This window comes from Puniceibacterium confluentis (assembly GCF_007923445.1).
Classification (GTDB): domain Bacteria; phylum Pseudomonadota; class Alphaproteobacteria; order Rhodobacterales; family Rhodobacteraceae; genus Puniceibacterium; species Puniceibacterium confluentis.
Genome location: NZ_VOJI01000005.1, coordinates 55,756 through 112,030, shown reverse-complemented (window position 1 = coordinate 112,030; position 56,275 = coordinate 55,756). Strand labels below are relative to the sequence as shown.

Genomic DNA, 56,275 nt, shown 5'->3' with positions numbered 1-56,275 from the left:
GCACTCAAAACAGGTTATTGCAACAGGTTGGTGACAGGATTGCGTACCTTGTGAGGTGGGCGCAAGTCCCGGCAAGTGCGGTTCCCGGATTGTGCGGAAAACAGCCTGTGGGGTCAACGCAGAAAGATCGCTGCCAGTTCCCGGAAATTTCAGAAAATTTTCAGAAGATCGAAAACGGCTGGCGCTGAACCGCGACGCCCGCGCGTTGCAGCGCGGTTTCCAGGTCCCGGTGAGGCGGCGTCGCATCCGGCGGCACGAGGTGCGTCTGCCCGTCCCTGCCGACCAGCCGAACCCGCACGCTGCCGTCCCAATGGCGATCGAGACGCACATGTGCCAGATCGTCCAGCGCGACTGTCTGAGCGTGCCGCCCGCTTGTCCAGTGGATCTCGGTCGCGGTCAGGGTAAGCGCGGACCGCCGTCCGGCAAGGATGTCCCAGAGGGCGGGGAGGGTGAAAGCGCCCAGACCGGCGACAATCCAGCCCTCGGCGTCCAGCCAGACATATCCCGCCGCCAGAATCGCCCAGACAGCGGCCACCGCGCAGACTGGCCGCCACGCGCGGCCAGAACCGTGATGCTCCAGCAGGGCCATCGTTATTGCCCGCCCGCCAGGTCGCGAATGGCGCGAATGGTGAACCTGGCCGCGCCGGTCCCGAAACCGGCGCTGCTGCCGGTGCGCGGAAGGGGCTTCATCCCAGCATCCGGCTGACCATCTCGGTTGTGTCGCGGGACAGGTCCGGCTGGGCCGCGATCCGTTCGAGCGCGGCTTTCATTTTCGCCTGTCTGTCGGCGTCGTACCGCTTCCAGGTCTGGAAGGCCGAGCACATGCGCGCGGTGGTCTGCGGGTTCATCGCGTCCAGCCGGATCAGCCAGTCGGCCAGCAGATCGTAACCGGCGCCGTCCCTGCGGTGAAAGCCTGCGTGATTCATCGCCAGCGCACCAAAGACCGCGCGGAACCGGTTGGGGTTCTTCATGTCAAAGGCCGGATGGCTGCTCAGCGCCGCGGCGCGATCGACCGCCACCTCGGGATGCGCCGCGCCAACCTGCAAGCCGAACCACTTGTCCATGACCAGGCGGTCGTTGTGCCACTGATCGTAAAAGGCCTGAACCGCCCCGGTGTCCTTGCCGACCTGGATGAGCTGGCCCAGGGCGGACAGCTGCAATGTCATGTTGTCGGCCTTGTCGAACTGTTTCTGCGCCGCTGCACCGGCGTCCAGCCGGGTCTGCAGCGCCAGCGTCGCCGCACCCAGCGCCCGCATGCCCGACTGTTCGGCATCGGGTGCATAGGGTTCGGTGACCTTGCCTTCATAGGCCAGCTTGGGCAGCAGGTCGCGGAAGGACTGCGCCATGGTGTCGGCCATGGTCTCTTTGGCCTGCCAGATGGCATCCGGATCAGGGGTCGCGCCCGCCTCGTGCAGTGCCTGCGCCAGTTCCGCCTGTGACGGGCCGGACAACATCAGCGCGCGAAAGGCCGGGTCAAGTTCGTCGTCGCGCAGCAACGCGGCCAGACCGTCGAGATAGGCCTGATCGGGCGCCGCCCCGTCACGCACCATCGCGATCAGGCTGTTGCGCGCCAGAGTGCGCCCGGATTCCCAGCGGTTGAAGGCGTCGGTGTCATGGGCCAGCAGGAACACCTGTTCTTCCTTGCTGGCCACGCGGTCCAGCACCACCGGCGCGGAAAAGCCGCGCAGCAGCGACGGGATGGGTCTGGACGCCAGCCCGGTGAATTCAAAGCTTTGCTCGGCCTGCGTCATTTCCAGCAGCGTGGTCTTTACCACCTCGTCGCCATTGGCGTTCAGCAGCCCGACCGCGATGGGCAGCACCTGCGGCAGTTTTTCGTCCTGCCCCGGCGTCGGTGGCGTGTGCTGGGCGAAGGTCAGCGTATAGGTGCCGTCGGCGTAGTCCTCGGTGACCGACAGGCGCGGGGTGCCCGATTGCGAATACCAGCGTTTGAACTGGGTCAGATCGCGGCCGGTCACATCCTCGAACACCTTCAGCCAGTCCTCGATCGTGCAGGCCTCGCCGTCGTGGCGGGCAAAGTACAGCTCGAGCGCTTCGGCATAGCCTTCATCACCGACAAGGCGCTTGAGCATACCGATCACCTCGGCGCCCTTCTCGTAAACGGTGGCGGTGTAGAAGTTGTTGATTTCCTGAAATGATTCCGGGCGTACCGGATGCGACAGCGGCCCCTGGTCCTCGGGGAACTGGCGGGCGCGCAGGTCGATCACATCCGAGATCCGCTTGACCGGGGCCGAGCGGATGTCCGAGGTGAACTGGCTGTCGCGGAACACGGTAAGTCCCTCTTTCAGACAGAGCTGGAACCAGTCGCGGCAGGTGATGCGGTTGCCGGTCCAGTTGTGGAAATACTCATGGGCGATGATCGCCTCGATCCGTTCGAAATTGGCGTCCGTGCTGGTTTCGGGTGAAGCGAGCACCGCCGAGGAGTTGAACACGTTCAACCCCTTGTTCTCCATCGCGCCCATGTTGAAATCGTCCACCGCGACGATGTTGAAGATGTCGAGATCGTATTCCCGGCCATAGACCTCTTCGTCCCAGCGCATCGACTTTTTCAGGGCTTCCATGCCAAAGGCACATTTGCCTTCGTTCCCGGGACGCACCCAGATGTTGAGCGCGACCTCGGTGCCGGAGCAGGTGGTGAATGTGTCGGAGTGGTTGACCAGATCGCCCGCGACCAGCGCAAACAGATAGGACGGTTTGGGCCAGGGGTCGCGCCATTCCGCCCAGCCGTCACCGCTGTCTCTGGGGTTGCCGTTGGACAGCAGCACCGGGTGGGGGCCTTCGATGCGGACAGTGAACACCGACATCACGTCGGGGCGATCGGGATAGTAGGTGATCTTGCGGAAGCCTTCGGCCTCGCACTGGGTACAATACATGCCGTTCGACATGTACAGCCCTTCCAGAGCGGTGTTGGTTTCCGGGCTGATCTCGACTTCGGCCTCCCAGACAAAGGGCTTTTCCGGCACCGGGCAGCTGAGCCCGACCGAGGTCACGACCGGCTCGACCGGCTTGCCGTCGATCATGGCCGAAATCAGGTTCAGCTCTTCGCCATGCAGGAAAAACACCTTGTCCGTGGCATCGGGATTGGGGGCAAACCTGATCCGGCTCAGGACCCGGGTGCTGGTGGGGGCCAGCTGGAATGTCAGGTGCACATCCTCGACCACATAGCCAAAGGGTGTGTAGTCGCTCAGGTACACGGTCTGGGGGGCGGCGTCTTTCATGACGGATATCTCCTCTTCATGTCGCAGATGCGGAATATCAGGCGCCGCGTCTTTGCCCAGAGTGTTAGGCCCGGGAAACCGGCGCTGCAACAGGGTTCGCGGTGATTTCCGGTCGGCTTACCCTTCGTCGGCATCCGCCACGAAGGCGGCGCCCGAGAAAAATCCCCGCAATGCCGACGCAGCCGGTGTTTGAAATGCTCGCGATATCGGTGGGGTGACGGCGGGCCGGACAGGGGGCGGGGGCCGCCGTTACGTGCAGCGGGGAAATGCCCGGGATGGGCATGGCGCGGCCCGTGTCTGGTCAGGAATCAAGCATCGCGCCGCGCCAATCGCGGCCCTGACCGGATTGCAGTCGCCAAGTGGTCTGGACGGCGACAGACTGGCAATTGGCAACGCCACCGATGAAACCGACAGCCGCCAGGCGATTTCTTTCTGGCGGCGGCTGTTGCCTATCGGAAACTCTTTTTCTAATGATGCACACAATTGCATACCGCGCCAGCCTTGGGGGAAGCCGCCATGACCACCCGTATCACCCGCTGTGATCTGCAGATCGACGAGATCCTGTGTTCCTTTATTGAAGAAGAGGCATTGCCCGGCACCGGAGTGTCTGCTGATGCCTTCTGGCAGGGACTGGCGGATCTGATCCACGACTACGGCCCCAGGAACCGTGCGCTGCTGGAGCGGCGGGCCGAGTTGCAGACCCAGATCGACGAGTGGCACATCAAGCGGCGCAACCAGCCGCATGATCACGAAGCTTACAAGACATTCCTGACCGAGATCGGCTATCTGCTGCCCGAGGGCGAGGACTTTGAAATCGACACCTCGAATGTGGACCCCGAGATTGCCACGGTGCCGGGCCCGCAGCTGGTGGTGCCGATCACCAACGCCCGCTACGTGCTGAATGCCGCAAATGCCCGCTGGGGCAGTCTGTACGATGGCTTTTACGGCACCGATGCGATGGGCACGCCCGCCCCCAGGGGCGGTTACGACAAGGGGCGCGGCGCACGGGTTGTGGCGCGGGCGCGGGTGTTTCTCGACGAGGCGTTTCCGATTGACGGCGGCAGCCATGCGGATGCGCGGCGTTACCACATTCACAACGGTGCGCTGCTGGTGGACGACATGCCGCTGGCAGATCCGTCAAAGTTCGTCGGTTTCAGGGGTGACCCCCGCGCGCCGCAGGCGATCGTGCTGCGCAACAATGCGCTGCACGTCGAACTGGTATTTGACCGCACCCACCGCATCGGCAGCCGCGATCAGTGTGGTCTGGCGGATGTGCAGATGGAAAGCGCGATTTCCGCGATCATGGACTGCGAGGATTCCGTCGCCTGTGTCGATGGCGAGGACAAGACGCAGGCCTATTCCAACTGGCTGGGTCTGATGAAGGGCAATCTGGAAGAGACCTTCCAGAAGGGGAGCGAGACGCTCACCCGTTCGCTGAATCCGGACCGCGTCTATACCGCGCCGGACGGGGGCGAGGTGGTTCTCAAGGGGCGTGCCCTGATGCTGGTGCGCAATGTCGGCCATCTGATGACCAATCCGGCGATCCTCGACCGCGACGGCAACGAGGCCTTCGAGGGTCTGATGGACGCGATGGTGACGACCCTGATCGCAAAACACGATCTGGCGCGCGACGGCGGAAATTCGGTCAAGGGCTCGGTCTATGTGGTCAAGCCCAAGATGCACGGACCCGACGAGGTGGCCTTTGCCGACGCGACATTCAGTTTCGTTGAAAAGGCGCTGGGCCTGCCGCAGAACACGGTGAAGCTGGGCATCATGGACGAAGAGCGGCGGACGTCGGTCAACCTGAAACAGTGTATTCGGGCGGCGAAAAGTCGGGTGGCCTTCATCAACACGGGCTTCCTCGACCGGACCGGCGACGAGATCCACACCTCGATGGAGGCCGGGCCGTTCAGCCGCAAGGATTTCATCAAGCGCAAGGCCTGGATCGGCGGGTACGAAAACCGCAACGTCGACATCGGTCTCGAATGCGGGCTGTCCGGCCGTGCTCAGATCGGCAAGGGCATGTGGGCGATGCCCGACATGATGGCGGCAATGCTGGAACAGAAGATCGAGCATCCAAAGGCCGGGGCCAACTGCGCCTGGGTGCCGTCGCCAACCGCGGCCACACTGCATGCGCTGCACTATCACAAGGTTGATGTGTTTGCCGTACAGGCCCGGCTGCGCAAGGGCGGGCGGCGCGCGCATGTCGACACGATCCTCGATATCCCGCTGGCGGCATTCCGGAAATGGTCCGAAGACCAGGTGCTGCGGGAGGTCGAAAACAACGCTCAGGGCATTCTGGGTTATGTGGTGCGCTGGATCGACCAGGGTGTCGGATGCTCCAAGGTGCCGGATGTCAATGACGTCGGGCTGATGGAAGACCGCGCGACCTGCCGGATTTCGGCGCAGCACATCGCCAACTGGCTGCACCATGACGTGGTGAGCGAGGCCACGGTTCTGGAAGTGATGCGGCGCATGGCGGTGGTTGTGGACGGCCAGAACGCCGGAGATCCACAGTACCGCCCGATGGCTCCGGATTTTGGCGGAATTGCGTTTCAGGCCGCCTGTGATCTGGTGTTCAAGGGGCGCGTGCAGCCGTCGGGCTATACCGAGCCGGTGTTGCATGCCCGCAGGTTGCAGCTGAAGTCCGCCTGACAGCGGGCCGGTTTGTCAGAGGGATGAGGGGGCTGTCCGCCCCCTCACACTCCCCCGAGGATTTTTGAACACAGAGAAGCTGGAAAGAGAGAGAGCAGAGATGGCAGCGATTTCACTGAGACGGGCGCGGACGATCATTCGCAAGGCGCTGGATCACGGCAAGGCGGAAGGGATGAACCCGCTGTCGGTGGTGGTGCTGGACGCTGGCGGGCACCTGATTGCCTTTGAACGCGAGGACGGGGCGAGCCCGGGGCGGTTCCTGATTGCGCAGGGCAAGGCCTATGGGTCGGTCATGCTGGGCATGGCAGGCACCGCGCAGATGAAGCGTGCCGAAGCACAGGCCTATTTCATCGCAGCGGCCGGAGCCGCCTTTGGGGGACAGATGATCCCGGTCCCCGGCGGGGTGCTGGTGCGCGACGCCAAGGGCGCCGTGCTGGGGGCCGTGGGAGTGACCGGCGATTCGTCTGATAACGATGCATCTGCCGCCAAAACGGGCATCGAAGCGGCGGGGCTGAGCGCGGAAATCTGAGCCGGGCTTTTCCAATCCTTCAGGGTCGCTTATGTAGTGTGCAGAGGACTTTCCTGAAGAGGGCATCATGAGCCGTCCGATCGTTGGAATCATTGGCAATCAGCATCTGCTGAACGACCAGTACCCGGCGCATGCCGGCGGGTCGATGAATTCGGAGGCGGTGGCATGCGTTGCGGATTGCGTGCCGCTGCTGATTCCGGCCGATCCGCGGTTCATGTCGGTCGCGGAGTTGCTGGAGGCCTGCGACGGCTTTGTGCTGACCGGCGGGCGGCCGAATGTGCACCCCGAGGAATACGGCGAAGAGGTGACCGAAGCACATGGCGCCTTTGATCGCGCCCGCGATGCCATCGTGCTGCCGCTGGTACGGGCCTGCGTCGAGCGCGGCCAGCCGTTCCTGGGCATTTGCCGGGGCTTTCAGGAGGTCAATGTGGCGATGGGCGGGTCACTCTACCCCGAGATACGGGAACTTCCGGGTCGGCTCAATCACCGGATGCCACCGGATGGGACGCTGGAGGAGAAGTTTGCGTTGCGCCATGTGGTGACGTTTTCGGAAGGCGGCCCCTTTGCACGGCTTCTGGGCGCCCGCGAGGTGATGACCAACACCCTGCACGGGCAGGGCATCAAGCGTCCCGGGGCACGGATCGTGGTCGACGGACATGCGCCGGACGGTACCCCGGAAGCGACCTATATCGACGGCGCGCCCGGCTTTACATTGTCGGTACAGTGGCATCCCGAATGGGATGCCGCCAACGATCCGGTCTCGCGGCCGCTTTTCACCGCCTTTGGCGACGCGGTGCGCGGTTGGGCGGCGTCACAGACCATCCCGGGCCGCAGGTCGGCCTGAGAAACGGATCATGCGGCCAGATGCGGTGCCAGGGCGGTCATCAGCGACACCGTTTCGTGCTGCTTGAGACAGCGGCGCGCGGTGGCGCCGTAGCTTTCAGGATGCGCCCGCAGATCGGGCAGTGACCGGAACAGATCTTCGCGTGCCGCCGCGCTGAGGCTTGCAAGCCCGGTGGGTCCGGGGTGAAAGCTTTCGGTCGCGGCCCCGTTGGCATAGATCACCTGATGGCGGTCCATCAGCAGGTGGATATAGGTGACCTCGCCGCCGGGCACCTGAACGACATCGGTGCCGTTGAGCAGGTGACGGGCGGACACCAGCACCTCGTTCGCTCCGAACATCAGCTCCGCGCGATAGCCCTGGTACAGCAGCCGGTGCTGGGGGGAAACCAGCAGCGGCCGTGTGCAGCCCGGCAGCACACCGGGGGCGATGCGCACCGGGGCAACCTGGCCAAAGGCGGCGATCCGGCGGGCGCCGATCCAGCGCAAAGGTTGCAGGCCGTCATCACGTGTGACCAGCAGATCACCGCGACGCAGGTCCTGCACCGGCCGGGGGCCGGTGTCGGTGAGGATCTCTGTGCCCGGCGTGAAGCAGATGACGGAGTCGATGTTGGAGAAGGTTACCAGCGTCCCGTCCAGCATCTGGATCGTGCCGCTGAACTCGCCTCCGCCCTGATCGACCATTGTCAGGGTGGTGCGGTCTGCCAGCCCATTGAGGTTGAGCACGTCACCCAGGGTCTGCGTCGCGGTGCCGCCGTCGATCTTGATGCCGGTGGTGCCGAACTCGGAAAGGTCGACCAGGGTAAAGACATCGTCGCCGTCACCGCCAGCGGCGGAATCGCCCTGGCCGACGTAGAGCGTGTCGTTGCCCGCGCCGCCCAGCATCTCGTCCGCACCCGTGCCGCCGTAGATCACGTCGTCGCCGATGCCGCCGTAGAGGAAATCGTCGCCGCCGCCGCCGTCGATCGTATCGTTGCCCGCGCCGCCATATATGACGTTGGTCAAGCCGGGCACCAGACCGTCGTCCCCGGTCAGACTGTCATCAAACGCCGAGCCGATGATCCCTTCGACACCGCCGCCGTGCACATCGCCCGCCGCGTCACCGCCGGAAAAGCTGTTCGTCGCAAGGTTTACCGAAACACCGGCGCCCGAAGCGGAGTAGTCGGCAAAGTCCATGCCGGTGCCGCCGGTCAGAGTGTCGGCCCCGGCACCGCCGGCCAGCGTGTCGTTGCCCGCGCCGCCGTCAAGGCTGTCGTTGCCGGGGCCGCCATTCAGGCTGTCATTGCCTGCGCCGCCTTCCAGCGTGTCGTTGCCCGCCTCGCCGAACAACGTGTCGTTGCCGTCACCGCCGCGCAGCAGATCATTGCCTTCGGCGACCGGAACAGCATCGTAATACAGATCGGTGACCCAGATTGCCTGAGTCCCGCCCTGACCGTTGACATAGTTGATGGTGATCGAAGAGACCGGTCCGGCAATTTCGATCAGGGCCGAACCGCCCGCCTGCGCCGCGGTTTCGGCGGTTGTCCCGGCCGTGATGGTGTTGCCGGAATAGGTGTCCCCGGCGCCCGGCGTGATGGTGACGGTGACCGGATTGCCGTCGGCGTCAAAGGCGTTGACAGTGACGATATCGGTATGGTTCCCCGAACCCCAGTCGATGTCGTTGATGCGGAAGCGGACGTTTTCCACCGCGCCGGAAACCGAGGCTCCGGCGCTGGGCGCAAAGCCGATGGTGGTGATCGAGGTGGCGCCGTCGCCATTGCCAAAGAGGTACAGCGAAGAGTTTGTGGCATAGGGTTCGCCGGGGGCGACATATTGCGGATCGTCTGTGTCGACCCGAAAGATCGGGTTGTTGTTGCCGGTGTTGGCAAACGACACGCTGACGTCGATGGTACCGGTGTCCTGGGTGAAGCCGGCCGCAAGGTTGGTGCCGTTGGCGCCCTGCAGGTTCCAGTTCAGGGATTCCTCGATCGGGGGCGGCGTGTAGCTGCCATAGTCGCCGTAAAGCAGATCGTCGCCGGTGCCGCCATCCAGGGTGTCATTGCCGACGCCGCCGATGGCCGTGTCGTTGCCCGCGCCCGCCGCGATGCTGTCGTTCGGGGCGGCGGGGTTATCGTCGACGAATTCGTTCTGCGCGTCATAGTAATTCGGGTCGATCGAATCATTGCCGGCCGTGCCGTCGACGACATTATTGGCGACCACATAGTCGGTCTGGCTGAAGGCGATATCGCCGCGGGTGACATCGGCGTTGGTGTTGTAGGCGTTGACGGTATAGCTGCGCCCGGAAATCAGCGGCACTTCGGACAGGGTGTACAGCCCCGCAGCCGCCCCGTTCTCGACGTCGAACTGGATCACTTCGAAGGTGCGGCCGGTGACATCGTCGGTGACGGTCCAGACAATTTCAGCATCCACATCGCTGAGCGCAGAGGACGCGCCCGGGATCGAGACGCTCGCGGTTGCGGATTCGCGGCCGCGGCTGTCGTCATCCAGAGTCGTGCCCTGAATGCCCGGTTCGTTGTCCGTGATCACGGCTGTGCCCGCTGCGGTGCCAGGTCCGGTCCAGGTAAACTGACTGCCTATTGCGGTCGAGAAAATGGAGGCCGGATTGGCGAGGTAGAAACTGACAGAATAGATGGGCATTGCTCGGACCGCTCTTTTTTATGGCAATGCGTGCTTGTGCCCGGCAAAAGTTGACGTGGGCCAGCCGCATCGTTTCCGGAAACGGTACAGTAATCTGATGGCTTTGGTTCGCGGAAAGTGCGGAAAATTTGCGGCGAATACCTGAAGTGTTGCTGTAAAACCCTTGGTTTCGCTCTGTTTTCGCTCCGGATTGGCCGCGGCGTCGCCTCCGATGCCGTTCAGACATGCTTTATGGCACGCCGAGCACGCCTGGCTGACAAGCCCGCCTGATCATCAATTCGCCGCCGTCAGGTCACCGCCTTGCGTTCAAGAAACTCGGGACGGTCCCACAGGGCGCCGCGCAAGATGCGGGTCAGGATGCCGATGGCTTCGTCCACGTCGCGTTCGTTGACGTAGAGCGGCGCAAAGCCGAACCGCATCACGTCCGGTGCGCGAAAATCGCCAATCACCCCGTCGGCGATCAGTGCCTGCATCACCGCATAGCCGTGCTCGAAACGGAACGACACCTGCGAGCCGCGCAGGTCAGGGTCGCGCGGCGAATGCAGGCTCAGCTGCGGACAGTTCTGCTCGACTCCGGCGATAAAGCGTTCACAGAGTTCGACCGAACGGGCGCGGACGTCGGCCATCTCGACCCGGTCCCAGACATCCAGCGCCACGTCGAGCGCGGTCATGGCCAGCACCGGCGGCGTCCCGACGCGCATCCGCTGGATCCCGTTCCCGGCGTCATAGCCCTGTTCGAACGCAAAGGGGCGGGCATGCCCCATCCAGCCCGCGAGGGCGGGTTGCGCCGCATCTGCATGGCGCGGGGCGACATAGATGAAGGCCGGCGCGCCGGGGCCGCCATTGAGGTACTTGTAGGTGCAGCCAACGGCAAAATCCGCCCCCGCACGCATCAGGTCCACCGGAATGGCGCCGGCCGAATGCGCCAGATCCCAGACCGTGATCACCCCGTTGTCATGCGCTTTCGCTGTCAGCCCTGCCATGTCGTGTCGGCGACCGGTGGTGTAGCCGACTTCGGTGAGCAGGGTCACCGCGATCTCCGGGGTGATCGCCGCCTCGACCTCTTCGGGAGCGACGACACGCAGTTCAAAACCGTCTCCAAGCAGCTGTATGAGGCCTTCGGCCATGTAGAGATCCGAGGGAAAGTTGGAACTGTCCGACAGGATCACCCGGCGGTCCGGATTGAGGGCAAGGGCGGCGGCGAGGGCCTGGAACACCTTGATCGACAGGGTGTCGCCCATCACCACATGGCCCTGCTCTGCGCCGATCAGCCGGGCGATGCGGTCGCCGACGCGGGTGGGCTGCGCCATCCAGCCGCTGGCATTCCAGCCGGTGATCAGCTGTTCACCCCATTCCTGTTCCATCATCTGCATCATCCGGGCCGGGGCCATCTTTGGCAGCGGTCCGAGCGAATTGCCGTCAAGGTAAATGAGCCCCTGGGGGATGTGAAACTGATCGCGGGTCCAGTCGAAGTCGGTCACATCTCACCCCCTGCGATCTGGATGGCCTGGCCGTTGATGCTGCCGGAATGCGCGCCGCAGAGCCAAAGGGCGGCTTCAGCCACCTCCTGCGGGGCGATGAGGCGTCCATGCGGGTTGGCGCCGTCCATCACCGCATGGGCCTCGTCTTCGGACATGCCGGTACGCTGCATGATCCGCGCGATGTTCTGCGGCACGATGTCGGTATCGACATAGGCGGGGCAGAGCGCGTTGAAGGTGTAGGGCTTGCCAAGATAGTCAGCAGCGAGACCCTTGATCAGGCCGATCAGCCCGTGTTTCGAAGCCGAGTAACACGGCGCGCCGCGCAGTCCCTTGACCCCGGCAATCGAGGAAATGGCAATGACCCGCCCCCAGTCCGTTTCCCGCATCGAGGTCAGGGATTCGCGGATCGTCAGGAAGGCGCCGTCCAGATTGGTCGCCATCATCGTGCGCCAGAAATCCATGTCGGTCTTGTGCAGCGGGCGGCCTTCGGCGATTCCGGCATTGGGCACGCAGATCTGCACCGGACCGCGCGCCGCAACGGCCGAGGCAATCCCGTCCACGACAGACCTTTCGTCCATGACGTCAATGACCTGCCCAAAGAGACCCTCTGTCTGTGCGGCCTCGTCAAGTTTTGACTGGCGGCGACCGGTGACCGTCACCAATGCGCCTTCGGCGGCCAGTGCGCGGGCGATGGCAAGGCCGATTCCGGTGCCGCCTCCGGTCACAAGCGCATGTTTCCCCGCAATATTCATCCGAACTCTCCCCGATTTTTGGACAGGTTAGCCCAGTCTGCTGCGGTGGCAAGGTGGGCTCGGCACCGACTGCTGGCGGGTGAGGGTGCACCGCATCTGATTCCCCTGCGCCGACGTTCCGGTGTGTTGCCGCAGGTCCGGAACCGAGTCGGCGACGTTGCGCCTTTGGCCTGATGCGGCAAATTGGCGCGAAGGGATCCGGACCACCGGGCAAGGCAGCAAATTGTAACGTTTCCTTTCGGAAATCCGGAAGAGGGTGGGGTAAGTAAATTGCGGCGGGCGACCCGCACGCGCAACATATGTCTATGTGGCTTTAAGTTTGTTGCCGTCTATGGTCTACAACCGCAAGCAAGCTTGTCTGAGCTAGGTCAGCACGGTAGACCCATCATGGATTGGGCTGCCGCGACGTAATTGGGCACTGTCTGACGTAAGAGGGGACGAAGACGTGAAAATTGGAACGCCAAAGGAAGTGTTCGAGGGCGAGGCACGGGTTGCCATGACGCCGGACTCGGCACGCATGCTTCAGAAACTGGGGTATGATTGTGCCATCGAGACCGGGGCCGGGGCGGCTGCGGGCTTTACCGACGAGGCATATGCCGAAGCCGGCGTAGAGGTCATCAAGACCGCCGCCGCGCTGTGGAAAGAAGCGGATATCATTGCCAAGGTGCGCCCGCCGTCGGACACCGAAGTCAAGCGCCTCACCGCAGGCAAGCTTCTGATCAGCTTCTTCTGGCCGGCCCAGAACGGCGAGCTGATGCAGGCAGCGGCCGACAAGGGCGCCAGCGTCATCGCCATGGACATGGTGCCGCGCATCAGCCGGGCGCAGAAGATGGATGCGCTGAGCTCGATGGCCAATATCGCGGGTTACCGCGCGGTGATCGAGGCAGGCAACAACTTTGGCCGCTTCTTCACCGGTCAGATCACGGCGGCGGGCAAGGTGCCCCCGGCCAAGGTTCTGGTTGTCGGCGCCGGGGTTGCCGGACTGGCGGCGATCGGTACCGCGACCTCGCTGGGCGCGATCACCTATGCCTTTGACGTGCGTCCCGAAGTGGCCGAACAGGTTGAATCGATGGGCGCGGAATTCGTCTTTCTCGACTTTGAGGAAGAGGCCAAGGATGGTGCGGAATCAGGCGGTTACGCCTCGGTCTCCAGCCCGGAATTTGCCGCGGCCCAGCTCAAGAAGTTCCGCGAAATTGCCCCCGATATCGACATCGTCATCACCACGGCGCTGATCCCCAACCGCGAAGCCCCCGAGCTTTGGACCAAGGATATGGTCGACTCGATGAAGCCCGGTTCGGTGATCATCGACCTGGCGGCGGAAAAGGGCGGCAACTGCAAGCTGACGGTGATGGATCAGAAGATCGTCACCGACAACGGCGTGACCATCATCGGCTATACCGACTTCCCCAGCCGGATGGCGACGCAGGCCTCGACGCTGTATGCGACCAACATCCGCCACATGATGACCGACCTCACCCCCGGCAAGGACGGTGTGGTCAACCACAACATGGACGATGACGTCATTCGTGGCGCCACCATCGCCCATGCCAAGGAGGTGACGTTCCCGCCGCCCCCGCCCAAGGTCAAGGCGATCGCGGCGCAGAAGCCGAAGGAAAAGGTCAAGGAACTGACCGCCGAGCAAAAGCGCGACAACGAAGTGGCGGCCTTCAAGGCACAGACCAAATCGCAGGTCACGCTGCTGGCTGTCGGCGGCGGTCTGGTGCTGTTCGCGGGCCTGTTCGCCCCGGCCAGCTTCATGCAGCACTTCATCGTCTTCGTGCTGGCGGTCTTTGTCGGCTTCCAGGTGATCTGGGGTGTGGCGCACAGCCTGCACACGCCGCTGATGGCGGTGACCAACGCGATCTCGTCGATCATCATTCTGGGCGCGCTGATGCAGATCGGCTCGGGGTCCTGGTTGGTGATCCTGCTGGCGGCGCTGTCGGTCTTCATGGCGGGCATCAACATATTCGGCGGTTTCCTCGTGACACGGCGCATGCTCGCCATGTTCCAGAAGTCGTAAGGGGGCAAGGCACATGGAATTCGGATTTACAACGGCGGCCTATGTGGTCGCGGCGGTGCTCTTTATTCTCTCGCTTGGGGGATTGTCGGGGCAGGAAAGCGCCAAGCGGGCGGTATGGTACGGCATCACCGGCATGGCACTGGCGGTGGTCGCCACGCTGATCGGGCCAGGGTCCGGGCTGTGGCTGGCGTCGCTGGTGCTGGTCGCGCTGGGCGGTGCAATCGGCTATCAGCTGGCAACCAAGGTGCAGATGACGCAGATGCCGGAACTGGTGGCGGCAATGCACTCGCTGGTGGGTCTGGCAGCGGTCTTCGTGGGCTACGTTGCTCATATCGAACTGGGCCGGGTGCTGGCGATGTCACACGAACAGCGCGAAGCGCTGGAGGGTTTCGCCGCCCTGCTGGCGCACAAGCAGCCGGTCGAGGTGAACATCCTGCGGGTCGAACTGTTCCTCGGGGTCTTCATCGGTGCGGTGACCTTCACCGGGTCGGTGATCGCTTATGGTAAACTGGCCGGCAAGGTGTCCTCGGCGGCGACCAAGCTGCCGGGCGGCCACATGCTCAACATCGGTGCGGCAGCGCTCTCGGTCGTTACCCTGATCTGGTATTGCAGTACCGGCGGCCTGTTCCCGCTGGTCATCATGACGCTCTGTGCCCTGTTCATCGGCTACCACCTGATCATGGGCATCGGCGGCGCCGACATGCCGGTGGTTGTCTCGATGCTCAACAGCTATTCCGGCTGGGCAGCCGCGGCGATCGGCTTCTCGCTTGGCAACGATCTGCTGATCGTGGTCGGTGCGCTGGTCGGCTCTTCGGGTGCGATCCTGAGCTACATCATGTGCAAGGCGATGAACCGGTCGTTCGTGTCGGTCATCCTGGGCGGCTTTGGCGGCCCGGCGGGCGAGCAGATGGCGGTTGAGGGCGAGCAGATCGCCATCGACGCCGAAGGTGTGGCAAGCGCGCTGGACGAGGCGGATTCGGTCATCATCATCCCGGGCTACGGCATGGCGGTGGCGCAGGCTCAGCAGAACGTCGCTGAACTGACCAAACGCCTGCGCGCCAAGGGCAAGACCGTGCGCTTTGCCATCCACCCGGTGGCGGGCCGTTTGCCGGGGCACATGAACGTGCTGCTGGCCGAGGCCAAGGTGCCCTATGACATCGTTCTGGAAATGGACGAGATCAACGAGGACTTCCCGGACACGGACGTGGCCATTGTCATCGGCTCCAACGACATCGTGAACCCGGCGGCGCAGGACGATCCGAACTCGCCCATCGCGGGTATGCCGGTTCTGGAATGCTGGAAGGCCAAGCAGGTGTTCGTGTCCAAGCGCGGGCAGGGCACCGGCTATTCCGGCATCGAGAACCCGCTGTTCTTCAAGGACAACACGCGGATGTTCTATGGTGACGCCAAGAAGTCGCTGGACGAGTTGCTGACCAAGATCACGTAACGCCGCAGCCGTCAGGCACGACTTGTGGAGAGCCCCGCCTTGAACGGCGGGGCTTTTTTGTTTCCCGGATCGGACGGCAGCCAGGGGGACCGGTGTTTTGTCCGGCGGACGGGACAATTCCCGGAAACCCGCGATTTTCCGGGTTCAGCCTGTGGTCCGCAACGAGGCGTCTCTGGACCGATCGCAGCGGTCTGATGCTGCCCTGAGGTTCGACGCTCTGCTTGGTGAAAGCGCGGGACGAGAGTAAAGTCGGGGTATCAGGCGGGGAGACAGGTGGAGGTGCGTCATGCAGAAAGTTACGGGAATTGGCGGCGTGTTCTTTCGCGCCCGCGACCCGGTGGCGCTGTCGCAGTGGTATGCACAGCACCTGGGCGTTGATCCGGTCACCGACGTGCCCTGGCAGCAGCAGGCAGGCGCGACAGTTTTTGCGCCTTTTCCGGAAGATACCGATTACTTCAGCCATTCCGACCAGCGCTTCATGCTGAATTTCCGGGTGTCCGATTTGCCGGCGATGATTGCCCAACTGGAACGCGCCGGGATTTCGGTCGAAACCCGGGCGGAGTGGAACAGTCCGGCCGTGGGTCGCTTTGCCCGCATCCACGACCCCGAGGGCAATCCGGTCGAACTTTGGCAGCCAGCCGGGTAGGGGGCGCGACCCATCGCGGGTGTATGCGATTGCGTACTGGCAAGTACATGACATTGAAAGGATTTTTCTTTACAGACCGGGTGCGCGTGATTAGCTAGGTACAACATTCAAGGGACCGAGCCATGCCCCCGATCCAGGATCATCCGCTGCGCTACAAGCTTGCCAACGAGCTGCATGCCCGGCCATTTCCATCCCTCAAGGCGCCTTGCCGGGCCGTGTTTCTGGCAATCAAGAAATCGCACCAGGCGGCATCGCGCGACAAGGCGCTGGATCTCAAGCATCTGACGGATCTTCTGGACCGCTACGGCACGGCCCATCCGCAGCCCGGGGCCACGCATTTCTCGGACCGGATTGGCCAGCACGTGCTGAAGTGGGAACAGCACACGGAATTCGTGACCTACACGGTGTTTCTGAACGGCCTCACACCCCGGGTGTTCGACCCGGCGGATTTCGAGGTATTCCCCGACCAATGGCTGCGCGATTCGCCGGGTGTGCGGATCACGTCGGCGCTGATCCGGGTCAGCGCACGCGACAATGACGACGAGATCAGCAGTCTGATCGAAGACTGGTTTGTGCCCGAAAGCCTGGCGGTCAGCTCGGTCATCGACGACGAGGCTGTGATGGCAGGAGATTTCCGCATCGATCCCTCGGGGCATCAGCGGTTTGCGGTTTTCCCGCGCCCGCATGTGGGCGAGCGCCGGATCGGCCGTATCGTGCAGCGGCTGTGCGAGATCGAGACCTACAAGACCATGTCGATGCTGGGGTTTTCCCGGGTGCGCGAACTGGCCCCCCGCATGTCCGAGATCGACAGCGAACTGTCCAAACTGATGGTCGCCATGACCGAAGGCACCGGCCCGGCCGAGGATACGCTGAAATCGCTGCTCTCTGTATCGGCCGAGCTCGAGTCACTGTCGGCGCAGGCGTCGTTCCGGCTGGGGGCTACCGGAGCCTATGAGGCCATCGTCGGCCAACGCATTCAGGTGCTGCGCGAGCAGCGGTGGCGCGGGCGGCAGTCCTTTGCGGAGTTCATGATGCGGCGCTACGATCCGGCCATGCGTACGGTGAAATCCAGCGAGCGGCGTCTGGAAAGCATGGCCAACCGGGCGATGCGGGCCGGCGATCTTCTGCGCACCCGGGTCGAGGTCGAACGCTCGGCACAGAACCAGCAGTTGCTCGAGGGGATGAACCAGCGCGCCGAAACGCAGTTGCGATTGCAGCGCACGGTCGAAGGGTTGTCGGTTGTGGCCATCAGCTACTATGCGGTGTCGCTGGCGTCCTACCTTTTGTACCCGCTGGCCGGGGCGCTGAACCTGTCCAAGGGAATGCTCACGGCGCTTGTGACGGTTCCGGTCGTGCTGACCGTCTGGCTCATGATCCGCCGAATTCATCACCGGATGGAAAAGAAGGCGCCTGATCACTGACACGCGCTGTGGTCTAACCGCTGTGGTCTAACCGCTGGGGCCGGGGCGCCGGGGGCGGTGCGGCCCGCGACAGTGCCACGGGCCGTCGGTGGCGTTGCACGTCACCTGTCATCTGATGCCCCGGTAAGCCGACGTTTGCGGGCAGGGCGGGGCGCCAGTGCCGAAAGCTATTCGGCTGCGTGGGCGTAATGTGTCGCTTTTGCCGGCGCCATCGCCAACATTGCGTGCATGACGACGGCGCCGAGGGCGATCGCGGCCAGCGCCAGAACTGCCGCGATTGACAGCGTCGGCACACCGGAGAGGCCCGCTCCCACGGTGCAGCCACCGGCAAGCACCCCCCCGACACCCATCAACATGGCCCCTGCCGCGTAGCGACCGGTCTCACGTGGTGTCGAGAACGCCTGCCAGCGGAAGCTTCCAAAGATCAGTGATGCCGCAAGTGCCCCGGCAAAGGTTCCGCCGATCAGGCCGACGCCAAAGCCTGCCGGGATTGATGTCGCGGCCACGGTCCAGAACAGGGTTTCGGCGTAGGGTGATGTAAACGACAGGCTTTCCATCGCAATGGGATCAAAGTCATCGTACAGAACGTAGCCTGTCCCGACCCAGGCCAGCGGAACCAGCGTGCCCAGCAATGCCGCAAGCAGCAGGGTCCCGGGCCGGTTTTGCGAGGTCAGGCCCACGGACAGTGCCGCCAGGCTCAGAAGTCCGGCCCAGACCATCCCGCCACCGGGCAAGGCGCTCAGCGACACGGCGTCACCCAGCGAAACGGTGGCCGCGCCCAGTGTCGTCCGCAGCGGGGCAAGGATGCCTTTCAGGGTGGCATGGGCTGTGATGGCAAAGATCACCAGCACGAACAGCCCGCGCAGATTGCCACCGGCGGTCAGCACGGTCAGCCGCGAGACACAGCCGCGAGTCAGCACCATTCCCGCCCCGAACAACAAGCCGCCGACAGCGATGGCGAGGAGGGGCAACTCCGAGGCCATGAACCGGTGATCGTCAAAACTGATCCAGCCCCGAAATGTGGCAAGCTGGGTTCCAAACACCGCCACTGCAAGGGCGGTCATCCAGACGCCCATCGCCTGCCGCCGGTCGTCGCCGACAAGGCCACGCCGGAAACAGAACTTGGTCCGTTCGGCCAGAAGCCCGAAGGCGGCACCCAGGATCAGGGCAAAGAGCACGGCCACTTGCGGTGCGGTGAGGGTTTCGAACCCGAGGTCTTCGAACATGGCGGATCTCCGCAGCATTGCGTTTCGCCCCTGATGTAGAGAGCCGCGCCGCGATGCAAGACTTTATCGGGGCGCAGAGGCGGGTGCAGGCGGAACGCTGTCCCGGAATCCGGGAACATCAGGGACAGATGTCCGTGGGTTCCGCAGGACGGAAACCGATCTGGTTTCAAAGGTTTCGGCGCGGGCAGGCCAGAACGTCTTATTTTTCGCACCAGGCTGTGGATGGCGGAAACCCTGTCGGCGCAGTGGCTCTGCGCCGATGGGTGCCTGCCCTAGCGGCCCCGGATTCGCGGATCCAGCGCGTCGCGCAGCCCGTCGCCAAGGTAGTTCACCCCCAGCACCGTCAGCGAGATCATGATGCCCGGCAGCAGCACGCGTTCCGGAAAGTCGTTCATCCGCGGCACGGCATCGGCCAGCATCTTGCCCCAGGTCGGAAAGTCCGAGGGAAAGCCGACACCGAGAAAGGACAATGCGCTTTCGGTGATGATGGCCGTTGCCAGCCCCAGCGTCGCCGAGACCATGATCGGCGACAGCACGTTGGGCAGCAGGTGGCGCTGGATGATCTTGAACGGTGTGGTGCCGATGGAGCGGGCCGCCAGAATGAATTCGCGTTCCTTGAGGGCGAGAACGTCCCCCCGCACGATCCGCGCCGTCGGCATCCACGAGGTTACGCCGATCACCGTGACGATCAGGATGAACATGCCGCCTTCGGGACCGAAATTGGCGCGCAGCGGCTGGCGGAACAGGGTGACCGCGACCAGCAGCAACGGCAGGATCGGCAGGCTGAGGAACAGGTCGGTCAGACGCATCAGTGGGCCGTCGATCTTTTTGAAGTATCCCGAGATGACGCCGACGGCGGTGCCGATGAACAGCGACAACAGCATCGCGGCCCAGCCCACTGCCATGGATGCGCGTCCGCCGGCGATCAGGTTCGCAAGCCCGTCGCGGCCCAGGTTGTCGGTGCCCAGCGGATGGCCGATGGCGACCTTGGCGCCGCTGTCCCAGAGCGCGGTGTAGATCGGACGCAGATCCTTGTTCCGGATGTCGAGCTTTTGCGGATCCAGCGTCCAGACATAGGGCCCAAGAAGCACGGCGAGGGTGATGAAGATCAGAAAGCCCGCACCGAGCAGCGCGCCCTTGTGTTTGGAAAACTGGCTCCAGACATCGCGCCATTGCGAGCGCGGCTCGCGCGGCGGCTCTTTGTCGGTCAGGGCGACGATCGGGGCGGGGGCGGGATTAGTCATAGCGAATCCTTGGGTCGAGGACGCCGTAGAGGATGTCGGCAATGAGGTTGAAGAGCACGATGAGGAAGGCAAAGATGAAGGTCAGGGTCATCACCATCGGCAGGTCGTTGGCGAAAAGCGCGGTGATCAGAAGCTGGCCGATGCCGTTCACCTTGAAAACGTTTTCCGTGATGATGGCACCACCGAAGATGGCCGGAACGCCCAGAGCGATCACCGTGACCACCGGGATCATCGAGTTGCGCAGCACGTGGACCATCACCACCACCGCCTCGGACAAGCCCTTGGCGCGGGCGGTGCGCACATAGTCCTGGTTGAGGTTGTCGAGCATGGACGCGCGCATGTAACGGCTGAGCTGGGCGGTGGTTTGCAGCGCCAGCACCATCACCGGCATGATCATCTGTTGCAGCTGGACCTTGAAGGCGGCCCAGCTGTCGACCACCAGCGTCGTGTCGTAGATCGACGGGAACCAGCCCAGTTGTACCGAAAAGATCACGATCAGAAGCGGTCCGGTGAAAAACGGCGGGATCGAAAAGCCGATCATCGTGATGAAGGTGCCGGACTGGTCGAACAGGGAATACTGCCGGTAGGCCGAATAGATGCCGATGGGAAGGGCGATCAGCACACCGACGATGTAGGACAGGCCCACGACCCAGAGGGTTTGCGGAATCCGCTGGATCACGATGTCCATCACCGGGCTGCGTGTCTGCCAGGAAATCACCCGCAACTTGCCTTCGGAAAACGAGGTGCCGAACCAGTTGTCCCACAGCACCTGCGGTTCGATCCAGAACATCTGAACCAGCCATTTCCAGTACTGGACCAATGGCGCTTCGCCCAGTCCCAGAGCCTGGCGCATCTTTTCCTTGACCTCGGGCGGAACGGTCAGCGGCACCTGCGCCATCGGATCGCCGGGGGCGAGTTGCAGCAACATGAAGATCGCGAAACTGATGAACAGAAGCGTCGGAACTGAGAGGACCAGTCGTCGGATGGCGTAGGTCAGCATGTGGCGCCTCGGGTCATGAGTTTCAGTATCAGGGGCATCGGATCCGGCGCACAGAGGGCAAAACACAGCGGTGCAGGGACTGGAGGGCGGTGCTGCGGGTACGCCATCCTAGCCAGAGTTCGGATCGGGGGAAAGCACAGACGCGGCGGGAGAGATCCCGCCGCGCGAAACGTGCCGGTTGTTTAGTCGATGCGGTGCCAGTCGGCAATGTTCCAGAGCTCGGAATCCCAGGTGTTGAGCGCGACACCGCCCAGCGAGTTGGAATGTGCCGAAACCCGGCCGCGGTCTACCAGCGGAACGATGGTCATCGTGTCCTTGGTGATGATGTCGTTCAGCTTTTTCGCAATTTCGCCACGCTTGTCGAGCTCGCCGGTCATGGCCAGTTCATCCAGCAGGGCGTCATATTCTTCATTGCAGAAGCGGTTGATGTTCTCACCCTGCCACTGCGACGACGGCTTGGGTTCGTTGCCGCAGCGATACATCGAAAGATAGGACTGCGGGTCGGTGCCGTCGAAGTTGTTGGCGTACATTTCGACATCCGCATAGAACTTCTGGAAGGTATCGGGCGACCCCGCATCACCACCGAAGAACACCGATGCATCGACATTGCGCAATTCGGTTTCAACACCGATCTGGCTCCACCAATCCTTGATCAGTGCCTGGAAGTCCTGACGGACCGCGTTGGTCGAAGTCTGGTAGAGCAGAGACAGTTTGACGCCGTCCTTGTCGCGGATGCCGTCACCATCGCTGTCGGTCCAGCCGGATTCCTCCAGCAGAGCCTTGGCGCCTTCGATGTCCTGAACCAGGCAGTCTGTGTTGGTTTCGCTGGCGTAGAGTTCGGGCGCAGGCACCAGGTTGCAGGTAGCGCGGCCGGCCTGACCATAACCGACCTCGACCAGCAACTCGCGGTCGATCGCCATGGACAGCGCCTTGCGGACGTTGAAGTCGGACAGGAACGGGTGCGGGTGCGCCACGGTGGCCCGCTCGCCTTCGGGCAGGTCCGGGGAGGGATCGGTCATGTTCATCTCGATCCGCTCGACCAGGGTGCCGAATGCCGCGACCGGAACGCCTTTTCCACCTTCGGACATCTGGGCCAGTACGTCGGGGGCCAGCTGCAGGTTCCAGGCATAATCGTATTCGCCGGTTTCCAGCACGGCGCGCCCGGCCGCATTGGCATCGCCGCCGCCCTTGAAGTTGACCGTGGCAAAGGCGGGCTTGGCCGGGTCGCGGTAGTGCGGGTTGGCCTCAAGCGAGATCACGTCGTTGGGACGGAAATCGGTGACAACAAAGGGGCCGGTGCCGATGGGGGCAAAGTTCTGGTCGGTGCAGGACGAGGCGGCGGCACCGGTGCAGTTTTCAAACTGCGCCTTTTGCAGGATCGGTGACTGGCCACCCATGAACGGGCCATAGGGGTTGGGCGTCGGCGCCCCGAAAGTCACCTTGACGGTCAGCGGGTCGATCACGTCGATCGACTGAACTCCGGTGAACTTGGCCAACTGGGCGCAGCCGCCTTCCGGGTTCATGCAATAATCGCCGGTGAACTTAACATCCTCGGCCGTAAAGTCGGTGCCGTCGGACCATTTGAGACCTTCCTTGATCTTCCAGGTGATCGTGGTCAGATCTTCGGACACGCCGCCGTTTTCGACCGTCGGAATCTCGGCGGCAAGGAACGGCACCAGAGCGCCGGTCGGGTCGTAGCGGCCCAGCGGCTCGATCACGAGGCTGGCCGCCTCGATGTCCTTGGTGCCGCCGGACAGGAACGGGTTCATGATCGAGGGCGCCTGCCAGTAGATGATGTTGACGTTGCCGTCCGAGCCACGCTCGGCCATCGCGGCCGGTGCCAGCGCAAAGGATGCAGCAGCCCCCAGCAATAGGGTTTTCATCTTCATTTTCATTCTCCCAGTTGTACGCCCGCTTTGTCCGGGGCGGTTGTTCTGCAGGGGGGCAGCGCGGTTCCGGGTCTTTTGCCAGCTTCGCAATACCGGTCAAGCAGACTTGTTCCGCAGCCCCCCACGGTGGCGCCATCGAAGCAGACTTTGCGGAAATTGCAAGGCTTAGCGCGGGGTAAAGCAGCGAGTTGGGTTTGACACTGCTCGGGCACTGCACTTAGCTTTGGCGCAACCCGGAACCGCTTCGGGAACCTTTCAGTCCAAAGAGGCCCCAATGCTTGATCACGCCATCGCCCGGATCCAGAATCTGCGCGTCGAATTTGAGACGAAGGATGGTCCGGTGGTCGGGGTCGAGGACGTTTCTTTCGAGATCGGCCCCGGCGAAACGGTCTGCGTCGTGGGCGAATCCGGTTCTGGAAAATCGGTGTCGTCGCTGTCGCTGATGCGGTTGATCGAGTACGGCGGCGGCGATATCGCCAACGGCCGGCTGCTGTTTGACCGCAAGGTCGGCGGCGAGATCGACCTCGCACAGACCGACCAGGATCTGATGCGCACCATCCGTGGCAATGAGATCGGCATGATCTTTCAGGAGCCGATGACCGCGCTGAACCCTGTGTTCACCGTGGGCAGGCAGCTGACCGAGGGTTTGCGGGTGCATCGGGGCATGGACCGCGCAGAGGCCGAGGCCCGGGCGCTCGAGTTGATGCAGCAGGTGCGCATTCCCGAGCCCGAACGGCGGCTGAAGCAGTATCCGCATGAATTGTCGGGCGGCATGCGCCAGCGGGTGGTGATTGCGATGGCGCTTGCGTGCAAGCCGCGCCTGTTGATCGCGGACGAACCGACAACCGCGCTGGACGTGACGATTCAGGCCGAGATTCTGGCGCTGATCGACCGGCTCAAGCGTGAGACCGGCACCGCAGTGATGTTCATCACCCACGATATGGCGGTGGTGGCGCAGATGGCGGACCGGGTTGTCGTGATGTTCCGCGGCAACAAGGTCGAGGAAGGCACCGTCGAGGAGATCTTCGAGAACCCGCAGCACCCCTATACGCAGGCCTTGCTGGCCGCGGTGCCGAAACTGGGTGAAATGACCGGCAAGGCGCTGCCGGAACCGATGAAGCTGCTGGGCTCGGATGCCCATGCCCCCCGACCCATTCCCGGATCGTCCGAAGTGCTGTTGAAGGTGCGCAACCTGACAACCCGCTTTCCGGTCAAGGGCGGATTTTTTCGCCGGACGGTGGCGAATGTGCATGCTGTCGAGGATCTGTCGTTTGATCTCAACCGCGGCCAGACGCTGAGCCTCGTGGGCGAATCCGGGTGTGGAAAATCCACTGCGGGACGGTCGATCCTGCGGCTGGTCGAGCCGCAGTCAGGCAGCATCGACCTGGGCGGCACGGACATCATGGCGCTGAGCCAGAGCGATCTGCGGACAGCGCGGCTGGATATGCAGATGATCTTTCAGGATCCGTTCGCCTCGCTCAACCCGCAGATGAACCTGAGCGATCAGGTGGCCGAACCGATGCGCAATTTTGGCACTCACAAGGGCACCGAGATGCAGGATCGCATCGCGATGCTTTTTGACCGGGTGGAACTCCCACGCTCGTTTCTGCGGCGCTATCCCCACGAGTTGTCGGGCGGCCAGCGGCAGCGGGTGGCGATCGCCCGGGCGCTGGCGCTGAATCCCAAGCTGATCATCGCCGACGAAGCTGTCTCTGCTCTGGACGTTTCGGTGCAGGCCCAGGTGGTCAACCTGATGATGGAACTGCAGGCCGATCTGGGGCTCTCGTTCCTGTTCATCAGCCACGACATGGCTGTGGTCGAGCGGGTCAGTCACAACGTCGGGGTGATGTATCTGGGTCGCATCGTCGAACTGGGCCCGCGCGCCGCCGTGTTCGAGGATCCGCAGCATCCCTATACCCAGGCGCTGATGAAAGCGGTTCCGATCGCCGATCCGCGCCGCCGCAAGTCCGAGAAGGACCTGAATTTCAAACCGATCCCGTCGCCGATCCACCCGGTCGGTTACGAACCCGGCCCGTCGGTCTATGCAGAGGTCACGCCGGGCCATTTCATCCTGACATCGGACAGCGGGTACTGACGCTCGGGGCAAATTACCCGGGCAGGTGCGACGGAACGGGCTGGCTGCTGCGTTCAAGGGGCGTTACGGCAACGTGAGGGTCAGGATGCGGCGATATATCACCGGTCTGCTCTATGTGTTCGGCGCGCTGGTCGCGGCGCTGACCCTGGCTGCCTGCGCCATGCATCTGTCAAATTCCGAATATGTCGCGGTGCCACCCCGTCCCGAAGGCGCGCTGCGTGTCGCCACCTTCAACGCCCATTACATCGTGTTGGGGCAGGCGACAGGCGCATGGTCGGTTGGCGACTGGGAAAGGCGCAAGGGCGCCTTTGATGCTGCTTTCAAGGCGCTCGGCGCCGATATCGTGGCGTTTCAGGAAATGGAGAGCTTTCAGCACGGCGACGACGGTTCGGTCAACCTGGCTCGGGATCATTTGCTGGCACAGAATCCGGACTACCGGGCCGCAGCAAGCGGCGATTGGCAGGACTTTCCGTCGACACAGCCGATGTTTTACCGGCCCGACCGCCTGCGCCTGTTGAAACAGGGATGGTTCTTTTTCTCTGAAACCCCCGATGTGATCTACTCACGCACCTTCAACGGCTCTTACCCCGCTTATTGCTCCTGGGCGCGGTTTCAACCGCAGGAAGGGCAGCCGTTTACCGTTTTCAACGTGCACTTCGAATACAAGAGCGGATCAAACCGCCGCCGGTCGGCGCAATTGGTCTCCGAGCGGATGCAGCCGCAGATCGAGGCCGGAGAGCCGGTGTTTCTGGTCGGTGACCTGAATGCGCGAGTCGGTGGCGAGGCCTACGAGATTCTGGCGGACGCAGGGATCCGCTTTGCCCCGGTGGCGGGCGCGACCTATCATTTTGATCGCGGTCTCAACGTGTTCGGGGCCATTGACCACTTGGGCGCAACCCCCAACATTCGTCGGGTCAGCGACCCTGTGGTGCTGCGGAGGCAGTTCGATGATGAATGGCCCAGTGATCACTATCCGGTGCTGGCGGATTACGTCCTGCCCTGACGCGCGCCGGATATTGCAGGGTTCGACCCTGGCTGGCCTGCTGTGGAACATCTGTTTGTACGCATATGATGTACCTGCCCTGTACTCTGCGTCGGATCGGGTTATGCTGCGGTGCAGATAATGCTGAAAGGACCGTCATGCCACCCCGTCGTCTGACCCCGCGCGAATTGCTGGACACGCTTGTGTCTTTTCCCACCGTCAGCCGTGACAGCAACCTGCCGCTGATCGATTGGGTCGAGGAATATCTGGCTGGCCATGGCATCTCCGCCCACCGCCACTATGACGAAACCGGTCAGAAAGCCGCGTTGTTTGCCCATGTCGGACCGGACGTCGCGGGCGGTCTGGTGCTGTCGGGACATACGGATGTGGTGCCGGTGGACGGTCAGCCCTGGAGCTCTGATCCGTTTGTGGTGGTTGAACGGGACGGCAAGCTGTACGGGCGCGGCACCACCGACATGAAGGGGTTCGACGCGCTGGCGATTTGGGCAATGGTCGAGGCACAGCATCGCGGTGTAAGGCGTCCGTTGCAGATCGCGCTGAGCTATGACGAAGAGGTCGGCTGCATCGGCGCGCCGCCGATGATCAAGGCGATGCAGGGGCCGTTGCCCAAGGCGTCGGCGGTGATCGTGGGCGAGCCGTCGATGATGAAGGCCGTCACCGGCCACAAGGGCGGGGCGGGGTTCTGGACCCACGTCAAGGGGTTCGAGGTGCATTCCTCGATCATGCACACCGGGGTCAATGCGATCATGTCCGCAGCGAAACTGATCGACTGGGCCAACCTGCGCAATGCGGAAAGCCGCGCCGCGACACCCAGCGATCTGGCCGCGCCCTTTGATCCGCCGTGGACCACAGCGCATGTCGGCATGATTTCGGGCGGGACCGCGCACAACATCACCGCCAAGGACTGCCGTTTCAGCATGGATTTCCGAGCCGTTCCGGGTGAACGCCTGGAGGATTGGCGCGATGCCTATTTTACCGAGTTGCGCGCCGTTGAGACCGACATGCAGGCCGTCCACCCGGACACGCGGATTGATGTGGAACAGCGCTTTGACGTGCCGGCGCTGGTTCCGGAAGCGGACGGCGAGGCAGAGGCGCTTGTGCGGGCGCTGACCGGCGACAATTCGGCGAATGTCGTCTCATACGGGACCGAGGCGGGGCAGTTCCAGCGTGCCGGGTACTCGGCTGTGGTCTGCGGGCCGGGCGATATTGCTCAGGCGCATCAGCCGGACGAATTCATCACCCTTGCGCAGTTTGAGGCCGGGCAGGCGTTCATGGAGCGCCTGCTCGCACATCTTTCGGCATGAAGTTCCCGTTCACCTGTGACACGGATGCCGAACATGTGGCGGACCTGCCGCAGGCCTGCGACGTGGTGATCATTGGCGGCGGCGTGATCGGCGTGTCGGCGGCACTGTACCTTGCGCGGGCGGGGGTTCAGGTCACTCTGCTGGAAAAGGGGCGGGTGGCAGGCGAGCAAAGTTCGCGAAACTGGGGCTGGATCCGGGCGCAGGGCCGCGACCTGGCCGAAATTCCCATTGCCATCGAGGCGCAGCGGCTGTGGCGCGATCTGGACGCCGACTGTCAGGGTCGGCTGGGCGTTCGAACCGTCGGAGTCACCTATCTGGCGCGGCGCGAAGCCGATCTGGCCGCCTACCAGGACTGGCTGGACGCGGCCTCTGGATCGGGGCTGGACAGCCACCTGGTCTCGCGCGCCGATCTGGGCAAGGTATTGCCGGGCATCCGGGGCAATTGGCCTGGCGCACTGCACACACCGTCGGACATGAAAGGCGAACCCTGGGTCGCGGTGCCGGAACTGGCGCGACTGGCGCGGGATGCGGGAGCTGTGATCGTTGAGGACTGCGCCGTGCGCGGACTGGATATGGCCGCAGGGCGTCTGGCCGGAGTCGTGACCGAGAAGGGGCGGGTGCGGAGCGCGGAAGTACTTCTGGCGGGCGGTGCGTGGTCTTCGCTGTTCCTGCGCCGCCACGGCGTCGGCATCCCGCAGCTTTCGGTGCGTTGTACGGTGGTTGAGACCGGGCCGGTGCCGCAGGTGACCGGCGGCGCGGCAGTGGACGGGCGCACTGCCTTCCGGCCGCGGGATGACGGCGGATACACAATTGCCCCGTCGATCCTGTCCGAACTTTACATCGGCCCGGATGCCGTGCGGGCCATTCCGAAGTATCTGCCGGTCCTGAAAAGCGGCGGTTTTGACGTTCGACTGCACCCGCGCGCGCCGCGCGGGTTTCCCGATGCCTGGGGCACGCCCCGGCGTTGGGCGGATGATGAAATATCACCCTTCGAGCGGATGCGGATCCTGAACCCGGAGCCGAACCGGGGCAGGGCACAGGCCGCATGTGATGCTTTTTCCGAGGCATTCCCCGAAGTCGGGGCGGTAAGACCCCGCACCGCATGGGCCGGAATGATCGACGTGTTGCCGGATGTGGTGCCGGTCGTCGACCGGGTGGCAGCGTTGCCGGGATTGACGGTGGTGACGGGAATGTGCGGACATGGCTTTGGCATCGGCCCGGGATTCGGGCGCGTCGCGGCAGCGCTGGTACGTGGCGAAAACACTGGCCATGACTTGCAGCGGTTTCGGATCACACGCTTCGGCGACGGCAGCAAAATGGTGCCCGGACCAAATCTGTAGGCGTTGGTCGGGAGGCACAGCCCCGGCGCGTCATTCACGTCACGGCGCCACCTTGCAGCCGGTAGTGGGCTCGGGCAGGGTGGCGCAAAGTTTTACAACAGGAGACATGTCATGCCGGTCAAAAACCGCTTTGCGGAATTGCATTCCGACATCACCAAGTGGCGCCGCGACATTCACGCCCATCCCGAGATTCTGTTCGACACCCATCGCACCAGCGCGCTGGTGGCCGAAAAGCTGCGGGCCTTTGGCTGTGATGAGGTGGTCGAGGGAATCGGCCGGACCGGGGTTGTGGGTGTGATCCGGGGCAAGACGGATTCCAGGGGCTGCGTTATCGGCCTGCGCGCCGATATGGATGCGCTGCCGATCACCGAGCAGACCGGGGTCGAGTATGCCTCGACCCATCCCGGTGCAATGCATGCCTGCGGCCATGACGGTCATACCGCCATGCTGCTGGGGGCTGCGCAATATCTGGCCGAAACGCGGAACTTTGATGGTTCTGTGGCGGTCATCTTTCAACCGGCCGAAGAGGGCGGCGGCGGCGGCGGCGAGATGTGCCGCGACGGGATGATGGAGCGCTTCGGCATCCAGGAGGTCTATGGCATGCACAACTGGCCCGGGCAGCCCTTGGGATCCTTCGCGATCCGGCCGGGGCCGTTCTTTGCCGCGACAGACCAGTTCGACATCACCATCGAGGGCCGCGGCGGCCATGCCGCCAAACCGCACGAGACCATCGACAGCACGCTGGTGGCTGCCCATGTGATCACCGCGCTGCAGAGCATTGCCAGCCGCAATGCCGATCCGGTCAGTCAGCTTGTCGTTTCGGTCACCTCGATTGAATCCTCGTCCAAGGCATACAACGTCATTCCGCAGCGCGTGGTCCTGAAGGGCACGGTGCGGACATTGGCCAACGAGAACCGCGATCTGGCGGAGGCGCGGATCCGGCTGATCTGCACGGGTGTGGCCGAGTCGATGGGGGCCAGGGCCGAGATCGACTATGTGCGCAATTACCCGGTCATGGTGAACAGCCAGGAACAGACCGACTTTGCCGCCGAGGTTGCCTGCGCCGTGTCAGGAAGCTGCGCCGAAGCGCCGCTGGTGATGGGCGGCGAGGATTTCGCCTTTATGCTCGAAGAACGGCCCGGCGCCTATATCCTGGTCGGCAACGGCGATACCGCTGCGGTGCATCACCCCGAGTATAACTTCAACGATGACGCCATTCCCGCAGGTTGCAGCTGGTGGGCCGAGATTGTCGAACGCCGGATGCCGGTTGCCTGATCTCTACTCCGGCGTCTTGGGTTTACGTGGAGCGCGGGGTTTGGCTGGCGCTTTTGCGGTGGTCTTGGCGGGTGCCTTCGGCTTGGCCGCCGCCTTGGTTTTAGGGGCCGCGGTGGCGGTCGCCGCTTTCGGTGTCGCGGATTTGGTGGCCCTGGCCTTGGGGGCGGCCTTGGCGGCGCGTTTCTGGGAGGGGCTGCCGGTCAGCTCCTGTTCGGCGCGCCGCCAGTGATCGGCGTCGCGGCCCTTGGGCTTGCCTTCCGCCAGCCAGAGAAAATAAGCGGCTTGGGCGATGTCGGAGTCGTCTGGTTGGGGCATGTCCGTACTCGGGTTTATGTGTGGGTGGGGTGTTGCTGTTTGCGCAACCAATTCTATGCCCGGACCGGCCCTGCGCGCAACAATCCATGACGGCTGACGGCTCAAATACTCTTTTCGCCGGGACTGGCACGTGCGTTTGTTCCGGGTTATGTGCAGGGCGGTACGGAGGGACGGACAGTGGTCGCCAACATCATCTGCATTAAATGGGGCACGCTGTTTGGCCCGGAATACGTGAATCGGCTGTATTCCGGAGTGCGGCGCAACCTGTCGGTGCCGGTGCGGTTCTTCTGCATGACCGAGAACGCCGACGGATTTCACCCTGATATCGAAGTGCTGCCACTGCCTGTAGAACCTTATCAGGACCAGATGAATGCCGCTCTGGCCGTGGCAAACCGACAGGGTGCCATGCGCAAGACATCGCTGTTCCGCCCCGGGCTGGTTCCGGATTTGCAGGGGCCGTTTCTGGGCTTTGACCTCGACGTGGTCATCACCGGTGCGCTGGACCCGCTTCTCGCGCTTGAGCCCGGCCGTGTCGCGATGCGCCACGACTGGACCGAAAAACGCAAGGGGCGGCCGACAGGGCACGGATCGGTGTTTCGTTTTGATCCGGCGCAGCATGGATTTTTGTATGAGGAACTGGCGGCCAACCCGTATCGGGAAGTCGAAACCGCGCGCGGTTCCGAACAGCGATACACCAGCCACAAGGCGATGGACCGGGGACAGTTCGTTTATATCCCCGAACCCTGGGTTGTCAGTTTCAAGTATGACTGCAATCCGTTCCCCGGGAACTACCTGCGAAAGCCGCGCTTGCCGGAGGATGCGCGGGTCGTGTGTTTCCACGGACACCCCAAGATGCCCGAAGCGATCGCGGGATATACCGGGTCGCTGATCCGCTATGCCAAACCCAGTGACTGGCTGAAGGATCATTGGGTTGCGCGGGCCAAAGCGGATCTCGGTCCGAAATACGCCTGATTTTGCCGCAGTTGCACAGGCTCTTGGCGGGCGGAACTTGGCCAGAGTGCGGTAGCACGGTCTTGCCCCATCGCCCGTTGGCAGGGTAAGAGCGGGATCAAGAGAAATCCTAGAAGGGGCATAGGCATGCGTCGAGTAGTGGTAACAGGCCTGGGTCTGGTGACTCCGCTGGCCTGCGGAGTAGAAGAAAGCTGGAGCCGTCTTCTGGACGGGCAGTCTGGGGCGGGCACCATCAGCCGCTTTGACGCGAGCCATCTGGCCACCACCTACGCCTGCGAAGTGCCGCAGGGCGACGGGACGGATGGCACGTTCAACGCAGATGACTGGATGGCCCCGAAAGACCGGCGCAAGGTCGACGATTTTATCCTTTACGGCATCGCTGCCGCCGAACAGGCGGTGCGTGATGCCGACTGGCGACCGACGGACCGCGAAAGTCTGGACCGCACCGGCGTGATGATCGGCTCGGGCATCGGCGGGTTGAACTCGATTGCCGAAACGGCGCTGCTCATCAAGGAAAAGGGGCCGCGCCGTGTCAGCCCCTTCTTTATTCCCGGTGCGCTTATCAACCTGATCTCGGGTCAGGTGTCGATCCGTTATGGCTTCCGGGGGCCGAACCATTCGGTGGTCACGGCCTGTTCCACCGGCGCCCACGCCATTGGCGACGCGGCGCGGATCATCCGTGACGACGATGCGGATGTGATGATCGCCGGCGGCGCCGAGGCGTCGATTTCCGAGATCGGCATCGCCGGTTTCAACGCCTGCAAGGCGCTGAGCACCTCGCGCGCGGACGATCCCAAAAAGGCCAGCCGCCCCTATGACCGCGACCGTGACGGTTTCGTGATGGGCGAGGGGGCCGGAATCGTCGTGCTGGAGGAATACGAGCACGCGGTCGCGCGCGGCGCACGTATCTATGCCGAAGTGCTGGGGTATGGTCTTTCGGGTGACGCCTATCACATCACCGCGCCCGCGTCGGACGGCGACGGGGCCGAGCGGTCGATGCGCATGGCGCTGAAAAAGGCCGGGCTGCAACCGGGCGACCTGGACTACATCAACGCACATGGCACCTCGACCATGGCGGATACCATCGAGCTGGCTGCAGTCGAGCGGATGCTGGGCGACGCGGCGGCCAAGGTCACCATGTCGTCGACAAAATCCGCGACCGGGCACCTGTTGGGGGCGGCGGGCGCGATCGAGGCGATCTTTTCGATCCTTGCCATCCGGGACCAGGTGGCGCCGCCGACGATCAACCTCGACAATCCCGAAGTCGACAGCAAGGTGGACCTGGCACCCAACGTCAAACGCCAACGCGAGGTGCGCTATGCGCTGTCGAACTCTTTCGGGTTCGGCGGAACGAACGCATCGGTGCTCTTCGGAAAGGTGGACTGATGTGGCGCAATATCGCCTCTAACGCGCTGACGTTTCTGGTCGTTCTGGTGTTTCTGGCGGGCGGCGCACTGATGTGGGCGCAACGCGAATATTCGGAAGCTGGCCCGCTGGCGCAGCCGATCTGCCTGAATGTGCAGCGCGGGTCGAACATTCGGCGCGTGTCGGACGAGTTGGTGAGCCAGGGCGCCGTGAGCAGCGGTGCGTTGTTCCGGATGGGCGCGGATTATACCGACAAGGCGTCTGAGCTCAAAGCCGGCAGCTATCTGGTTCCCGAAGGCTCCTCGATGTCCGAGATTGTCGATATCGTGACCAAGGGCGGAGCCAGCACCTGTGGCACCGAGGTGGTCTTTCGCGTCGGCATCAATCAGGCGCAGGTTCTGGTGCGTGAACTGGACCCTGTGACCGGTCGGTTCGAGGAAGTGGCCGAATTCGATCCGTCGGAAGGCGCCGCGCCTGCCGAGTACGAGAGCGTGAAGTCCAAGGTGGACACCCGGTTTCGCATCGCGCTGGCGGAAGGTGTGACCAGCTGGCAGGTGGTGAACGAATTGCGGCAGTTGGACGTGCTGGACGGAGATGTGGCAGAGATGCCGGCCGAGGGCTCACTGGCGCCGGACAGCTATGAGGTGCGGCCGGGCGATACCAGGGAGTCCGTCATTGAACGGATGCAGCGGGCGCAGGAGGTGATCCTCGCCAATGCCTGGCAGAATCGGGCATCGGGTCTGCCGCTTGAATCGCCCGAAGAGGCGCTGGTTCTCGCTTCTATCGTCGAGAAGGAGACGGGTATCCCGACGGAGCGCGAGCAGGTCGCGGCGGTGTTCATAAACCGGTTGAACCAGGGGATGCGGCTTCAGACTGACCCGACGGTGATATATGGCATCACCCGGGGAGAGGGCATTCTTGGCCGCGGGTTGCGGCAGTCCGAACTTCGGGCGGCGACGCCGTACAACACATACGTCATCCCCGGACTGCCACCGACACCGATTGCCAACCCCGGGCGCGCCAGCATCGAGGCCGCGCTGAACCCGGACAGTGCCGATTATGTGTTCTTTGTGGCCAAGACGCTGGACCCCAAGGACGGCCACGTCTTTGCCACTACGCTGGATGAGCACAACAACAATGTCGCAGCCTACCGTCGGCTGGAGGCCGAGCGGGCCAACCAGTGACCGCGGCGCGACGGTATTGAGCATGGGGCGGGTTTCGGTCGAAACCCGCCCCATTTTTTTTGCCAAGTCCGGAAGATACTCTGTTTCGACAGCTTGGACATCGCGCCGACAGGCAGGGCTGAAATGCGGTACGCTGACAGGTGCCCGCCGCTCATTCCCGCCACTCAGTTCTGTCGGTTAACGAGTTAATAATCTATTTAAAACATAGTCTTAATGCATGGATCGGGGCGGTTTTACCTTGACTTTCCGCGTGTTGGCGGGCATGATTTTCAGATGCTGGAAGAGATGAGCAAGCGGTCCCGGGGTGATCCTCCGGTGGCCGCTTTTTCGTCTCTCTCGAGGGCGGAGATCCACGAGAGAAGGCATCGAGCAGACCATGACGTTGATCACGCATGACACACGGCTCTCGGAGTTGGACACGACCCGCGCTCACATCGCGGCCACGCTGAAAAGCATCAGGCTTCAGATCGTCGACCTGAAGACACGGGTCGAAGACGGGAATTTGCAGAACACAAGGGAGGTTGGCCAGCTTCTGGCCGACGCACGCTATTGGTTGAAGGCAGCCAGGGAAACGGAGGCAGAGATTGAGAATGTCGAAAAGCAGAGGGCAGGTATTGTCCATGACTACGGGCTTGACCTTGAACATGCACGATCTGAGATCGGGTGCCGCCTGGCTCGCCTCCGCAGATGCTGCCACGAGGAATGAGTTCCTGAGCGAAATGAGTGAAGGAGAGCTTCTGGCTCTCCCGTTCCTGTTCGAATTCTGGGCGATGGAGCATCAGCTGGCACCAGACGGGGACTGGCGCTCTTGGGTCATTCTGGGCGGCCGTGGTGCGGGCAAGACCCGCGCCGGCGCGGAGTGGGTACGCAGCATGGTCGAGGGGGCACGCCCTTTGGACGCGGGCAGCTGCAGGCGGGTCGCATTGATCGGCGAGACGCTGGACCAGGTGCGCGAGGTGATGATCTTTGGCGAAAGCGGAATCCTGGCCTGCTCGCCCCCCGACCGGCGTCCGGTCTGGTCCGCGACGCGCAAGATGCTGCGCTGGCCGAACGGGGCCGAGGCGATGGCATTTTCCGCGCACGATCCCGAAGCCCTGCGCGGTCCGCAGTTCGATGGCGCCTGGGTGGACGAGCTTGCCAAGTGGAAGAAGGGTCAGGACACATGGGACATGTTGCAGTTCGGTCTGCGGCTCGGGACGCGCCCGCAGGTCTGTGTCACCACCACGCCGCGCAATGTCGGGGTGCTGAAAAACCTTCTGGCGTCGCCGTCAACGGTGACGACCCATGCCAGCACCGAAGCGAACAAGGCCAATCTGGCGGCGTCATTTCTTGACGAGGTCAAGGCGCGTTACGACGGCACGCGGCTTGGCCGCCAGGAGCTGGACGGTGTGCTGCTCGAGGATGTCGAGGGCGCGTTGTGGACCCGCGCCACATTGGAGGGCGTCCGGATTGGGGCGCTGCCCGACTTTGACCGGATCGTGGTTGCGGTCGACCCGCCGGTGACTGGAAAGGCCGGGTCGGACGAATGCGGCATCGTGGTCGTGGGCGCGCAGACCAACGGGCCGCCGCAGGACTGGCGGGCGGTGGTGCTCGAGGACTGCTCGGTCCAGGGGCTGGGTCCGCTTGGCTGGGCGAGCGCGGCGGTGCGGGCCATGGAGAAATGGGGCGCTGACCGGCTGGTCGCGGAGGTCAACCAGGGCGGAGACATGGTGGAAACCGTCCTGCGGCAGGTCGATCCGCTGCTGCCGGTTACAAAGGTGCATGCGGCCAAGGGCAAGGTGGCCCGTGCCGAACCGGTGGCGGCCTTGTACGAGCAGGGACGGGTGGGCCATGTCGCAGGGTTGGGGCTGCTCGAGGATCAGATGTGCCGTATGAGCCAACAGGGCTATGTCGGCCAGGGAAGCCCGGATCGCGTGGATGCGCTGGTCTGGGCGCTGGCGGAACTGCTGATCCTGCCGGCTGCCAACTGGCGCCGCCCACAGCTGCGTACGCTGTAATGAAACCTTGTTAACCATCTGGCTCTAAGTTGGTTTTCGAAGGTGGCGGCCCAGGCTGTCGCAGCCCGGAACGGCAGTTCATCAACGAGATACATTGGAATGGGCGGGGGTCTGTTGCAGCCCCCGGGCGGGGGAACCGTGCCCCCGAGACACCTGACCCTGAGGAGCAATCGAATGGTTTTTCAATTCCTGCGACGTGGCGCCGAGGCGGATATTCCCGAGGTCAAGGCAAGCGCAACGGGGCCGGTCGTGGCGCATCTGAGCTCTGGCCGTGTGGCCTGGAGCCCACGCGACACGGCGACGCTGACCCGCACAGGATTTGTCGGCAACCCGGTGGGATTCCGGGCGGTCAAGCTGATCGCCGAAGCGGCCGCGGCGCTGCCCCTGGTCCTGCAAGACCGCCAGCGACGCTACGACGACCACCCGGTCATGGCTCTGGTCCGTCATCCCAACGGCGCACAAGGGCGGGCTGAGCTGTTTGAAGCGCTGTATGGACAGCTGCTCCTGTCCGGGGACGGCTATATCGAGGCGGTGATGAGCGATCAGCCCGTGCCCCTGGAGATGCATGTACTGCGCAGTGACCGGATGCGGCTGGTCCCAGGCGCGGACGGTTGGCCTGTGGCATACGAATATGCGGTTGGCGGCCGCAAACACCGCTTTGACGTCACCGGGGCAGTGTCGCCGATCTGTCATGTGAAAAACTTTCATCCACAGGACGACCATTACGGCCTGTCCCCGATGCAGGCTGCCGGGGCGGCACTGGATGTGCACAATGCCGCCAGCCGATGGTCCAAGGGGCTGCTGGACAATGCCGCGCGTCCTTCGGGTGCTATTGTGTATCAGTCCAGCGATGGTGCGGGCGCCACTCTGAGCCGGGACCAGTACGACCGGCTGGTGTCGGAAATGGAGGCGCACCATCAGGGGGCGCGAAACGCCGGGCGCCCGATGTTGCTGGAAGGCGGCCTGGACTGGAAGCCGATGGGTTTTTCCCCCGCCGATATGGAGTTCCAGAAGACCAAGGAAGCCGCGGCCCGCGAAATTGCCGTTGCCTTCGGAGTACCGCCGATGCTGCTGGGAATCCCGGGAGAGGCGACCTTCTCGAATTACCAGGAAGCGCACCGGGCCTTTTACCGGCTGACGGTTCTGCCGCTGGCGACACGGGTGACGGCAGCGGTGTCCGCGTGGCTGTCGGCATACACCGGTGAAGCGTTGGAGCTGAAGCCGGATCTGGATCAAGTGCCCGCCCTGGCGTCTGAGCGGGACGCACAATGGGCGCGGGTTGCGACCGCGGATTTTCTGACCGCGGCGGAAAAGCGCGGTCTGCTGGGACTGCCCGCACTGGAGGAAGCTCAGGATGGCTGAGCGCCGGGCGGGGTTTGAGGCTTTCGACTGCGCGCCGGGGTTGCGTCTTGAGGCGCATGAGCGGCTCTCGGCGCTGCAGTTCGAGACGCTCGACGGGCGGCTGGCGCGGATCGAGATGCTGATCGAGCGACTTGAACGGCGTTTGTGGCTGACAGTCTACGGCGTGGTCGGCGTGATCCTGGCGCAGGCATTTCGCGGCCTGCTGGACACGGTGCCTTAGCGCGCAAAATTTTATGAAAATTTTGGTCAAAACTTTTGAAAAGTTTTGGGTGCAAGAGAGGAAAGGCTGGGACATGGATCTGGAACATAAATTCTGCAGGTTCGACGCCGACATAACGGTGGTCGAGGGGACCAAGATCGAGGGATACGCCTCGCTGTTTGGAACCTGTGACCAGGGCAATGACGTGGTTGCGCCCGGAGCCTATGCCGGCTCGCTGCGGCGGCTTTCGAACGAGGGGCGCGCGGTCAGAATGCTCTGGCAGCATGATCCATCCCAGCCGATCGGTGTTTGGCACGAGGTGCATGAGGACAAACGCGGCCTGTATGTGAAAGGTCAGTTGCTGGACAGTGTGGCGAAGGGCCGGGAAGCGGCGGCGCTGGTTGCGGCCGGTGCGATCGACGGCTTGTCGATCGGCTACCGGACGCTGCGCTCTTCGAAAAATGACAAGGGCCAGCGGCTCTTGACGGAACTGGAGCTTTGGGAAGTGTCACTGGTGACCTTTCCGATGCTGCCCAGTGCGCGGGTTGCCGCAAAAGGCGAGAGCCCGGAGACGGAAACCTGGAGCAGGTTGGCGCAGGTGCTTGAAGGTGCGCGCCGGAACATGGCCGGCGGCTAGCGCCTGCCAATAGCAAAGGACAACACTCAGATGACAACAGCCGAGAGCCATTCTCGGGCCGGGGAAGACATGTCTCCGGCCACCCGGGTGGGTTCCGCAATTGCGGGTCTTGTCGGGGATATCAGAGGCCTGAAATCCGACATTTATGCCAGACTTCAACAACAGGAAGAGCGACTGACCATGCTTGATCGAAAATCTCACCGTTCCGGGCGCCCCGCGCTGGCGTCTTCGGCCGATATGGCGGCACCACACCAAAAGGCCTTTAACGCCTACCTGCGGTCGGGCGACGACGACGGATTGCGCGGCCTCGAGATCGAAGGCAAGGCAATGTCCACCTCTGTCAACAGTGACGGCGGCTATCTGGTGGATCCGGTGACTGCAGACACGGTGAAATCGGTGCTGGCCTCGACCGCATCGATCCGTGCGATCGCGAACGTGGTGAATGTCGAAGCGTCGTCGTTTGACGTGCTTATCGATCGCAATGATGCCGGTGCCGGATGGGCGAACGAAACCGCTTCGAGTGCAGAGACTGGCACGCCTCAGATCGATCGGATCTCGATCCCGCTGTTCGAGTTGAATGCCCTGCCCAAGGCGAGCCAGAGGCTGCTGGACGATTCCGCCTTTGACATCGAAGCCTGGCTTGCCGGGCGCATCGCCGACAAGTTTGCCCGTGCCGAGGCCGCGGCCTTTGTCAGCGGCGATGGCATCGACAAGCCGCGCGGGTTTCTGGATCACGCAGCGGTCGACAATGATGTCTGGGCCTGGGGCAACCTGGGGTATGTTCCGACCGGCGTGGCTGGCAGCGTCGGCGACGGCGATGCGATCATTGATCTGGTTTATGGCCTGGGCGCACAATACCGGGCCGCCGCGAGCTTTGTGATGAACTCGAAAACCGCGGGAAGCCTGCGCAAACTCAAGGACGGTGATGGCCGCCATCTGTGGTCGGACGGATTCAGCGCCGGCGAGCCTGCGCGCCTTCTGGGGTATCCGGTGCTGATCGCCGAGGACATGCCGGATATCGGCGCCGACACGATTCCGATCGCGTTTGGGGATTTTGCGGCCGGGTACACCATTGCGGAACGCCCGGACCTGCGGGTTCTGCGCGATCCGTTCAGCGCCAAGCCGCATGTGTTGTTCTATGCGACCAAACGGGTGGGTGGCGATGTCAGCGACTTTGCCGCGATCAAGCTTTTGCGCTGCGCCGTGGCCTGAGTTTGATCCATCGAACATGGGGTCAGGCCGGTAGGTCTGGCCGCATGGGGCGCGCACCCGAGAGAGAGCTTGCGTTGTCTAGCTGCTCCCCTCCGTCCGAGCAACGTGAGTGGTGCGCGCCCGCCTTTCCTCCGCCAGCGGAGGTTCCAGAGAGGTTTGCGGAGTAAGATCATGATGTTAGTCGAAGAAACTTCGGTGCCAGACGAGGCGCTTCCTGTCGAGGCGCTGAAGCGGCATATGCGGCTTGGCAGTGGCTTCGCCGAGGATGCCGTGCAGGATGAATTGCTGGCATCGTTTCTGCGGGCGGCACTTGCAGCCATTGAGGCGCGGACTGGCAAGGCGCTGGTTCAGCGCTCGTTTCAGGTGCTGGTGAACGCCTGGGACAGCCCTGACAGGCAACCGCTGCCGGTCGCACCGGTTCTGTCGATCACGCAAGTCAGCCTGACCCGGCCGGTCATGCCGGATACGGATGTAGGCACCGTGACCATTCTGGATGGGTCGGGGGTCACGCAGGTTGTTGATCCGGCGCGCTACCGGCTTGAAATGGAGAGTCACACGCCTTGCCTTCGACCCCGGGGGGGGAGTCTTCCGACCATTGCCACCGACGGCACGGCAATGATCCGCCTTGTGGCCGGTATGTCCCCCACATTCGAAGGGCTGCCAGGTGATCTGGCGCAGGCGGTATTGATGCTGGCAGCCCATTTTGATGAATACCGGAATGAATACGGTCTGAGCCGCGGGTGCATGCCCTTCGGTGTCAGCAGTCTGATCGCGCGTTATTGTCCGATGCGCATGGGGTTCACGTCATGACGCCGCCGGTTCTGAACCGCGGCCTGGTGCTTGAGGCGCCAGTGTCGGTGCCGGATGGCGCGGGTGGGCAGATCACCACCTGGAGTGCGCTGGGTACGCTCTGGGGCGAATTGAAGCCGCGCTCGGGTCGGGAGACCAACGGCGAGGCGGGGCCGCTGTCGACGGCGCGCTACAGGATTACCGTACGGGCGGCGCCGCCGGGGCAGACCAGACGGCCCGAACCGGGGCAGAGGATGCTGTTGGGCAGCCGCAGGTTCCGCATTCTGGCCGTGACGGAAGCGGACACCCGAGGCCGCTATCTGAGCTGCCTTGCGGAAGAGGAGGTTGCGGCATGACCTATGCAAATGCGGCAGCGCTGCAAGCGGCCGTTTACGGGCATCTGTTGGCGGATGCGGCTGTTGCAGCGCGGGTTGGCGGCAACATCTATGACTCGCTGCCGTCAGGCCAGTTGCCGGCGCTCTACGTGATCCTCGGATCCGAGAAAGTGCGGGATGCATCCGACGGTTCGGGTGCCGGGGCATGGCACGAGTTGACGCTGTCGGTGGTCACCGACCAGGCGGGATTTCACGCCGCCAAGGAGGTGGCTGTCGCAATAAGCGACGCGCTGCAGGACGCGGAACTGGCACTGAACCGGGGCCGGCTGGTCGGGCTGCGTTTTCTGCGCGCCCGGGCAAAGCGGGAAAGCACAACCCTGCGCCGGGTCGAGATGACGTTTCGGGCCCGGGTGGAAGATACCTGAGCGGTGCGTCGCGTAATTTCCGGCGGGAGAATCCGCCTGCCAAACCAACAACCAAGGAGTGACGGATATGGGTGCGCAGAATGGCAAGGATCTGTTGATCAAGGTGGATTTGACCGGTGACGGCCAGTTCCAGACCATCGCAGGCCTGCGGGCAACGCGGGTCAGTTTCAACGCCGATACGGTCGACGTCACCTCGCTTGAAAGCCAAGGAGGCTGGCGCGAACTGCTGGCGGGCGCAGGGGTGAAGACGGCAGCGATCTCGGGCTCGGGGGTGTTCAAGGACGACAGCACCGACGAGCGCACGCGGCAGATCTTTTTCGACGGTGAGACGCCGGATTTTCAGGTGGTGATTCCGGATTTCGGTGTCATCGAAGGTGCGTTTCAGGTGACGAGCCTGGAATACGCCGGGTCTCACAACGGCGAGGCCACCTACGAGCTGTCGCTGGCCTCTGCCGGCAGCCTCGGTTTTGTGGCGGACGTCTGAGTCATGGCCAATCCGTGGCGGGGAGAGGTCGCGCTGACCATCGACGGGGTGCCGCAGGTGATGCGCCTGACGCTCGGGGCGCTGGCGGAACTGGAAGCGGCGCTGGAGAACGGATCGCTTGTGGCGCTGGTCGAGCGTTTCGAGGGTGGCAACTTTACCACCCGCGATGTGCTGGCACTGATCGTTGCGGGGCTGCGCGGTGGCGGTTGGCAGGGGCGGGCTGCCGATCTGATGGCAGCTGAAATCGAGGGCGGGCCGATGGCGGCGGCGCGGGCAGCCGCCGAATTGCTGGCACGGGCTTTCATGCTGCCCAATGACGGCGGCAATGGCTGAGGTCCGCGTCTTTGACTGGGCGGCGCTGATGCGGGCGGGCCTGCGCGGCCTTGGCCTGTCGCCGGATCAGTTCTGGGCACTGACGCCGGCCGAATTGCAGGTGCTGCTGGGCGAAGGGTCGGGCACCGCCCCGATGGGCCGGGCCCGGCTGGACGAGCTGGCTGCCGCATATCCGGACAGAAAAGGAGTGGACGATGAGTGATTTCGAGACTCTGGAAGAGCAAGTCGATGCGCTGGAAACCTCGCTTGTTGGTGCCAGTACCATGGCGGCGGGATTCAACGCCGAAATGACCCGGATACACCAAAGTTTTGCGGACACCGGCCGCAGCGCCGCACGGTTCGAGTCGACCCTCAGCCGTGGGCTGTCCAGGGCAATCGACGGTGTGGTGCTGGACGGGATGAAGCTGTCGGATGCCTTGCAGACCGTTGCCAACGGCATGATCTCGGCCGCGTACCGCGCTGCGGTAAAGCCGGTGGCAGATCATTTCAGTGGACTGATCACGTCGGGGGTAGGGGGTCTGATGGGCAGCCTTTCGCCATTTGCCAAGGGCGGCGGGTTTTCCCAGGGTCGCGTGATGCCGTTTGCGACAGGCGGCATCGTTTCCGGGCCGACACGGTTCCCGATGCGCGGGGGCATGGGCCTGATGGGAGAGGCGGGACCCGAGGCGATCATGCCCTTGGCCCGGGGGGCCGACGGCAAGCTCGGAGTGCGCGCCGGCGGCAGTTCAGCTTCTGTGACGGTGGTGATGAACATCACCACCCCGGATGTGCAGGGCTTCAAGCGCAGCCAGAGCCAGATCGCCGCCCAGATGGGGCGCGCGCTTGGCCGCGGCCAACGCAATCGCTAAGGGAGAGCGGACATGAATTTTCATGAGATACGGTTTCCGGCGAACCTGAGCTTTGGCTCGGTCGGCGGACCCGAGCGGCGCACGGATGTGGTCACTCTGGCGAGTGGCCATGAGGAACGCAATTCTCCCTGGGCGCATTCGCGCCGTCGCTACGACGCCGGTGTCGGACTGCGGTCCCTGGATGACATCGCGGTGCTGATTGCATTCTTTGAGGCGCGGCGTGGTCAGTTGTACGGGTTTCGCTGGAAGGACTGGGCGGACTACAAATCCTGCAAGCCGTCGGAAACACTGCGCCATGATGATCAGGTCATCGCCCGTGGAGATGGCGCCACGCGCAGTTTTCAACTGACGCGGCGCTACCGATCCGGTGAAGGCACGTACATCCGGCCAATTCAGAAACCGGTTGCGGGCACCGTGCGCGCCGCCATTCAGGGAGACGAGTTGCGTGAGGGAATAGATTACACCGTCGACACGGCACGGGGGCTTCTGACCTTTTCCGAGCCACCGCTGGCACAATCCGTAATCAGCGCAGGTTATGAATTCGACGTGCCGGTGCGGTTCGATTCCGACCGGATTCTGACCAGTGTGGCCAGCTTTCAGGCGGGCGAGGCACCCGATGTGCCAGTGGTCGAGGTGCGCATCTGATGGCCCTGTCCAAGCCGTTTGCCGCCCATCTGGCCACTGGTCTCACCACTGTCGCCCGCGCATGGGCGCTGACCCGGAGGGACGGAGTCACACTGGGGTTTACCGACCATGACGTCGATCTTGTCTTCGAGGGCATGACGTTTCGCGCCGACACCGGCCTTACGGCCATGGCGTTGGCGCAGGGCACCGGTCTGTCGGTCGACAATTCCGAGGCAATGGGGGCGCTTTGCGCCGACGCCATTACCGAAGCGGACATTGCCGCCGGGCGCTATGACTCCGCCGAGGTCGTGGCATGGCTGGTCAACTGGGCAGATGTCAGCGAGCGCGCGATTCAGTTCCGTGGCACGATCGGCGAGATCCGCCGCTCCGGTGGCGCTTTTCAGGCGGAATTGCGCGGCTTGAGCGAAGGGCTGAACCGCCCGATAGGCCGGGTTTTCCAGAAACCCTGCACCGCTGTTCTGGGTGACGCTGGATGCCGGTTTGACTTCAGCGAGCCGGGCTATGTCTACGACGGCGCCGTGCTGGCCGTCGAAAGCAAGACCGTGGTTGTCTTCGGTGTGCTGGACGGGTTTGCGGCGGAGTGGTTCCAGCGCGGTCGACTGCTGGTTCAGAGCGGCGCTGCGACGGGGCTGAGCAGCCCGATCAAGCTGGACGAGACCAGACACGGCCAGCGAAAAATAGAGTTGTGGGAGCCTCTGCGCGCCGATCTGCGCGCGGGCGATCAGGTGCGACTGGAGGCGGGATGTGACAAGCGTTTTGAGACTTGTCAGCTCAAATTCAACAACGTTCTGAATTTCCAGGGCTTTCCGGATGTTCCCGAGGACGACTGGCTGATGGTGTATCCAAGTCGCGCCAAAACTTCGGACGGTGGTAGCCGGAGATGAGCACCGCCGAGCGGATCGTCATGTGCGCCCGTGCCTGGATTGGCACCCCCTACATTCATCAGGCGTCGTGCCGCGGGGCGGGCAGTGACTGCCTGGGCCTGCTGCGCGGGCTCTGGCGCGAAGTCTTTGGCAGCGAACCCGAGCCGATACCGGCGTACTCGATGGACTGGTCCGAGCCTCAGGGCGACGAGATGCTCTTGCGTGCCGCCAACCGCTGCCTGTTGCCGAAACCGCTGAACGGTTCTGCACCAGGTGACGTGCTGCTGTTCCGGATGCGAGACGGCGCGGTTGCCAAACATCTGGGGCTGCAGACCTGCATCGGCGCGGATGCGGCCTTTATCCATGCCTACTCTGGGCATGGCGTGATCGAAAGCGCGCTCAGCGCACCTTGGCAACGGCGCATCGCTGCGCGTTTTGCCTTTCCGAAGGAGGCTGACTGATGGCGACACTTGTACTTTCGGCAGCGGGAGCTGCCGTTGGCGGCTCGATCGGCGGTTCCGTCCTGGGGCTGTCCGCGGCGGCGATCGGGCGTTTTGCCGGGGCCACGCTGGGGCGGGCGCTGGATCAGAGACTTATGGGGCAGGGCGCGGAAACGGTCGAGACCGGCCGCGTTGACCGTTTCCGACTGACGGGCGCCGGTGAAGGCAGTCCGATCGCACAGGTTTATGGCCGGATGCGCGTGGGCGGACATGTGATCTGGGCCACCGAATTTACCGAGATGGTCAAGAAGAGCGGCGGCGGCAAGGGCGCCCCGTCGCAGCCGAAGGTGAAAGCCTTCAGCTACAAGGTCAGTCTGGCACTAGCGCTGTGCGAGGGCGAGATAACCAGCGTGAACCGCGTCTGGGCCGACGGTGTCGAGATCCCCGTGGGCGATCTGAACATGCGTGTCTACACCGGCAGCAAGGACCAGTTGCCGGACCCCGGGATGGAGGCAACCGAAGGCACCGGCAGGGTTCCCGCCTACCGCGGTACGGCATATGTCGTTCTGGAAGACCTTGTGCTGACACAGTTCGGCAACCGGGTGCCCCAGTTCAATTTCGAAGTGACCCGCCCGGAACTGGGCGATGCAAACGACGTGCCGTTGGCGATCCGTGGCGTCGCGATGATTCCCGGCTCCGGCGAATACACTTTGGCGACATCGCCGCAGTACTTGCGATATGGGAGCGGTAACTATGACGTGCAGAACGTCAACACCCCATCGGAACAGCCGGATTTCAACACCAGCCTGAAGATGCTGGAGGACGAATTGCCCAACTGCAAGGCGGTGTCGCTGGTGGTCAGCTGGTTCGGCACGGATCTACGCTGTGGACGCTGCGAGATCGTGCCGAAGGTCGAGCAGAATGAATTCGACGCCAAGAATATGCCCTGGCGTGTTGCGGGGCTCGAGCGGGAAACCGCGACCCTTGTGCCCGAGGCAGAGGGCCGTCCGGTCTATGGCGGCACCCCTGCCGATCAGGCCGTGATCGAAGCCATCCGCCGTATGACAAGCAGCGATCTTGCGGTCATGTATTATCCCTTTGTTCTGATGGAACAGGGGGCCGGAAACGGTCTGCGTGACCCCTATTCCGGGGCGGATGATCAACCGGCCCTGCCCTGGCGCGGGCGCATCACGCTGGACATCGCGCCGGGGCGCGCCGGGTCGTCGGATGGCACCGCCGCAGCCCAAGCCGAAGTCGCTGCCTTCTTCGGCACCGCCGCGGCTGCAGATTTTGAGGTTTCTGAAAGCGGTGTCATCTATTCAGGCCCGAATGAATGGTCCTACCGCCGATTTGTGCTCCATCAGGCCGGCCTGTGTGCAGCGGCGGGCGGGGTCGACTCGTTCTGCATCGGTTCCGAGATGCGCGGGCTGACGCAGATCCGTGACACGGCGGGTTTTCCTGCGGTTGCCGCGATGAAAGCCCTGGCGGCCGAGGTTCGCAGTTTGCTCGGGGCTGACGTCAAACTCGGCTATGCCGCAGATTGGAGCGAATATTTCGGCTACCAGCCACAGGACGGCAGTGGGGATGTGTTCTTTCACCTCGATCCGTTGTGGAGCGATGAGCAGATCGATTTCGTCGGCATCGACAATTATATGCCCGTCTCTGACTGGCGCGACGGCGACACCCATGCCGATGCAGACGCAGGAGCAATTCATGACCTTGACTACCTGCAGTCCAACGTCGCTGGCGGAGAGGGGTATGACTGGTACTATCCCTCGCCTGAAGCGGAGGAAGCCCAGCGCCGCGAGCCGATCACTGATGGTGCATATGGCGAGGCTTGGGTCTTTCGATACAAGGATATCCGCAACTGGTGGTCGCAGGACCATCACGAAAGGATCGGTGGCTTGCGACAGGATCAGCCGACTGACTGGATTCCGGGGTCCAAGCCGGTCTGGTTTACCGAACTGGGCTGTGCGGCTGTCGACAAGGCCACCAACCAGCCGAACAAGTTCGTCGATCCGAAATCGTCGGAGTCGAGCCTGCCGAAGTTTTCCAATGGCCTGCGGGACGAGCTGATTCAGCGGCAGTATCTGCGCGCGATGCACGGGTTCTGGAACAACCCGGTGAACAATCCGGAATCCGACCTGTACGATGGGCGGATGATCGACATGTCCCGCGCATTTGTCTGGGCCTGGGATGCGCGACCCTACCCATGGTTTCCCAACAACGAAGCTTTGTGGAGTGACGGACCGAACTACCGTCGCGGGCACTGGATCAATGGGCGGATCTCGGCGCGTACACTGGAATCGGTTGTGCGCGAGATCTGCGACCGTGCCGGGGTAAAGGCCTATGATACCAGCCGATTGTTCGGGATCGTACGCGGTTACAGCGTGCCGCATGTGGCCGATGCCCGGCGAGCGTTGCAACCGCTGATGCTGGCCTACGGCTTTGACGCGATCGAGCGTGGCGGCGCCTTGCACTTCCGGATGCGCGACGGAAAACATCCGGTCGAGCTAAGACGTGACGACCTGGCGGTCTGCGACGAGATCGACGGAGACCTGCAGGAAACCCGGGGTCCATCGGTAGAGATGTCCGGCCGGGTGCGGCTGCGTTTTGTGCAGGCCGACGGCGACCATCAGGTCGTCGCCGAGGAGACCGTATTGCCCGACGATGAAACCCATGCTGTGGCCGAGACCGAACTAGATCTTGCGCTGACGCGGGCGGAGGGGCGGCAAACCCTGGAACGCTGGCTGTCCGAGGCACGGATTGCGCGCGACACGTTACGTTTTGCACTGCCGCCGTCTAAACTGGCGCTGGGCGCGGGGGATATCATCTCGGTTACCTCGGATTCGGGGGCGACGCTGGCGCGGATCGACCGGGTCGAAGTAACGCATCAGCAACTGGTTGATGCCGTGCGCATTGATCCCGGGCTCTACAAACCTTCACACTTTCCAGACGAGGCGGTGAACCAGCGTCCCTTTGTTCCCGCGGGGCCGGTGATGCCGATCTTTCTGGATCTGCCGTTGATGACAGGCGAGGAAGTGCCGCATGCGCCACACCTTGCCCTCTATGCCAAACCCTGGCCCGGCAGCGTCGCGGTTTACGATTCCGCCACCGACGCCGATTACAGCCTGAACGAGATCATTGCGGCACGCTCCACCATCGGAATATCCCAAACGGCGCTGTTTTCCGCGCCATCAGGCCGCCTCGACCGCGGTGCTGCGCTGCAGGTCAAGATGGATTTCGGGGCGTTGGAGTCGATCAGCGACGCTGCTCTGCTGGCGGGCGGTAACCTGATGGCCATTGGCGACGGGTCATCCGAAAACTGGGAGCTGTTCCAGTTTCGCGATGCAGAAATGATCGGTCCACAGACCTGGCTGTTGAGCCATCGGCTGCGCGGCCAACTGGGCAGTGACGGCATCATGCCGGACGTCTGGCCCGAGGGGGCGCAGGTGGTGCTGCTGGATGGCGTGCCGCAGCAGATCGCGCTGGCGCCTGCAAACCGGCGCTTGGCCCGACATTACCGCATAGGACCCGCGCAACGCGCCTTTGACGATCCGTCCTATGTCGAGGAAGTGCGCGCCTTCGACGGGATCGGCATGCGGCCGTACAGCCCGGTACATCTGACCGTGACCCCATCGAGCGGCAGCTTGCAGGTCAGTTGGGTCCGGCGAACCCGCATTGATGGCGACAGCTGGGACCTGGACGAGGTGCCTCTGGGCGAAGAAAGCGAACGCTACCTGGTCCGGATCCTGCAGAACGATACGGTGATCCGCGAGGCGCAGACCACCAGTCCAGCCTGGATCTACAGCGCGGCAATGCGGTCCGCAGATGCCGTCGCCGGAGACTTCCGGATCGCCGTGGCGCAGGTTTCGGCGCGGTTCGGTCCCGGCCCGTTCGAGGCGGTGACGATCACAGAATGAGGCCGGTGTTGCTCAGTGACCTGAATTTTGCCGCCCGCGCATTGCTGAGCGTTCCGCCCGAAGCCCGGCACGCAGCGGCCAGCCGTCTGCTTGCCCGGGCCGATGCGGCCGACCGGTATCGGCGGCGGTTTCGGCGTGCGCATCCCGACTGGGGCAACGGCACCCTTGTGTCCCTGACCTCCAGCGCGCCCCTTCCGATACAGCCCGACCTGCGCGATGCAGACTACGCGGCATGCCTGATTGCCGTCCTGAGGGCGCTGGCCCGGTCCGCCGTTGACCCCGGCAGCAGGGACCGGTCGGCGCAGGGCAAATCAGTGCCGTGACAGGCATATGTCCCGGGGCATCTTGCGGCCATGAACCGTGGTGAACCGCGTCATCAAACCTTTGCGTTTTCCTGCGCCGATCCTATCTGTTATAAACTCAGGGTCAAAGGAGAGACGCCATGGCTGAGACACGCGCAAAGGTCGCCGCACTGGATCCGGTGTGGGCCCGCATCATGCACGAGGCGGAAGATGCTGTTGCATCCGAACCTCTTCTGGGGGGGCTGGTCCACTATTCGGTGCTGCATCACCCCACGATCGAGCGGGCGCTTGCGTACCGCACCTCGCTCAAGTTGGCCTCGGGCGAGATGTCTGAACAAATTCTGCGCGAGATCTGCGACGAGGCCTATCAGTCGGACCCTGACCTGGCGTTGGCGGCACGGGCCGACATTGTTGCGGTATACGAACGTGATCCGGCCTGCCACCGGTTCCTGCAGCCGTTGCTGTTTTTCAAAGGGTTCCAGGCGATCCAGTCGTACCGGGTGGCGAACTGGCTGTGGCGCGAGGGGCGCCGCGATCTGGCGTATCTGTTCCAGATGCGGTGTTCCGAAGTGTTCGGAGTCGACATTCACCCGGCGGCACGTCTGGGCCGCGGCATCATGATCGACCATGCGCATTCCATCGTTATCGGCGAAACGGCCGTGGTGGGTGACAACGTGTCAATGCTGCATTCGGTAACGCTGGGCGGAACCGGCAAAGAAGAAGAGGACCGCCATCCCAAGATCGGCGACGGTGTGTTGATCGGGGCCGGTGCAAAAGTGCTGGGCAATATCAAGGTCGGTCACTGTTCGCGTATCGCCGCCGGCTCCGTGGTGCTGGAGGAAGTGCCACCGTGCAAGACTGTGGCCGGAGTTCCGGCCCGGATCGTCGGCGAAGCGGGCTGTGCGCAACCCTCGGTCAGCATGGACCAGCTGCTGCGCGGCGGGATGTAGGCGCACTGCAAGCGACGCCGGTTCAGAACCGGCGTCTTGCGCCCTCGGGGTGCCGCGACGGAAAACTGCCGCGGGTGCCGCGATCATCCGTCGAGGTGGCTGCTTCGGTTCACAGCCGGACCATTTCCGGCCGATGGCGTTGTCTGTCTCTCGCGGGGGGCGAGCCAAAGGCGACGGGACCCCTTGGCTCAATGCCGTTTCTCAGACCAGCAACGCGAGCGGATGTTCCAGGTTGTGGGCGACCGCCCGTAGAAATTCCGCCCCCACGGCGCCATCAATGACCCGGTGATCGACGCCAAGTGTCACGGACATCACCGTGGCGGCCACGATGTCACCGTTCTCGGCGACGATGGGTTTGCGCAGTGCCGCCCCAAAGGCCAGGATCGCCGCCTGAGGCGGATTGAGGATTGCGTCAAAACTTTCGATCCCGAACGCCCCCAGGTTCGAGATCGTAAGGCTGCCGCCCTGATATTCGCCCGGGGTGAGGCCGCGGTTGCGGGCGCGTGCTGCCAGATCCCCTGTTTCTGCTGAAATCACGCCGAGGCTCTTGCTGTCCGCGTCACGCACCACCGGTGTGAACACGCCGCCGTCCACGGCCACGGCGACCGCGATATCCGAAGCCGTCAGACGCAGAATGCTATCGCCCGCCCAGACCGCATTGGCCGCAGGCACCTGCTGCAAGGCGCGGGCACAGGCCTTGATGATGAAATCATTGACCGAGAGCCTGAGGCCGCGCGGCGCGAGTTGCGGATTGAGTTCTGCGCGCAGGGCTGTCAGGCGGTCGAGCAGGACATCGTGGCGCAGGTAGACATGGGGCACGGTTTCCTTGGTCTTGCTCAGACGGGCTGCAATGGTGCGGCGCATGCTGGTTAACGGCACTTCGGTGTGGGTTCGGTCGGCATAAAGCCTTTTGACGGCGGCGGCGGATGCCTCGGGCGGCAGGGCCGCAATCGCAGGCGAAATGGACATTTCGCTTTGTGGGGCAGGGGCGGGCGCCACCGCCCGCGCGCCCGGAGCGACGGGCGCCTCGACATCGGCACGGACAATCCGCCCGCCCGGCCCGCTGCCGGCGATCAGACTCAGGTCCAGCCGCCGTTCGGCGGCGATGCGGCGCGCAACCGGAGACGCCGCAACCCGTGTCGCGCTGCCGGACCGCACCGGGGTTGGATCGGCTTTCGCGACGGATATGGGTGTCCGGGTGACCGGGCGGGCATCAGTGGCGGAATCCGGGGTTTCACCGTCCGCCAGCAATGTGGCGATCGGAGTATTGACCCTGATCCCGGCGGTGCCCGCGGCGATCAGTATCGCGCCAATCGTGCCATGAACGGCCGCCTCGAATTCCAGTGTCGCCTTATCGGTTTCGATTTCGGCAATCACGTCACCCGCGGCAATCCTGTCGCCGCTTTGCACCAGCCATCTGGCGAGCGTGCCTTCTTCCATCGTCGGTGACAGGGCGGGCATCAGGATTTCAACGGCCATGTGCCGGCGCCTCAAGTATCAGCACATCAAAGGGTCGGCGCGGTGTCCCGCCCTGATGCAGGGTTGTCAGGGCTGCCTGTAACTGGCGACCGTGGCGCGCGATCCATTCATAGCTTTCCTGATGGCTGGGTCGTTCGCCCGGCCGCAGACCCTGCATCAGCACTTCGGGAACAAGCGCCACGACGTCTGTGCCACCGACACGGACGCGGATGCGGCAGGCTTCGGCCGCGACGTCCCGGCCAAGAACCTCGACCGCGCTCATCGGTAGCAGACCCTGTGCGCCGCGGCGATCACATCTTCCGTGCAGGGCAAGGCCAGCTTTTCCAGGTTTTCGGCATAGGGCATGGGCACATCCCGGCCGGTGCAGTTGATCACCGGGGCGTCAAGGTCGTCAAAGGCTTCCTGCATCAGCACGGCGGAGATGTGGTTGCCAATTGCGCCCACCGGCCAGCCCTCTTCCATGGTGACGCAGCGGTTGGTCTTCTTCACCGAGGCGATGATCGTGGCCGTGTCCAGCGGCCGCAGGGTGCGCAGGTCGATGACCTCGGCGCTGATGCCGTCCTCAGCCAACCGCTCTGCCGCGTCGAGAGCGTAGGTCATGCCGATGCCAAAGCTGACCAGCGTGACATCGCTGCCTTCGCGCCAGATCCGTGCCTTGCCAAAGGGCACGGTGAAATCATCCATCACCGGCACATCGAAGGCGCGGCCGTAGAGGAATTCGTTTTCCAGGAAAATGACAGGGTTGGGGTCGCGGATCGCCGATTTCAGCAGCCCCTTGGCGTCGGATGACGAATAGGGCATCGCCACCTTGAGTCCGGGGATATGCGCGTACCAGGCCGCATAGTCCTGACTGTGCTGAGCGCCAACCCGCGCAGCCGCGCCGTTGGGGCCGCGGAATACCAAGGGTGCGTTCATCCGGCCACCCGACATATAAAACGTCTTGGCGGCGGAATTTATGATCTGGTCCATCGCCTGCATGGCAAAGTTGAAGGTCATGAATTCGATGATGGGGCGCAATCCACCAAAGGCGGCGCCAACCGCAAGGCCGCTGAAGCCGTGTTCGGTGATCGGCGTGTCGATCACGCGTTTCGAGCCGAACTCCTCAAGCAGATGCTGGCTGATCTTGTAGGCCCCCTGGTATTCGGCGACTTCCTCGCCCATCAGAAACACCGTGTCGTCACGCCGCATCTCTTCGGCCATGGCGTCGCGCAGGGCTTCGCGGACTGTCTGGCTCTTGACTGCTGTATCGGCGGGCCAATCGCGCATGGGGGCCGGGGCAGGGGCGGCCACGGTCGCTGCCGCGGACTGTCGCCGGTCAACAGGCGCACCCTCGCCAGAGGTGAGGACGGCGATGGGCGTGTTGACCCGAACGCCGACGGTGCCTGCGGGAATCAGAATGCGGCTGATCACACCTGCGTCGGCCGCTTCGAACTCCATCGTTGCCTTGTCGGTTTCGATTTCTGCCAGAATGTCGCCCGAGGACACGGTATCGCCCTCTTTCACCAGCCATTTCGCCAGGGTGCCGTCCTCCATCGTCGGGGAGAGTGTGGGCATGAGGATCTGTGTAGGCATCTGAAACTCTCCTCAGGCCGGGGCGTCAGCGGTGATATCGGTGGTGAGCACGGCAGGCTCCGGCTCCGGGCTGGTGCGGGCAAATTCCGCAGCCGCGTTGACGATGCCCTTGATTTCCTTGTCGATGGCCTTGAGATCTTCCTCGCTGGCATGGCGACTGCTGAGCAGCAAATCGCGGACGTGGTCGATGGGATCACGTTCCGAGCGCATCTTCTGCACTTCCTCGCGGGTGCGGTATTTTGCGGGGTCTGACATGGAATGGCCGCGGTAGCGATAGGTCCTGACCTCGAGGATGTAAGGCCCTCTGCCAGCCCGACAATGCGCGACCGCCTTCTCGCCCGCCGCCTGAACCGCCAGCACATCCATGCCGTCGACCTCTTCGCCCTTGATGCCAAACGCCGCGCCGCGCTCCCAGAGGGCCGGCAACTGGGGCGAGCGGGTGACGCTGTTACCCGCGACGTACTGATTGTTTTCGATCACGAAGATGACCGGCAGCGTCCAGAGCCTGGCCATGTTGTAGGTCTCGTAGACCTGACCTTGATTCGCTGCTCCGTCGCCGAAATAGACAAAGGTCACGTTGCCGTTGCCCCTGTACTTGTCGGCAAAGGCGAGACCCGCACCGATCGGCACCTGAGCCCCGACGATACCGTGGCCGCCGTAAAAATTGTTTTCTTTCGAAAACATGTGCATGGAGCCGCCCTTGCCGCCTGAGTACCCCCCCGTGCGCCCGGTGAGTTCGGCCATGATGTTGTCGGGGTTCATGCCGCAGGCCAGCATGTGACCATGATCGCGGTAAGAGGTGATACGCTTGTCGCCCTCCCGAGCCGCGGCCTCCAGCCCGACAACCACGGCTTCCTGACCGATGTAGAGATGACAGAAACCGCCGATCAGGCCCATGCCGTACAGCTGGCCGGCCTTCTCCTCGAACCGGCGGATCAGCAGCATGTCACGGTAGAACGTGGTCAGGGTCTCGGCCGAGGGGCCGGTTTGAGCAGTAGCTTTGCGGGCAGCCATGCGCGGGCTCCTCTCGAGGGAAGTCGGATGGTTTAGCGTTCAACCACCCGAAGGGTAAAACCCGGATACGTGCGAGTAAAGCGCGCTGATCGTCGGGGGTCCGAACGCAAAAATTCTTTCAAAGAATTTTTCACCAAATTTTTTTTCGAAAAAATTTTCCCTGGCTCCGGCGTAACGCTTACCGAACGGTGATCTCGTCCGTGCGCATCAGCCCGAGAACGTCGCGGGCCTGCTGGTCCAGAAGGTCCAGGTCGAGGTAATCGTCCGACAGACGCGTGGTCAGATTCTCCATCCTGTCGACTTCTGCCCGCACCTGACGCAGTTCCTCCGCCAGATTCTGCGATTCGACGGTGATTTCCGCACGCCGGAACACGCCGAAATCCCCCTGTACCGCGGCAAAGGTGAAATAGGCTCCGAGGCTGAAGGTGATGGCGAAGAAAACCAGCGCGCCAAAGGCCGGCGGGGTGCGAAGGATGTTCATGTAACTGCCTCTCGGAAGCGCCTCTTGCGGGCGCACCCGGCAAGTATGGCACAGCCCTCTGCGCTTGGGAATCCCCCGGACGGGGATTCCCGCATGACGCCAGGCTAGCCCAGGGCGGCAACGCCCGGCAGTGTCTTGCCTTCCATCCATTCCAGGAACGCGCCGCCGGCGGTGGAAATATAGGTGAAATCCTTGGCCGCATCCGCCTTGTTCAGCGCCGCCACCGTGTCGCCGCCACCTGCCACCGACACCAGCTTGCCCGCGCGCGACAGTTCGGCGGCATGGCCGGCGGCGGCATTGGTGGCGGCATCGAAAGGCGCGATCTCGAAGGCGCCCAGCGGTCCGTTCCAGATCAGCGTTCTGGCGCGCTCCAGAGCCAGGCCCACATGCGCCACGCTGTCCGGTCCGGCATCCAGGATCATCGCATCCGGCGGGCAGTCTTCGGCCTTGACCACGTCATGTGCGGCACCGGCCCTGAATTCGCGCGCCACCACCACGTCGCGCGGCAGCAGAATTTCGCAGCCGCTTTTCGCGGCCTTTTCGGCAATCTCGCGCGCAGTGCCGGTCATGTCGTGCTCGCACAGCGATTTGCCGACATCCAGCCCCTGCGCCGCCAGAAAGGTATTCGCCATTCCGCCGCCAATCACCAGAATATCGACCTTCTCCACAAGGTTGGACAAAAGCTCGAGCTTGGTCGACACCTTGGCGCCGCCGACGACGGCCAGCACCGGGCGTTCGGGGTTGCCCAACGCCTTTTCCAGCGCGCTGAGTTCCGCCTGCATCAGGCGGCCGGCGCAGGAGGGCAGCAGCCGCGCCAGCGCCTCGGTCGAGGCATGCGCCCGGTGCGCTGCTGAAAACGCGTCGTTGCAATAGATATCGCCCAGCGTTGCCATGCCGGCGGCAAGATCCGGGTCGTTCTTTTCTTCTCCGCCATGAAAGCGCGTGTTCTCGAGCAGCAACACCTGGCCGGGCTGCAGGGCCGCGGCCGCGGCCTCTGCCGCCGGGCCGACGCAATCGGCAACAAAGACCACATCAGCGCCCAGCGCCGCTTCCAGCGCCGGCACCAGTTGTTGCAGGCTCATGTCGGGCACGACCTGTCCCTTGGGGCGGCCAAAATGCGCCAGCAGAATGGGCATGCCGCCGCCTGCGAGGATATCCGTGATCGTCGGTGCGATCCGCTCGATCCGGGTCGCATCGGTGACCTGACCGTCTGCAAGCGGCACGTTGATGTCGACTCGCACCAGCACGCGCTTGCCGTCCAGTTCCATCTGATCCAGTGTTTTCCAGGCCATGGCACCCTCCAAGATTGTTGGCCCGAGGTTTGACGGACCGGGCCACAGAGGTCAATCCACCGTCTTGGCATTCGCGGCCGGGCGCAGTACCTAAGGGCCAACGCCTGAGCCAAGGGAGCATGACATGGCCGAGATCAAAGACCCCGAGAACACCATCCTGCTGGAGCTGAAGAACGGCACCGTGACGATCGAGCTTCTGCCCGATGTCGCGCCGAAACACGTCGAGCGGATGAAGACGCTGGCCCGGGCCGGTGCCTATGACAACGTGTGCTTTCACCGCGTGATTGATGGCTTCATGGCGCAGACCGGCGATGTGGCAAACGGCAACATGGAAGGCGATTTCAACCTCCGCGCCGCCGGCACCGGTGGTTCCGAGCATCCCGACCTGCCGGCCGAATTCTCGAAACTGCCGCATGACCGTGGCACCATCGGTGCGGCGCGCAGCCAGAATCCGAACTCTGCCAACTCGCAGTTCTTCATCAACTTCAAGGACAACCACTTCCTCAACGGGCAGTACACCGTCTATGGGCGGGTGATCTCGGGGATGGAGCATGTGGACGCCATCACCAAGGGTGAGCCGCCCGCAAATCCCGACCGCATGGTTTCGGTCAAGGTCGCGTCGGATGCGTAAGCTTGCTGTCACTCTCGCTCTGACACTGGCGGCCAGCCCGGCACTGGCCACCGGTCTCGAAATCGACGTCGCAGGAGCCGCGAACGGCACCATCACCGTCGACCTGTTCGAAGATGTGGCACCCAACCACGTCGCGCAGATCACCACGCTGGCCGGGCAGGGCGCCTATGACGGCGTGGCCTTTCA

52 protein-coding genes (1 of these 52 cut by a window edge) are annotated in these 56,275 nt (G+C 63.5%); 36 read left to right on the top strand and 16 right to left on the bottom strand.

Going from position 1 to position 56,275, the window contains the following annotated elements; all coding sequences use genetic code 11:
• Positions 1-160: 160 nt before the first annotated feature.
• Together FOY53_RS07685 and pepN are read right to left on the bottom strand one after the other, a co-directional pair.
• A complete protein-coding gene (locus FOY53_RS07685) occupies positions 161-589 on the bottom strand; it encodes a hypothetical protein (RefSeq protein WP_146587426.1) in 429 nt (142 codons plus the stop codon).
• Positions 590-686: 97 nt separating this feature from the next.
• Positions 687-3,236: an aminopeptidase N gene (pepN, locus tag FOY53_RS07680; RefSeq protein ID WP_146587424.1), complete on the bottom strand. Its 2,550-nt coding sequence runs from the start codon at positions 3,234-3,236 to the stop codon at positions 687-689.
• Between the two features lie 516 nt (positions 3,237-3,752).
• Here pepN and FOY53_RS07675 point away from each other — a divergent pair.
• From FOY53_RS07675 to FOY53_RS07665, 3 genes are all read left to right on the top strand, one after another.
• Complete coding sequence (locus tag FOY53_RS07675) at positions 3,753-5,891, top strand: malate synthase G (protein WP_146587422.1); 2,139 nt, start codon at positions 3,753-3,755, stop codon at positions 5,889-5,891.
• A 100-nt stretch (positions 5,892-5,991) separates the two neighbouring features.
• Positions 5,992-6,420 carry a GlcG/HbpS family heme-binding protein gene (locus FOY53_RS07670; protein WP_146587420.1) on the top strand — a complete coding sequence of 143 codons (429 nt, stop codon included), beginning with the start codon at positions 5,992-5,994 and terminating at the stop codon, positions 6,418-6,420.
• A 67-nt stretch (positions 6,421-6,487) separates the two neighbouring features.
• The gene (locus FOY53_RS07665) at positions 6,488-7,264 is read left to right on the top strand and encodes a gamma-glutamyl-gamma-aminobutyrate hydrolase family protein (protein WP_146587418.1); all 777 of its coding nucleotides are present in this window, start codon (positions 6,488-6,490) and stop codon (positions 7,262-7,264) included.
• A gap of 8 nt (positions 7,265-7,272) precedes the next feature.
• On the opposite strand, the gene FOY53_RS23960 is transcribed toward FOY53_RS07665, so the two are convergent.
• From FOY53_RS23960 to FOY53_RS07650, 3 genes are all read right to left on the bottom strand, one after another.
• Positions 7,273-9,897, bottom strand: coding sequence for a Hint domain-containing protein (locus FOY53_RS23960; RefSeq protein ID WP_146587415.1), 2,625 nt, complete (start codon positions 9,895-9,897; stop codon positions 7,273-7,275).
• Positions 9,898-10,184: 287 nt separating this feature from the next.
• The gene (gene kynU, locus FOY53_RS07655) at positions 10,185-11,378 is read right to left on the bottom strand and encodes a kynureninase (RefSeq protein WP_146587413.1); all 1,194 of its coding nucleotides are present in this window, start codon (positions 11,376-11,378) and stop codon (positions 10,185-10,187) included.
• On the bottom strand, positions 11,375-12,130 hold the full coding sequence (locus tag FOY53_RS07650; RefSeq protein WP_146587410.1) for an SDR family NAD(P)-dependent oxidoreductase: 756 nt from the start codon (positions 12,128-12,130) through the stop codon (positions 11,375-11,377). Before FOY53_RS07650 ends, kynU begins: the two co-directional genes overlap by 4 nt.
• 445 nt (positions 12,131-12,575) lie before the next feature.
• Between FOY53_RS07650 and FOY53_RS07645 the strand changes: the two genes are divergently transcribed.
• The 4 genes from FOY53_RS07645 to FOY53_RS07630 all read left to right on the top strand — a co-directional run bounded on the left by FOY53_RS07645 (position 12,576) and on the right by FOY53_RS07630 (position 17,664).
• The gene (locus tag FOY53_RS07645) at positions 12,576-14,150 is read left to right on the top strand and encodes a Re/Si-specific NAD(P)(+) transhydrogenase subunit alpha (RefSeq protein ID WP_146587408.1); all 1,575 of its coding nucleotides are present in this window, start codon (positions 12,576-12,578) and stop codon (positions 14,148-14,150) included.
• A gap of 13 nt (positions 14,151-14,163) precedes the next feature.
• Positions 14,164-15,597, top strand: coding sequence for an NAD(P)(+) transhydrogenase (Re/Si-specific) subunit beta (locus FOY53_RS07640; RefSeq protein WP_146587405.1), 1,434 nt, complete (start codon positions 14,164-14,166; stop codon positions 15,595-15,597).
• A gap of 286 nt (positions 15,598-15,883) precedes the next feature.
• Positions 15,884-16,243 carry a VOC family protein gene (locus FOY53_RS07635; RefSeq protein ID WP_146587403.1) on the top strand — a complete coding sequence of 120 codons (360 nt, stop codon included), beginning with the start codon at positions 15,884-15,886 and terminating at the stop codon, positions 16,241-16,243.
• A 122-nt stretch (positions 16,244-16,365) separates the two neighbouring features.
• Positions 16,366-17,664, top strand: coding sequence for a DUF3422 family protein (locus tag FOY53_RS07630; RefSeq protein ID WP_146587401.1), 1,299 nt, complete (start codon positions 16,366-16,368; stop codon positions 17,662-17,664).
• 167 nt (positions 17,665-17,831) lie between these two features.
• Here FOY53_RS07630 and FOY53_RS07625 read toward each other — a convergent pair whose 3' ends face one another.
• The 4 genes from FOY53_RS07625 to FOY53_RS07610 all read right to left on the bottom strand — a co-directional run bounded on the left by FOY53_RS07625 (position 17,832) and on the right by FOY53_RS07610 (position 23,023).
• Positions 17,832-18,890, bottom strand: a complete 1,059-nt coding sequence (locus tag FOY53_RS07625; RefSeq protein WP_146587399.1) for a YeeE/YedE family protein — start codon at positions 18,888-18,890, stop codon at positions 17,832-17,834.
• 272 nt (positions 18,891-19,162) lie between these two features.
• The gene (locus FOY53_RS07620; RefSeq protein WP_146587397.1) at positions 19,163-20,134 is read right to left on the bottom strand and encodes an ABC transporter permease; all 972 of its coding nucleotides are present in this window, start codon (positions 20,132-20,134) and stop codon (positions 19,163-19,165) included.
• Positions 20,127-21,134 carry an ABC transporter permease gene (locus tag FOY53_RS07615; protein ID WP_146587395.1) on the bottom strand — a complete coding sequence of 336 codons (1,008 nt, stop codon included), beginning with the start codon at positions 21,132-21,134 and terminating at the stop codon, positions 20,127-20,129. Before FOY53_RS07615 ends, FOY53_RS07620 begins: the two co-directional genes overlap by 8 nt.
• Before the next feature lie 182 nt (positions 21,135-21,316).
• The gene (locus FOY53_RS07610) at positions 21,317-23,023 is read right to left on the bottom strand and encodes a peptide ABC transporter substrate-binding protein (protein WP_146587393.1); all 1,707 of its coding nucleotides are present in this window, start codon (positions 23,021-23,023) and stop codon (positions 21,317-21,319) included.
• A 274-nt stretch (positions 23,024-23,297) separates the two neighbouring features.
• Between FOY53_RS07610 and FOY53_RS07605 the strand changes: the two genes are divergently transcribed.
• The 5 genes from FOY53_RS07605 to FOY53_RS07585 all read left to right on the top strand — a co-directional run bounded on the left by FOY53_RS07605 (position 23,298) and on the right by FOY53_RS07585 (position 30,040).
• The gene (locus FOY53_RS07605; protein WP_146587391.1) at positions 23,298-25,118 is read left to right on the top strand and encodes an ABC transporter ATP-binding protein; all 1,821 of its coding nucleotides are present in this window, start codon (positions 23,298-23,300) and stop codon (positions 25,116-25,118) included.
• Positions 25,119-25,203: 85 nt separating this feature from the next.
• Positions 25,204-26,121 (top strand): endonuclease/exonuclease/phosphatase family protein, encoded by a 918-nt coding sequence (locus FOY53_RS07600; protein ID WP_146587389.1) that lies wholly within the window; start codon positions 25,204-25,206, stop codon positions 26,119-26,121.
• 137 nt (positions 26,122-26,258) lie between these two features.
• Positions 26,259-27,425 carry an acetylornithine deacetylase gene (gene argE / locus FOY53_RS07595; RefSeq protein ID WP_146587388.1) on the top strand — a complete coding sequence of 389 codons (1,167 nt, stop codon included), beginning with the start codon at positions 26,259-26,261 and terminating at the stop codon, positions 27,423-27,425.
• Complete coding sequence (locus tag FOY53_RS07590; RefSeq protein WP_146587385.1) at positions 27,422-28,765, top strand: NAD(P)/FAD-dependent oxidoreductase; 1,344 nt, start codon at positions 27,422-27,424, stop codon at positions 28,763-28,765. The genes argE and FOY53_RS07590 overlap by 4 nt, the downstream gene beginning before the upstream one ends.
• Before the next feature lie 111 nt (positions 28,766-28,876).
• Positions 28,877-30,040, top strand: a complete 1,164-nt coding sequence (locus tag FOY53_RS07585; RefSeq protein ID WP_146587383.1) for a M20 aminoacylase family protein — start codon at positions 28,877-28,879, stop codon at positions 30,038-30,040.
• 3 nt (positions 30,041-30,043) lie between these two features.
• Here FOY53_RS07585 and FOY53_RS07580 read toward each other — a convergent pair whose 3' ends face one another.
• Complete coding sequence (locus FOY53_RS07580) at positions 30,044-30,355, bottom strand: DUF2934 domain-containing protein (RefSeq protein ID WP_146587381.1); 312 nt, start codon at positions 30,353-30,355, stop codon at positions 30,044-30,046.
• A gap of 177 nt (positions 30,356-30,532) precedes the next feature.
• Between FOY53_RS07580 and FOY53_RS07575 the strand changes: the two genes are divergently transcribed.
• The 22 genes from FOY53_RS07575 (at position 30,533) to cysE (ending at position 49,620) form a co-directional block, all read left to right on the top strand.
• Positions 30,533-31,327 (top strand): glycosyl transferase, encoded by a 795-nt coding sequence (locus tag FOY53_RS07575; protein ID WP_146587379.1) that lies wholly within the window; start codon positions 30,533-30,535, stop codon positions 31,325-31,327.
• A gap of 126 nt (positions 31,328-31,453) precedes the next feature.
• On the top strand, positions 31,454-32,713 hold the full coding sequence (fabF, locus tag FOY53_RS07570; protein ID WP_146587377.1) for a beta-ketoacyl-ACP synthase II: 1,260 nt from the start codon (positions 31,454-31,456) through the stop codon (positions 32,711-32,713).
• Positions 32,713-33,876, top strand: coding sequence for an endolytic transglycosylase MltG (mltG, locus tag FOY53_RS07565; RefSeq protein ID WP_146587375.1), 1,164 nt, complete (start codon positions 32,713-32,715; stop codon positions 33,874-33,876). Before fabF ends, mltG begins: the two co-directional genes overlap by 1 nt.
• A 376-nt stretch (positions 33,877-34,252) precedes the next feature.
• Positions 34,253-34,582 carry a hypothetical protein gene (locus tag FOY53_RS23035; protein ID WP_186766547.1) on the top strand — a complete coding sequence of 110 codons (330 nt, stop codon included), beginning with the start codon at positions 34,253-34,255 and terminating at the stop codon, positions 34,580-34,582.
• Positions 34,521-35,873: a terminase large subunit domain-containing protein gene (locus FOY53_RS07560; protein WP_146587372.1), complete on the top strand. Its 1,353-nt coding sequence runs from the start codon at positions 34,521-34,523 to the stop codon at positions 35,871-35,873. Before FOY53_RS23035 ends, FOY53_RS07560 begins: the two co-directional genes overlap by 62 nt.
• 174 nt (positions 35,874-36,047) lie before the next feature.
• Positions 36,048-37,235 carry a phage portal protein gene (locus tag FOY53_RS07555; protein ID WP_146587370.1) on the top strand — a complete coding sequence of 396 codons (1,188 nt, stop codon included), beginning with the start codon at positions 36,048-36,050 and terminating at the stop codon, positions 37,233-37,235.
• A complete protein-coding gene (locus FOY53_RS07550; RefSeq protein WP_146587368.1) occupies positions 37,228-37,455 on the top strand; it encodes a GTA head formation protein, RCAP_rcc01685 family in 228 nt (75 codons plus the stop codon). The genes FOY53_RS07555 and FOY53_RS07550 overlap by 8 nt, the downstream gene beginning before the upstream one ends.
• A gap of 73 nt (positions 37,456-37,528) precedes the next feature.
• Entirely contained in the window at positions 37,529-38,071 is a 543-nt protein-coding gene (locus tag FOY53_RS07545; protein WP_146587366.1) for an HK97 family phage prohead protease, read from the top strand.
• 30 nt (positions 38,072-38,101) lie between these two features.
• Complete coding sequence (locus tag FOY53_RS07540; protein ID WP_146587364.1) at positions 38,102-39,283, top strand: phage major capsid protein; 1,182 nt, start codon at positions 38,102-38,104, stop codon at positions 39,281-39,283.
• A 171-nt stretch (positions 39,284-39,454) separates the two neighbouring features.
• Complete coding sequence (locus FOY53_RS07535) at positions 39,455-40,093, top strand: head-tail connector protein (RefSeq protein ID WP_146587362.1); 639 nt, start codon at positions 39,455-39,457, stop codon at positions 40,091-40,093.
• Positions 40,090-40,428, top strand: coding sequence for a head-tail adaptor protein (locus FOY53_RS07530; RefSeq protein WP_146587360.1), 339 nt, complete (start codon positions 40,090-40,092; stop codon positions 40,426-40,428). The genes FOY53_RS07535 and FOY53_RS07530 overlap by 4 nt, the downstream gene beginning before the upstream one ends.
• Positions 40,425-40,832, top strand: coding sequence for a DUF3168 domain-containing protein (locus FOY53_RS07525; RefSeq protein WP_146587358.1), 408 nt, complete (start codon positions 40,425-40,427; stop codon positions 40,830-40,832). Before FOY53_RS07530 ends, FOY53_RS07525 begins: the two co-directional genes overlap by 4 nt.
• 67 nt (positions 40,833-40,899) lie before the next feature.
• Positions 40,900-41,316, top strand: coding sequence for a phage major tail protein, TP901-1 family (locus tag FOY53_RS07520; protein WP_146587356.1), 417 nt, complete (start codon positions 40,900-40,902; stop codon positions 41,314-41,316).
• Between the two features lie 3 nt (positions 41,317-41,319).
• Complete coding sequence (locus FOY53_RS07515) at positions 41,320-41,649, top strand: gene transfer agent family protein (RefSeq protein ID WP_146587353.1); 330 nt, start codon at positions 41,320-41,322, stop codon at positions 41,647-41,649.
• A complete protein-coding gene (locus FOY53_RS07510; RefSeq protein ID WP_146587351.1) occupies positions 41,642-41,851 on the top strand; it encodes a rcc01693 family protein in 210 nt (69 codons plus the stop codon). Before FOY53_RS07515 ends, FOY53_RS07510 begins: the two co-directional genes overlap by 8 nt.
• The gene (locus FOY53_RS07505) at positions 41,844-42,497 is read left to right on the top strand and encodes an RcGTA-type gene transfer agent tail tape measure protein (protein WP_146587349.1); all 654 of its coding nucleotides are present in this window, start codon (positions 41,844-41,846) and stop codon (positions 42,495-42,497) included. Before FOY53_RS07510 ends, FOY53_RS07505 begins: the two co-directional genes overlap by 8 nt.
• A 12-nt stretch (positions 42,498-42,509) precedes the next feature.
• Positions 42,510-43,142 carry a DUF2460 domain-containing protein gene (locus tag FOY53_RS07500; RefSeq protein ID WP_146587347.1) on the top strand — a complete coding sequence of 211 codons (633 nt, stop codon included), beginning with the start codon at positions 42,510-42,512 and terminating at the stop codon, positions 43,140-43,142.
• On the top strand, positions 43,142-44,026 hold the full coding sequence (locus FOY53_RS07495; protein WP_146587345.1) for a phage/gene transfer agent baseplate hub protein: 885 nt from the start codon (positions 43,142-43,144) through the stop codon (positions 44,024-44,026). The genes FOY53_RS07500 and FOY53_RS07495 overlap by 1 nt, the downstream gene beginning before the upstream one ends.
• Positions 44,023-44,466 carry a C40 family peptidase gene (locus FOY53_RS07490; protein WP_146587343.1) on the top strand — a complete coding sequence of 148 codons (444 nt, stop codon included), beginning with the start codon at positions 44,023-44,025 and terminating at the stop codon, positions 44,464-44,466. The genes FOY53_RS07495 and FOY53_RS07490 overlap by 4 nt, the downstream gene beginning before the upstream one ends.
• Positions 44,466-48,368 (top strand): baseplate multidomain protein megatron, encoded by a 3,903-nt coding sequence (locus FOY53_RS07485; protein WP_146587341.1) that lies wholly within the window; start codon positions 44,466-44,468, stop codon positions 48,366-48,368. Before FOY53_RS07490 ends, FOY53_RS07485 begins: the two co-directional genes overlap by 1 nt.
• 5 nt (positions 48,369-48,373) lie before the next feature.
• The gene (locus FOY53_RS07480) at positions 48,374-48,691 is read left to right on the top strand and encodes a DUF7742 family protein (RefSeq protein WP_246107328.1); all 318 of its coding nucleotides are present in this window, start codon (positions 48,374-48,376) and stop codon (positions 48,689-48,691) included.
• A 119-nt stretch (positions 48,692-48,810) separates the two neighbouring features.
• Positions 48,811-49,620: a serine O-acetyltransferase gene (cysE, locus tag FOY53_RS07475; protein WP_146587340.1), complete on the top strand. Its 810-nt coding sequence runs from the start codon at positions 48,811-48,813 to the stop codon at positions 49,618-49,620.
• Between the two features lie 201 nt (positions 49,621-49,821).
• Here the strand turns inward: cysE and FOY53_RS07470 are convergent, their stop codons facing one another.
• The 6 genes from FOY53_RS07470 to FOY53_RS07445 form a co-directional block, all read right to left on the bottom strand.
• The gene (locus tag FOY53_RS07470; RefSeq protein ID WP_146587337.1) at positions 49,822-51,099 is read right to left on the bottom strand and encodes a dihydrolipoamide acetyltransferase family protein; all 1,278 of its coding nucleotides are present in this window, start codon (positions 51,097-51,099) and stop codon (positions 49,822-49,824) included.
• Complete coding sequence (locus FOY53_RS07465) at positions 51,089-51,361, bottom strand: hypothetical protein (RefSeq protein WP_146587335.1); 273 nt, start codon at positions 51,359-51,361, stop codon at positions 51,089-51,091. Before FOY53_RS07465 ends, FOY53_RS07470 begins: the two co-directional genes overlap by 11 nt.
• Positions 51,358-52,671 (bottom strand): pyruvate dehydrogenase complex E1 component subunit beta, encoded by a 1,314-nt coding sequence (locus FOY53_RS07460; RefSeq protein ID WP_146587333.1) that lies wholly within the window; start codon positions 52,669-52,671, stop codon positions 51,358-51,360. The genes FOY53_RS07465 and FOY53_RS07460 overlap by 4 nt, the downstream gene beginning before the upstream one ends.
• Positions 52,672-52,683: 12 nt before the next feature.
• Complete coding sequence (gene pdhA, locus FOY53_RS07455) at positions 52,684-53,685, bottom strand: pyruvate dehydrogenase (acetyl-transferring) E1 component subunit alpha (protein WP_146587331.1); 1,002 nt, start codon at positions 53,683-53,685, stop codon at positions 52,684-52,686.
• 178 nt (positions 53,686-53,863) lie between these two features.
• Complete coding sequence (locus FOY53_RS07450; protein WP_146587329.1) at positions 53,864-54,166, bottom strand: FtsB family cell division protein; 303 nt, start codon at positions 54,164-54,166, stop codon at positions 53,864-53,866.
• A 104-nt stretch (positions 54,167-54,270) separates the two neighbouring features.
• Positions 54,271-55,458 carry a phosphoglycerate kinase gene (locus FOY53_RS07445; protein WP_146587326.1) on the bottom strand — a complete coding sequence of 396 codons (1,188 nt, stop codon included), beginning with the start codon at positions 55,456-55,458 and terminating at the stop codon, positions 54,271-54,273.
• 124 nt (positions 55,459-55,582) lie between these two features.
• On the opposite strand from FOY53_RS07445, the gene FOY53_RS07440 reads away from it, so the two are divergent.
• Together FOY53_RS07440 and FOY53_RS07435 are read left to right on the top strand one after the other, a co-directional pair.
• Complete coding sequence (locus FOY53_RS07440; RefSeq protein ID WP_146587324.1) at positions 55,583-56,089, top strand: peptidylprolyl isomerase; 507 nt, start codon at positions 55,583-55,585, stop codon at positions 56,087-56,089.
• A protein-coding gene (locus FOY53_RS07435) for a peptidylprolyl isomerase (RefSeq protein WP_146587322.1) crosses the window boundary here: on the top strand, positions 56,082-56,275 show its beginning. Its footprint extends 358 nt past the window's final position; 194 of the gene's 552 nt are visible here — the first part of the coding sequence; the start codon lies at positions 56,082-56,084; the stop codon falls past the right edge of the window. The genes FOY53_RS07440 and FOY53_RS07435 overlap by 8 nt, the downstream gene beginning before the upstream one ends.

Excerpts from the sequence above, each read along its gene's own strand:
- FOY53_RS07600 (WP_146587389.1), top strand. The coding sequence starts at position 25,204 with ATGCGGCGATATATCACCGGTCTGCTCTATGTGTTCGGCGCGCTGGTC.
- FOY53_RS07545 (WP_146587366.1), top strand. The coding sequence starts at position 37,529 with ATGGATCTGGAACATAAATTCTGCAGGTTCGACGCCGACATAACGGTG.
- FOY53_RS07675 (WP_146587422.1), top strand. The coding sequence starts at position 3,753 with ATGACCACCCGTATCACCCGCTGTGATCTGCAGATCGACGAGATCCTG.
- mltG (WP_146587375.1), top strand. The coding sequence starts at position 32,713 with ATGTGGCGCAATATCGCCTCTAACGCGCTGACGTTTCTGGTCGTTCTG.
- FOY53_RS07620 (WP_146587397.1), bottom strand. The coding sequence starts at position 20,134 with ATGACTAATCCCGCCCCCGCCCCGATCGTCGCCCTGACCGACAAAGAG.
- fabF (WP_146587377.1), top strand. The coding sequence starts at position 31,454 with ATGCGTCGAGTAGTGGTAACAGGCCTGGGTCTGGTGACTCCGCTGGCC.
- FOY53_RS07560 (WP_146587372.1), top strand. The coding sequence starts at position 34,521 with ATGCACGATCTGAGATCGGGTGCCGCCTGGCTCGCCTCCGCAGATGCT.
- FOY53_RS07470 (WP_146587337.1), bottom strand. The coding sequence starts at position 51,099 with ATGGCCGTTGAAATCCTGATGCCCGCCCTGTCACCGACGATGGAAGAA.
- FOY53_RS07450 (WP_146587329.1), bottom strand. The coding sequence starts at position 54,166 with ATGAACATCCTTCGCACCCCGCCGGCCTTTGGCGCGCTGGTTTTCTTC.
- FOY53_RS07445 (WP_146587326.1), bottom strand. The coding sequence starts at position 55,458 with ATGGCCTGGAAAACACTGGATCAGATGGAACTGGACGGCAAGCGCGTG.
- FOY53_RS07550 (WP_146587368.1), top strand. The coding sequence starts at position 37,228 with ATGGCTGAGCGCCGGGCGGGGTTTGAGGCTTTCGACTGCGCGCCGGGG.
- FOY53_RS07490 (WP_146587343.1), top strand. The coding sequence starts at position 44,023 with ATGAGCACCGCCGAGCGGATCGTCATGTGCGCCCGTGCCTGGATTGGC.
- FOY53_RS07685 (WP_146587426.1), bottom strand. The coding sequence starts at position 589 with ATGGCCCTGCTGGAGCATCACGGTTCTGGCCGCGCGTGGCGGCCAGTC.
- FOY53_RS07590 (WP_146587385.1), top strand. The coding sequence starts at position 27,422 with ATGAAGTTCCCGTTCACCTGTGACACGGATGCCGAACATGTGGCGGAC.
- FOY53_RS07630 (WP_146587401.1), top strand. The coding sequence starts at position 16,366 with ATGCCCCCGATCCAGGATCATCCGCTGCGCTACAAGCTTGCCAACGAG.
- FOY53_RS07500 (WP_146587347.1), top strand. The coding sequence starts at position 42,510 with ATGAATTTTCATGAGATACGGTTTCCGGCGAACCTGAGCTTTGGCTCG.
- FOY53_RS07555 (WP_146587370.1), top strand. The coding sequence starts at position 36,048 with ATGGTTTTTCAATTCCTGCGACGTGGCGCCGAGGCGGATATTCCCGAG.
- FOY53_RS07465 (WP_146587335.1), bottom strand. The coding sequence starts at position 51,361 with ATGAGCGCGGTCGAGGTTCTTGGCCGGGACGTCGCGGCCGAAGCCTGC.
- FOY53_RS07495 (WP_146587345.1), top strand. The coding sequence starts at position 43,142 with ATGGCCCTGTCCAAGCCGTTTGCCGCCCATCTGGCCACTGGTCTCACC.
- FOY53_RS07615 (WP_146587395.1), bottom strand. The coding sequence starts at position 21,134 with ATGCTGACCTACGCCATCCGACGACTGGTCCTCTCAGTTCCGACGCTT.
- FOY53_RS07535 (WP_146587362.1), top strand. The coding sequence starts at position 39,455 with ATGATGTTAGTCGAAGAAACTTCGGTGCCAGACGAGGCGCTTCCTGTC.
- FOY53_RS07485 (WP_146587341.1), top strand. The coding sequence starts at position 44,466 with ATGGCGACACTTGTACTTTCGGCAGCGGGAGCTGCCGTTGGCGGCTCG.
- FOY53_RS23960 (WP_146587415.1), bottom strand. The coding sequence starts at position 9,897 with ATGCCCATCTATTCTGTCAGTTTCTACCTCGCCAATCCGGCCTCCATT.
- cysE (WP_146587340.1), top strand. The coding sequence starts at position 48,811 with ATGGCTGAGACACGCGCAAAGGTCGCCGCACTGGATCCGGTGTGGGCC.
- FOY53_RS07640 (WP_146587405.1), top strand. The coding sequence starts at position 14,164 with ATGGAATTCGGATTTACAACGGCGGCCTATGTGGTCGCGGCGGTGCTC.
- FOY53_RS07540 (WP_146587364.1), top strand. The coding sequence starts at position 38,102 with ATGACAACAGCCGAGAGCCATTCTCGGGCCGGGGAAGACATGTCTCCG.
- pdhA (WP_146587331.1), bottom strand. The coding sequence starts at position 53,685 with ATGGCTGCCCGCAAAGCTACTGCTCAAACCGGCCCCTCGGCCGAGACC.
- FOY53_RS07515 (WP_146587353.1), top strand. The coding sequence starts at position 41,320 with ATGGCCAATCCGTGGCGGGGAGAGGTCGCGCTGACCATCGACGGGGTG.
- FOY53_RS07525 (WP_146587358.1), top strand. The coding sequence starts at position 40,425 with ATGACCTATGCAAATGCGGCAGCGCTGCAAGCGGCCGTTTACGGGCAT.
- FOY53_RS07605 (WP_146587391.1), top strand. The coding sequence starts at position 23,298 with ATGCTTGATCACGCCATCGCCCGGATCCAGAATCTGCGCGTCGAATTT.
- FOY53_RS07580 (WP_146587381.1), bottom strand. The coding sequence starts at position 30,355 with ATGCCCCAACCAGACGACTCCGACATCGCCCAAGCCGCTTATTTTCTC.
- FOY53_RS07460 (WP_146587333.1), bottom strand. The coding sequence starts at position 52,671 with ATGCCTACACAGATCCTCATGCCCACACTCTCCCCGACGATGGAGGAC.
- pepN (WP_146587424.1), bottom strand. The coding sequence starts at position 3,236 with ATGAAAGACGCCGCCCCCCAGACCGTGTACCTGAGCGACTACACACCC.
- FOY53_RS23035 (WP_186766547.1), top strand. The coding sequence starts at position 34,253 with ATGACGTTGATCACGCATGACACACGGCTCTCGGAGTTGGACACGACC.
- FOY53_RS07610 (WP_146587393.1), bottom strand. The coding sequence starts at position 23,023 with ATGAAGATGAAAACCCTATTGCTGGGGGCTGCTGCATCCTTTGCGCTG.
- FOY53_RS07635 (WP_146587403.1), top strand. The coding sequence starts at position 15,884 with ATGCAGAAAGTTACGGGAATTGGCGGCGTGTTCTTTCGCGCCCGCGAC.
- FOY53_RS07440 (WP_146587324.1), top strand. The coding sequence starts at position 55,583 with ATGGCCGAGATCAAAGACCCCGAGAACACCATCCTGCTGGAGCTGAAG.
- FOY53_RS07530 (WP_146587360.1), top strand. The coding sequence starts at position 40,090 with ATGACGCCGCCGGTTCTGAACCGCGGCCTGGTGCTTGAGGCGCCAGTG.
- FOY53_RS07625 (WP_146587399.1), bottom strand. The coding sequence starts at position 18,890 with ATGTTCGAAGACCTCGGGTTCGAAACCCTCACCGCACCGCAAGTGGCC.
- FOY53_RS07665 (WP_146587418.1), top strand. The coding sequence starts at position 6,488 with ATGAGCCGTCCGATCGTTGGAATCATTGGCAATCAGCATCTGCTGAAC.
- FOY53_RS07585 (WP_146587383.1), top strand. The coding sequence starts at position 28,877 with ATGCCGGTCAAAAACCGCTTTGCGGAATTGCATTCCGACATCACCAAG.
- FOY53_RS07520 (WP_146587356.1), top strand. The coding sequence starts at position 40,900 with ATGGGTGCGCAGAATGGCAAGGATCTGTTGATCAAGGTGGATTTGACC.
- FOY53_RS07505 (WP_146587349.1), top strand. The coding sequence starts at position 41,844 with ATGAGTGATTTCGAGACTCTGGAAGAGCAAGTCGATGCGCTGGAAACC.
- FOY53_RS07650 (WP_146587410.1), bottom strand. The coding sequence starts at position 12,130 with ATGAATATTGCGGGGAAACATGCGCTTGTGACCGGAGGCGGCACCGGA.
- FOY53_RS07670 (WP_146587420.1), top strand. The coding sequence starts at position 5,992 with ATGGCAGCGATTTCACTGAGACGGGCGCGGACGATCATTCGCAAGGCG.
- argE (WP_146587388.1), top strand. The coding sequence starts at position 26,259 with ATGCCACCCCGTCGTCTGACCCCGCGCGAATTGCTGGACACGCTTGTG.
- FOY53_RS07510 (WP_146587351.1), top strand. The coding sequence starts at position 41,642 with ATGGCTGAGGTCCGCGTCTTTGACTGGGCGGCGCTGATGCGGGCGGGC.